Source organism: Micromonospora sp. BQ11, from assembly GCF_052068135.1.
Taxonomy (GTDB): domain Bacteria; phylum Actinomycetota; class Actinomycetes; order Mycobacteriales; family Micromonosporaceae; genus Micromonospora.
Window position 1 is genome coordinate 511752 of the sequence record NZ_JBQHDB010000002.1, and the last position, 56395, is coordinate 568146.

A 56395-nucleotide genomic window follows, 5' to 3' on the forward strand; every position below is an offset into this window, starting at 1 on the left:
GACCGGGGCGAACGGCACCGGGAAGTCCACCCTGCTGCGCTGCGTCACCGGCCTGCTGACACCGCGGCAGGGCACGGTACGCGTCTTCGGCGCGGCGCCGGACGGCTCGGCCGCGTTCTGGCGCCGGGTGGCGACCACGGTGGAGCAGCCCAGCTGGTACGTCGGGCTGACCGTGCGGGAGCACGTCGAGCTGGTCCGCCTGGCCGGTGGCGCCGACCCGGCCGACGGTCACGTGGACGCGCTGTTCGACGCGCTCGGGCTGGCCACGCTGGCCGACGCGACACCCGACGTGCTCTCCTCCGGGCAGCGGCAGCGCCTGCTGCTGGCCGCCGTGCTCGCGCGCCCCAGCGACCTGCTGGTCCTCGACGAGCCGGAGCAGCGACTCGACGCGGACATCCGTCCCGTGGTGGCCGGCCTGCTGGCCAACCGCGTCGCCGCCGGGGGCAGCATCCTGCTGGCCAGCCACGACCCGTCCTTCGTGGCGACCCTGGACTGCCCGACGCTGCGCCTGGACGCCGACGCGCCGTGAGCCAGGTCCGCGCGTCACCCGCCGCCCTGACCGGGCCCGCACCGGGGGCCCGCGAGCTGCGCCGCTGGATCCGCCGCCGGCGGGCCGCCGCGGGGGCGTCGCTGTCGGCGGAGACCGTCTACGTGGTGGCGCTCACGCTCGCGATCACCGTCGCCATGGCGGGGCCTCACCTGCAACGTCTGCTCCGCCCCGTCCGTCCGGTCGCCGGGACGGACCGGTGGGCGGTGCTCGCGCTGCTCGCGGTGGCGGTGGTCGGTCTGCTGGTCGTCCTGCGCCGGCTGGGTCCGCTGGTGCTCCGCCGCGACGACCTGGGGTGGTTGCTGCCCACGCCGGTGCCGCGCCGCGGTCTGCTGCTGCCCGCGCTGGGCCGGGTGCTGGTCGGCGCGGCCACGGTGGGCGCGGTCGTGGCGCTGGCCGGCGTCGCCCAGCTCGCCACGCGGTCCACGGCCACCGCCACCGGCGGTTGGTGGGCGACCACCGGTGCGGCCGGTGGTGTGCTGCTGGCGCTGCTCGCGGTGGCCGCGCAGCGGCACGCCGGGTGGGGACGACGGCTCGACCGGGTGCCGGTGGTGCTCCTGCCGCTGTTCGGCGCGGTGGCGCTGGCCGACCCGTCCCACCGGGTCCCGGGCGTCCCGGCACCGGCGCTCGGGCCGCTGGCTCTGGCCGTGCTCCTGGCCGCCGTGGTGGCCACCGCGGTCACCGTCCGCGCCCTGGAGACCTTCCCCGACACGCCTCTGCACGACCCGTCGCGGCTGGTCGGGTCCCACCTGGACGCCGCGTACGCCACCGAGCCGTCCTTCCTGCCGGACCTGTGGGAACGCCGGTACTGGCGGGGGCGTCCGCTGCGCTCCCGGTCACTCAGTCGCCGTTTCCCCGCTCCGATCCAGCACGACCTGCGGATCCTCGTCCGCAAGCGCCGCCGCCTGGGCTGGCTGGCGCTGGCCACGGTGGCGCCCGCGGTCGTGGCGGGCGGGCCGGGTCCGCTCGTCGCGGCGGCCGTCGTCGTCGGGGGCTCGGTCGCCGCCGGGACCACGCTGGACGCCACCCGTCGGGACGCCGTCCAGCCGGCACTGCTGCGGCTGCTCGGCCTCACCGGCCGTCGGGTGCTCGCCGCCCGGATCGTCGCGCCGGCCGTGCTCTCCTCGGCGTGGTGCGCGCTCGCCGCGACGCTGCTCGCCGCGACGGGGGACCTCCCGCCGGGGCCGTGGTGGGCGTTCGGGCTGGCGCTGGGGCCGACCGTCGCGGTGACCGCCCTGCGCCGCGCCCGCTCGGGGCTGGTGGACACCGCGCTGCCGCTGGTCGACACCCCCGCCGGCACGTTCGCCCCGGGCCCGCTGATCTGGCTGCTCGCCGGAGTCGACCAACTGGTCTTCGCCGTGCCGGCCCTCGCCGGCCTCGGCGGCGTGTGGGCGCCCACCTGGACCCTGGTGGCGGTCCAGGCGGGCCTGTCCGCCGCCGGCCTGGCGGCCTGGCTGCTGCTCTGGACCGACCGCCGTCGCCCGGCCGTCTGAGGCCGCCGGTCACCGGGTGTACGACCCCAGCTGCCGCTGGGCCAGGAAAGCGTGGGCAGCCGCAGGGACCGCAGGGTCCGCATCAGGACGCGGGTGTGCGGCTGCACGCCCTCCACGGCGGAGAGCACCAGGACGGCGCCGTCGAGCACGCCGGAGCGCGCGCTCGACCTCCGCGACGAAGTCGCTGTGTCCGGGGGTGTCGATGAGGTTGACCTGGCGCCGTCCGACGGTGAACGCGGCCACCGCGGAGCGGATGGTGATGCCGCGCCGGCGTCCGATCTCGCCGGTGTCGGTGCGGGTGGTGCCGGCGTCGACGCTGCCGAGCCGGTCGATCGTGCCGGTGTCGAAGAGCAGGCGCTCGGTCAGGCTGGTCTTACCGGCGTCGACGTGCGCCAGAATGCCGATGTTGACGGTCTTCATGGGCTGACGGGTCCTCGAAAGCTCGCATCCGGATGGGAAGGAAGTTTTCGAGTCGGCGCATCGCCCTGCTCCCGTCGTCGGTGACCGCGGTCGGGACCACGGTGGCACACGGCGGCCGTGGCGGCGAGGTGTTTTGCCGTCCTGGAGCGACCGGGTCGCGCGGTACGGTGCGGAGCGCCGACCGAGAGGAGCACGTCGTGAAGTACCTGATGCTGATCTACGGCAACGAGGAGATCTGGAGCAGTCTCCCCGGCGACGAGCTGTCCGCGTTGATCGGCGAGGTCGACGCGTTCAACGACGCGCTGCGGGCCTCCGGAGAACTCGTGGACAGCCAGGGCCTCGTGCCCCGGGCGTGGTCGGTGCGGATGCCCGGCGACACGCCCGTGGTCACCGACGGCCCGTACCTGGAGGCCAAGGAGTACGTCGGCTCGTACTTCGTGGTCGACGTGGACGGTGCGGAGCGGGCCCGGGAGATCGCCCGGTCGTACCCGGCCCTGCGGTTCGGCCCGGGGACCGGCGGCGGCCTGGAGGTGTGGCCGCTGATGTCCGGGAACGGCGACGAACTCTGAGCCGTGACGACTCCCTCGGTGACCTGCTGCGCCACCTCGCGCCGCAGGTTCTCGGCACTCTGGTCCGCCGCTACGGCGACTTCGCCCGGGCCGAGGACGCCGTCCAGGACGCCCTGCTCGACGCCGTGCAGGCGTGGGCCCGCGACGGTGTGCCGGAGCACGCGGGGGCCTGGCTGCGTACCGTCGCGACCCGCCGGTACGTCGACCAGGTCCGGGCCGACACCGCCCGGCGGCGGCGGGAGGTGGCCGTGGTCGACGCGACCCCCCGCGACGCGCTGGTGGCCCCGCCGCCGGACGTCGAGCCGGCCCGCGACGACGTGCTGGAACTGCTCTTCCTCTGCTGTCACCCGGCCCTCGGGCCGTCCGCCCAGGTGGCGCTGACCCTGCGGGCGGTCGGTGGCCTGACCACCGCCGAGATCGCCACCGCCTTCCTGGTGCCGGAGAAGACGATGGGGCAGCGCATCGTCCGGGCCAAGCAACGGCTGCGGGAGGCCGGCGCCCGGTTCGACCTGCCGCCGGAGGCCGAACAGGGTCCCCGCCTGGCCGTCGTCCTGCACGTGCTCTACCTGATCTTCAACGAGGGTTACAGCGCCAGCAGCGGCCCCGAGCTGCGCCGGGTCGACCTGACCCGGCAGGCGATCCGGTTGACCCGCCGCCTGTACGAGCGGCTGCCCGGCTCCGGCGAGGCGGCGGGGCTGCTCGCGCTGATGCTGCTGACGGAGGCGCGGGGCGCGGCGCGTACCGGAGCGGACGGCGACCTGGTGCCGCTGGCCGAACAGGACCGGACGCGCTGGGACCGGACCGCCATCGCGGAGGGCACGGCGCTGGTCGCCCACAGCCTGGCGACGCTGCCGCTCGGGCCGTACCAGGTGCAGGCCGCCATCGCCGCCGTGCACGCGGAGGCGCCGTCGACGGCGGACACCGACTGGTCGCAGATCCTGGCCCTGTACGACCTGCTGGAGCGGTTGGCGCCAGGCCCGGTCGTCACCCTGAACCGGGCCGTGGCCCTCGGCGTGGTGCGCGGCCCCCGGGCCGGGCTGGACCTGCTGGACACCCTGGAGTCCGGGCCGCTCGCCGGCCACCACCGTCTGCTCGCCGTCCGCGCCCACCTGCTGGAGGAGGCCGGAGACCTGCCGGCCGCGGTGACGGCCTGGCGGGAGGCCGCCCGCCTCGCCGGCAGCCTCCCCGAGCGGCGCCACCTCGTCCGACGGGCCGCACGCCTGCTGTGACCGTCGTCACACTGCGGTCCGGTAGAACCGGGCCGCCCGGCTCCGATCACCCCGTGCAGCGGCACCACCGGGTGCCGCCGAGGTGGAAGGAACGACGCGATGACCAAGGTGACCGCGCAACTGTCCGTGTCGCTGGACGGCTTCTACGCCGGACCCCGGCACACCGGGAACGGCGACTGGATGACGTCCGCCGAGAGCGCCGGCTTCTTCCGGGTCACCCGCTGGGTGACCGACGCGATGGCGTGGCGGGAGCGGCAGGGCTTCGCCGGCGGCGTACGGGACACCAACTCCGAGATCATGGCCGAGACGTTCGAGGCGGCCGGCGCGTACGTCATGGGGCGCCGGATGGCCGACGGCGGTGAGGTGCCGTGGGGCGACGAGCCGCCGTTCCGCGCGCCGGTCTTCGTCGTCACGCACCGGCCCCGGGAGACCCTGGTACGCGGCGGTGGCACCAGCTTCACGTACGTCACCGACGGGATCGCCAGCGCGGTCGACCAGGCGCGCGCCGCGGCCGGCGGGAAGAACGTCGCGGTCGCCGGCGGGGGCAGCCTGGTCCGGCAGGTGCTCCGGGCCGGCCTGCTCGACGAGTTGGAACTGCACGTCGTACCGGTGGTGCTCGGCACCGGTCTGCGCCTGCTCGACGCCGACCTGGACCTCGGCGAGAAGGAGGCGATCGAGCTGACCCCGATCCGGGTGGTGCCCACCCCCGAGGTGACCCACATCCGCTACCGGGTGGAGGGCCGCGCCCCGCTCGTGCTCGACGACCGCGGCAGCGGCGGCGGCCCCACGACCCTGCGGTGAGGGTCGCGACGGCGGGGACGGTCGGGGATCGACGGCGCGGGGCAACGGGCGGCGGGCGGATGGCCCTACAGTGTCAGCACCCCGAAGCGATCAAGGAGGGTGCGATGCCCGAACCGACCCCGGTGCCGGAGGCCGCAACGCCGTCCGCGCCTTCGGGCGCCGCGACGTCCGCGCCCTCGGGCGCCACGCCGTCCACCTCGGAGGGTGCCGTCGGCATCCCCGCCCAGGTCGCACCCCGGCTGCTGGTCATGCCGGAGACCACCGGCTTTCCGTCGATCGAGTGGCCCGGCCGCACGGACCAGCCGGCGTGGGCGATCCCGGTGACGATCCCCTCCGGCACGCGGGGCTACGCGGTCTTCCTGCCGCTGCTCCCGGGCGCCGCGGAACCGGCGACCGGTACGGACACACCCGCGGCACCCGCCGACACGGCCGTCCCGGCGCCACGGGCGATCACGCCGACGGAGGCCGCGGCGACCGCCCCGACGGACACTACCCCGCCCACCAACGGCACCGCCCCGACCGGTCCCGCCACCACCAGCCCCGCCACCACCGGTCCCGCCACCGACGGCGCCGCCGAATCCGGCCGTGCGACGTCGCCGTCGGCCGGCAACGGCACCGCCCCGGCACCGCCGCCCACCAACGGCACCGCCCAGGCACCGCCGGCCGGCAACGGCACCGCCCAGCAACCGCCGCCCAACTGGCCGGTCTACCCGGGCGGCCCGCGCCCTCCGCACGGGGTGCCCTACGCATCGGCCGCGTCGCCGTACTCCTTCCGTTCGCAACCACCGCAGCCGTCCTTCATCCGGACGATCTGGCCCGGGCCGAAGGCCGCCATCGGCTGGCGGATTCCGGCGGCGGTCCTGGCCGGCGGGCTCGGGGTGGCCGCGTTCGTGCCGCTCAACCGCACCGGCATCGGCTGGTTCCTCGGCTGGCTCGTCCTGACGGCCGCCGTGGTGGTCGCCGTCCGGCAACGCGTCGCCGAACGGCCTCGCGCCGAGCAGGCGGTACGCGCAGGGTGGGCGGCGGCGGCCCTGGCCCTGCTGGCCGTGCTGGCGTTCCGTAACGCCTGGTGGCTGGTGACGTTCTGCGTGCTCGGCGCGCTCGGCTGCGCCGCGTTGGCGATCGTGGGCGGTCGCCTCATCCGGTCGATCCTGTTCAGCCTGGTGGCCGCGCCGCTCGCCGCGTTCCGGGGGCTGCCCTGGGTACGGCGGCACGTCGAGGGGCCGGCCGACACCGGCACCGTCCGGCGGGTCGTCGGGTCGGTCGTCGCCACCATGGTGGTGCTGCTCGTCTTCGGCGCGCTGCTCTCCTCCGCCGACGCCGCCTTCTCGCTGGTGCTGGGTCAGGTCATTCCGGAGGTCAGCGTCCCGGCGACGTTCCGCGGGATGTTCCTGCTCGCGGTCGGCGGCCTGATCGCGGTCGCCGCCGTCTACACGATCACCGCCCCACCCGACCTGTCCCGGGTGGACCGGCCCACCACGCGGCGCCTCGGCATCGTCGAGTGGGCACCGCCGATCGCCGCCCTGACCGCTCTCTTCGTCGGCTTCGTCGCCGTGCAGTTCACGGTGCTGTTCGGCGGTGAGCGGCACGTGCTGCGTACCGCCGGCCTGAGCTACGCCGAGTACGCCCGCAGCGGCTTCTGGCAGCTGGTCGCGGTCACCCTGTTGACGCTTGCCGTGCTGGGCGGGGTGACCCGCTGGGCGCAACGGGAGAGCCGGATGGAGCGGATCCTGCTCCGGGTCATGCTCGGCCTGCTCAGCACGCTCGGCATCGTCATCGTGGTGTCCGCGCTGTCCCGGATGTACACCTACCAGAAGGTCTACAGCTTCACCGGGGAGCGGATCTTCGTGATGGCCTTCGAGCTGCTGCTCGGCGCGGTCTTCCTGATGGTCATCGCGGCCGGTGTCCGCTGGCGCGGCCAGTGGATCCCGCCTCTGACCGTGGCGCTCGCGGTGGTCATGCTGCTGAGCCTCGCGGTGCTCAACCCGGAGGACTACGCGGCCCGCCGCAACATCGCCCGGTACGAGCAGACCGGGAAGATCGACGCCTGGTACCTGCGGGCGCTGTCCGCCGACGCGACGCCGGCCCTGAGCACGCTGCCCGACCCGGTACGCCGGTGCACGCTGAGCTGGATCGCCGACGACCTGGCCCAGTCCGACCCCTGGTACGCCTGGAACCTGGGGCGGACCCGGGCCCGGGAGGCGCTGGACCGGGTCGGACCGGGTGCGGTGGGCGGTCCGAGCGACTGCCGCGCCGCCGACCAGTACGACCTGCCGAAGACGCGCCGCTGACCGGGCCGCCGCCGGCCGGGACCCGCTTCGGGACCGGCCGGCGGCGGAGGTCAAGCCGTCACCAGGGCGCCGGGATGTTCAGCGGCAGGCAGCGCCGCGTGCCGGGGGTCGGCTGGTAGCAGGCCGAGGCCTCCAGGTTGTACGTGTGGTCGAACCGGTTGAAGTAGGCGCTTGCGCCGTTGACGCAGGTGCCGCCGCTGGCGGTCGTCCCGCCCGCGACGGACGCCGTGGCGCAGCCGACCGAGGTGGCGGTCTTCGTGACGGTGCTCAGCGAAGAACGCTGGTCGAAGGACTGGTGCGAGCCGTACCCGGTCAACCGCACCCCCGGCCGCACGACCGAGTACTGGAACGCGGTCGAGGTGTAGTAGTTCCAGCTCGCCCCGGTGCCCACCGTCCGCAGTTCCGGGTCGCTGGCCGAGGGCGGGACGAACAGGTAGAAGCCCTTGTCGTGGGTGGTGGTGCCGGGGATCATCCGGTAGACGATCACCAGGAGACCCTGGCTGAAGGTGCCGGTGGAGTACGTCAGGTAGTTGGTCTTGCCGCAGACCGTGCGGTCGGCCACGTATCCCACGCCGTTGGCGTAGAGCATCACGCGGGCGCATCGTCCGTCGTCCTCGGTGTCCTCGATGGTGCCGACGGTGTTGACGGTGCCGAAACTGTCGTTGGCGTAGCCGGTCAGGCGGACGCCGGGCAGGGTGCCGGCGTACTGGAAGGCGCTCGGGTGGTAGTAGCTCCACGACGCCGACCAGCCCGTCCCCGGGGGCAGGGCGAGGGCGGGCGAGGCGGGCAGCAGGGCGGCGACCAGAGCGGACACCAGGGCCGCGACCAGCAGTGCGCCGGTCCGCCGCCTTCGACGAGGGATGGTCATTCGTCCTCCGATCCTCGGGGCGCTCACGATGCGCCGGGATCAGGGTGGCCGGGAGTCTCGCCGACGGGGACGGCTCAGTCCCGTTGCGGACACGGTGGGTAGCCGACAACGGGCGCGGCGGCTGCCCGACAGCGCTTCGGCGTCGACGTCCGCAGGGTCACCGTGCCGCGGTACCGCGGACCGCCCAGGCTCGCGCGGTGAGCCGGACGGACCCGTCCGCCTCGACCGGCAGGCGGGCCGCGAGCAGGTCGCGCAGCGCGTCCCGATCCGGTTCGGCGAGGGACGCCACGTAGGTCGGTGCCGGACCCTGACCAGCCAGGAACGGCGTCCAGTACGCGTCGAAGTCGACGAACACCGTGGGCACGACGATCGGCTGCACGGCCACCGCCGCCAGGCCGGCGTCCGTCCACAGGTCGTGCAGCGCATCGGGGCGGCACAGCGGGAACCGGCGTCCCTCGTCCAGCTCCGCCACCGCCGGGTCGAGCGCCTCGGCCGCCGCCCAGAAGTGACGCATCATCGCCATGCCCTCGGCGTAGTCCCAGACGTACGCGGCCGCAACGCCGCCGGGCCGGACCACCCGGGCGAACTCGGCCGCCGCCCGCGCCGGATCGGGTACGAAGTTGAGCGCCAGCCCGCTGACCAGGACGTCCACGCTGTCGTCGGCCACCGGGAGTGCGCGGGCGTCGCCGACCTCGAAGAAGGCCCGAGGGTCGTCCACCTGCCGCCGGGCGTGGGCCAGGAAGCCCGCCGAGGGGTCGATCCCGGTGACCTCCGCCGGATCCGCCTGCGCCACCACCGTCGCGGTCAAGGCGCCGGTGCCGCAGCCCACGTCGAGCCAGCGCAGGCCGGACGGCAGATCCAGCCAGCGCAGGAAGTCCCGGGCGACGAGCCGGCTCCACCGGCCCACGTATGCCTCGTACGCCTCGCCGTCGGCCCAGACCGGTTGCGCCATGCGGGCACCCTACGACACCGGCGGACCTGAGCGCGGTCCCGCTCAGGTGCAAGGAAGGGCCCCCGCTTAACGCCTGAGGTAGAGGAAGGGCCCCCGCTTAACACGCGGCCACGGGCCCGGCCCCGTGATTTCGCTGACGCTCACGGGCGACCGCGACCGCGCCAAGCGAGGCGGCGAACTGATCCACTTCGGCCCCGATCAGCGAACTCGCCGCTCGGGGTCGAAGCAGAGGTGGTCAGCCGGCTACGTCACGCAAGGGCCGCCAGGCCAGGACGGTGATCGCCGCCATCACCACGGCGGCGATCCAGAACGGTGTCGTGATCCCCCAGACGGTGGCGAACAGACCGCCGAGAAGAGACCCCAGCGCGGCTCCGCCGAGGTCCAGCAGCGAGTAGACGCTGCCGACCCGGCCACGCAGTCGTGGAGGCACGACCCGTTGCCGGGCCGAGGTGACGGTGATGCCCCACGCCATGGCGTGGATGCTGAACACGACCAGGACGACGGCGGCGATCCAGGGTGTCGTCGTGGTGGCGAGGGACACGTGCGTGACGACCTCGATGACCAGGCCGACGCGAAGGACGGCGACGCCGCCGACGACTCGGGTCAGCGCCGTGACGACCGCGGTACCGAGCAGGCCACCGACCGCGAAGGCGGTCAGCAGGAATCCGTAGCCGACGTCGGACAGGCCGAGGCGCTCACGGCAGTAGAGGACGAACACCGCGAACGCGGCGCCGAACGCGATGTTGCCCAGGCCCATGCTGACGGCGAGAGTCCGCAGCAGGCGGTGCTGCCACAACCATCGAACGCCCTCCGCGACCTCCTTGCGCAGCGACACCCGCGGCCGGGGTTGCTCCGGCACCGGGATGGCCCGGATGCCCGCCAGCAGCGCTGCGGACACAGCGAACGTCAGCGCGTCGAGCCCGAACGGCACGGCGGCGGAGATGACGAACAACCACGCGCCCAGAGGCTTGGCGACGAACTGGTTGCCGATGGTGAAACTCGCGTAGAGCCGTGCGTTGGCGCTTGGCAGCTTCTCGGCGGCGACCACCGCCGGGAGCAGAGCGCCCATGGCCGTGTCGGCAAGGGTTTCTCCCGTACCGAGGAGGAAGAGCACCGCGTAGATGACGAGCACGGTGACGGTCCCGGTCGCGATGGTGGCCGTCAACCCCGCCAGGGCGACGGCCCGTACCAGGTTGACGACCACGACCAGACGGCGCCGGTCCAGCCGGTCGACGTAGGCGCCGCTGATCAGGGCGAACAGCAGCCAGGGCAGTTGCTGGGCGAAGACGGCCCCGGCGATGAGGGCCGGGTTGTCGCTGATGGAGGCGATCAGTAGCGGGCCGGCGGCCATGGTGACCCCGTCGCCGATGTTGGACACCGCCGAAGCGGTCCAGAGCCTGGTGAAGTCCGCGCCCAGACGCGCGGATGCAAGGGCACGCACAATTGCTCCTCGAGCCGAAGAAGGGAAACGGTCGTCGTGGGACCGCTCCGCGGCGAGGAGAAGCACGGCACCGCCGGCCGGATGTCCGGCGGCGGGCGGTCAGCGCGCGGCGTGCTCTCGCGGCGAAGCGGCGACCGTGACCATGTCGAGGCGCATGCCAACTCCCTACTGTGGATCAAGACGTCCAGAGCAGGATATGGTTCGTGCTGAACCTGGTCGATGTCGTTCTGCCGGTCCACCTCACCTGGGGTCTGTTCGCCACCGGATCCGATCACGAGAGAGGAGACCCGACATGCAGGTGGACCCACCGGAGAACCGGGGTCTGGCCGCACTCATGATCACGTCCGGCGTGGGCGGACTGGTCCTGCTGCTTGCCGGCGATGGCGAACGGACGCTGCTGGTCCTCGCCCTGGTCGCGTTCGCCTGCTTTCTCGTCTGCCTCGCTCTGCTCGGCCTCAGCTCGGTGTTGCAGGAGCACGAGCAATGGCGCGCGAACCTTGTGCGGCAGCGGCCACGCGAGCAGGACGAGGACGCGAAGCGGTAGATCAAGTCCCGCTGGCCCGCCAGCTCAACTCGCGGGTCGCCCGTCGCGGGCATCACTTTTCGAGAATGCGGGCTTTCTGCGTCTCGAACTCCGCCTCGGTCAGCGCGCCGGCTTCCCTGAGCTGATGCAGCTTCTCCAGTAGGACGACCGGGTCATCGTGCGAGCGCTTCCCGCCGACCTCCGCGCCGATCTTCCGCGCGAGCGACCTGTCGTGGGCCCGACCGAGAACGAACGCGACGACAGCGAGAACGATGATGACCGGAATGACGACCTCCATGGCGTGTCAGCCTAGAGAGGCTGAGCCACCACCGGCAGGAGCGCGGTGGCTCGGCGCTGATCGCCATCACCCGGCGACCTGCCCGTGGTTCCGGACCAGGTGCAGCATCTCGTCGACGGAGCCGGCCGGATCGGTGACGGGGAACTGAACGGCGCGCACCGTCACGGCATGATCGAGCAGCAGCGTGGCTCGCTTGAGCCGGTCGGCGCCGGCGGCTCGGAAGGTGGGCAGCAGCAGCGCCGTGGCGAGCCGCCCGTCGGCGTCGGAGAGCAGGGGGAACGGCAGTTCGGCGTGGGCGACGAAGGCAGCCAACTGGTCCGGGCGCTGAGTGCTGACCCCCTGGATCCGGGCACCGGCGGCGGCGAAGTCGGCGGCCCGTGCGGCATAGGTGCTGGACTCGAGCGTGCAGCCGGGTGCGCCGGGGATGTCCGCCCAGTACGGTGGGAGGCCCTGTACGCCGGGCACGAATGCGCCGGGGAAGCAGTAGAGCACCGTCCAGGCATCCGGGTCGGCAGGCGGCACCGGTACGCCGTCGTGGCGCACCAGGGTCAGGTCGGGAATTCGGCGTCCGACGAGGGCGTGCACTCGGCGCGCCTCCGCCGAGCCGGCCGCCGCCGTGGCGGTGAGCGACCCGTCGCCGAGCACGTGCCGGTCACCCCACTCCTGTAGCGCGATCAGGACCGGCAGCAGGCCTTCGCCCTTGGCGGTCAGCAGGTAGTCGTAGCGCGGCGGGCGATCCGTGTACCGCTGACGGTGCAGGACGCCGTGCTCGACGAGGGCAGCGAGACGCTCGGTCAGCGCGCGGCGGCTCATCCCGAGCCCTCGTTGCAGGCCGTCGAAGCGGGTCACGCCACCGGCGATGTCGCGGATGAGCAGGAAGGTCCACCAGTCGGTCAGTACGCCGAGGGATTGGGCGATGCCGCAGTCCGCATCGGCGAGGTCGACCCTTCTCACACGCACCACTATAGTCAGTTCCATTATGGAACTTACGACCTTCTGGCGTTGGTGGGTCGCCGGCACGACAAGTCACCTCGGCTCGGCGGTCGGCGGGGTGGCCCTGCCGTTGACCGCGCTGACCGTGCTGGACGCGTCGGCCTTCGAGATGGGTCTGATCGCGGCGGCCGGCTACCTCGCGTACCTGTTGATCAGTCTGCCGGCGGGGGTGATCGTGCAGCGCGTACCTCTCCGCGGCATGCAGGTCGCCCTGGATCTGATCCGGGCCCTCGCCATCGCGTCCGTCCCCCTGGCCTGGTGGATCGACGCCCTGACGGTCGCCCAGTTGGTCGCGGTCGCCCTGGTCGTGAGCTTCGCCAACGTGCTGTTCGACGTGGCGAACCAGACCTTCCTGCCGGAGATCGTGCCGGCCGCGCAGTTGCAGGCGCGGAACAGCCTCAACTCCGGCACGCACGCGGCCACCCTGCTGGGCGGGCCGTCCCTCGGCGGACTCGCGGTGCAGCTGCTGGGTGCGGTGCCGACGCTGTTCGTGGACGCCGTCAGCTATCTGGTCTCCGCCGTGCTGCTGCGCACCCTTCCGGCTCGGCGGGTGCAGCGACCGGCCGAGCGGCCACCGATGGCCACGATGATCCGCGAGGGCTGGCACTACGTGCTGCGACACCCGATCATCGGACCGGCCATGTGGGACGCCACCGCGACGAACTTCGTCTGCGGCGCGATGCTGGCTCTCTTCCCGTACTACCTGGTGCGCGAGCTGCACGCGCCGCCGCTCATGGTCGGGCTGCTGCTCGCCGCCGACGGCCTCGGCGCGCTCATCGGCGCCGCGCTGACGACCCGTTTCACCGACCGGGTCGGCACCGCACGGGGTCTGATCGTCGCGGCCTTCGTCGGTGTGGCCGGCGCGCTCATCATCCCACTCGGTACCGGGACCACGGCCTACGTCGCCTTCGCCGCAGGCAACCTCATCTTCTCCGTCTCCTCGGTGGTGCTCAGCGTGACCACCCGCACCTACCGGATGCTCGCCAGCCCGCCGGAGCTCCTGTCGCGGGTGATCGCCACGGTCAAGTTCGTCTCCTGGGGCGCCATCCCGCTCGGCGGCCTGCTCGCCGGCGTCCTCGCCGGGCCACTCGGTGCCCGCACCACCCTGCTCATCTTCGGGGCGCTCACCGTGCTGTCACCGATCATCTACCTGTCGACCCCGATCCGCCGGCTGCGCGACCTGCCCCTCGACGCCGCCCCGCACCCCGTCGAAGCCCGGGTGTGAACACGACGAAGGCGACGGCTCCGCCGCGGGTCGCCGCCTCGTGGGCGACCGGATCATGGAGAGTTCCCGACCCGAGGCGGCACGCGACCAGGCGACGCGCTAGCCCTGCCCAGGACGGGCACAGGTGGTCGCGTATCCGGCGAGGAGTTCGGCAAGTGCCTCGGGTTGGCTGAGCGCCACGCAGTGCCCGGCCGCGACCTCGTCCGGGACGATGCCGAGCCGGTCGCGTACCAGCCGGCGGGCGAACTCCGCCGGCAGGAACCGGTCCTGACTGCACAGCACGAACCTGGTCGGTACGGCCGGCCAGCGGTCGAGGGGCCAGGGTGCGTTCATGGCGGCCTCCGACGGGTGGTTCCGAACCTTGCGCATCGCCCGCTCGGCCAGGCCGCGGGGTACGTCGTGGTAGTAGGTGACGTACGGGTCGTCGTTGCCGGTGAGGCCGCCGTCCTGGGCGGCCCACGTGCGGACCGCCTCCTCGTAGCCGGTGTTGGACCACCAGTCGCGTGGTGCCTCACCCGGCGCCGGGACCATCCCGCCCACCAGTACGAGGACATCGACCGGAAGCCGGTCAGCGACAAGAGGTGCGGTGAACCCGCCGAAGGACTGTCCCACGATCACGAGGTCGGTACGGTTGCCGATCGCGTCGACCACCGCGTCCGCGTAGTCGGTCAACGTGGCCGATGGGGCGTCGGCGGGCAGGTCGGGTGCGATGCAGTCGTGTCCACGGGTGCGTAGCGCGGCCTCCACCAGGTGCCAGTACCAGCCGACGTCTCCGGCGCCGTGGATCAGGACGAAGGTACTCACGGTCAATGCGCCCCGCTCTCGTAGGGACCGTCGTTCACGACCCTACGCACCTGGTCGAGGGTGAACCCCGGAGGGAAGTCGGCCATCCACCATTCTTCCGCTTCCGCGACTCGTCCGCCAGAGCCACGACGCCGCGTCCGACCAGGCGCTGTCCATCCACGCGACCAAGGGATATGAGAACAAGATATGCGAGCTGGCGAGCTGGGCACATGCTGATCCAGCAGCGGAAACGCTTCTCGACATCGCACACGGCTTACGACCTGAACACGGGGCTGTCGCGGGTGATGGCAAGGCTTCAGGAGCGCGTTCCGGGCCTGTGGGACTGAACCACCTCCAGCAGGCGCCCTGCCCTGCTTGGACGCGGACCGTCAAGCCCGCGGATCCGCAGCCTCGACGCGAGGCCGGTCACCGACGGGGCAACGACTGACGTGAGCGACGGCTAGCATCTCCACGTTTTGGCCTGCAGCGGGGAGGAAGATTCACATGCGATGGAAGCTACCGGCCGGCGTCTTGATGGCGCTGGCCTTCCTGGTTCCGGCGGCGCCGGCGATGGCGCAAACCGAACCACCCGTACTGAACGAGGCCTGCCAAACGGTCGAGCGCAAGGTGTACAAGGATATCCGCGAGCTTGTCACCATCGACCTGGACACTGCCACCGATGTGGAGGTGCGCGTGTTGGCCAACCAGATCCTGGCAGCGGCGAACGCCGACTCGTTGCCCGTTCTGCCTGACGCCATTCAAAAGCGCCTGGACGGCACCGCGGATGATCTGCGTGCATTCCTCAAGGCGGACGTGCAGAAGGCCTGGTCAGTGGCTCTGCGGGTCACGGTGGTCCGGACGTTGACGGGCGCTGGTACCAACGTGCAGGCGGCCGCGCAGAAGACGCTCGACGACGCGACCATCGATGCCTACCTGGCTTACCTGAACGACGGCCTGTATGCCGCACGTGCGCTTGACTGCACGTCTCAGCCCACACCGACGCCGAGCGCCACGCCGAGCGCCACGCCCAGCGCCACGACGACCGTTGCGCCGGCGCCTACGTCCTCCGCCAGCGTGGGCGCCCCCGGCGGCGACGGCGGTGGGCTGCCCGTCACCGGTGACGATGCCGCGACCGTGACCGGCATCGGCGGTGCACTTCTGCTCCTCGGCGGCGCCGGCTACCTGATCGGACGCCGACGCCGTTCCCGCTTCGTGGCATAGCTGGTCGACGCGCCCGGCTCGATGCTCCGTCGGGCTGGGCGCGATCGGCGCTGCGCGTGGTTCGGGCAGAGCCGCGAGGTCTTCGAAGTCCGGCAATCCCGAAGCGTGGCCGGCCGGCCCGGCCGGTAGTCGCCAGCTGGCCGGGGCCGGGCGGGCGCGGCCCGCTTCCGGGCCGCCTCGACCGGGCAGCGGGCCGTGCTGCTGCCGACTCAGTGCGGCCTGACGGGGTCGGCCCGGGCCTCGACGCGGTGGGCCCGGGTCGTGGGAAGCATGGCTGACCAAAGTGTTTCCGTGGTGGGGCGGGCGGGACTCGAACCCGCGACCGAGGGATTATGAGTCCCCTGCTCTAACCGGCTGAGCTACCGCCCCGGCACCGCGCCGGATCCTATCCCGCCCGGTCGATCACCGGCCAGCATGAATGCGTCTTCGGCGCAGCGGCACGATGGGCAACGCGAGGATAACAGCGAGCAGCGACTCCACCGCGATGACGCTCCACAGCCACTGTTCGTCCTCGGCCTCCGACCGGCCCGCGTCCCCTCATCAGCCGGTACGCAGCCGGTCCAGGACCGCTCCGGCGGTGCGCCAACCGCTCGCCAGCGCGCCCTGGATGGACGGGCTGTCCCGATGGTCCCCGGCCACGTAGAGCCCGTCACCGAGCGACACCGGCTTGCGCAGCCGCCCCTGCGGCGGAGGCGCGGCGGGCAGCGCCTCCGGGATCGAGACGGTGGTGAGGTGGGTCCAGTCGGCGGTGGACCGTCCGTAGAGGCGGGTCAGCTCCGCCCGTACGGCCGGCTCGGGTGGGGCGGACGGACCGACCACCGAGGTCGCCACCAGGTGCTTCCCCTCCGGCGCGTACGTCGGCGCGGCCCGGCTGATCACCACCGTGTTGGCGATGGTCTCGCGCCGGTCACCGTCGAGCAGCAGGATCGGCTCGTCCAGGGGCGCGGTGTCGGTGCTGTGGTAGTAGGTCGTGTAGCTGTGCATGCGTACCGTCGGCAGGGTCGGCAGCAGCGCGGTCGCCGCCGGCGGGTCCACGGCGACCACGACGGCGCGGCAGGCGATGTCGCCGGCCTGGGTGCGGACCCTGCCGGGTGCGACCTCGGCGACCGGGGTGTCCAGGTCGATGAGGTCGGCGGGCAGCGGGTCGGCAACGGCCCGCGGCAGCGCGGCCATGCCCTCGGCGGGCAGGCCGATGCGGCCCCGGGCGAACGACCGCAGCACCATCGCGAGGACGTGGCTGGAGGTTTCCAGCTCGCGGTCGATGAAGACGCCGGAGAGGAACGGTCGCAGCAGTTCCTCGATGATCGCATCGGAGAGCCCGGCCCGGCGCAGCGCGGCCTCGGTGGTGGTCTCCGGGGCGGCGAGCAGCCGCCCGGTGGGCAGGGTCGCGCTGCCGGCGGCGAGCGCGGCGAACCGCACCCGGTCGAGCAGGGAGCCGATTCCGGCGAGCGCGGTGCGAGGTGTGCCGGTGGGCTCGCGCAACGGGTTGACCAGCCGGTGCAGGTCGTCGCCGCGGCGTACGAGCACGCCGGAGATGAAGTAGCCGAGGTCGAGCCGGTCCACGTCGAGCAGCGTGCCGAGTTTCGGATAGGCGGTGTTGAGGACCTGGAAGCCCCGGTCGAGCAGGTAGCCGTCGACGGTGTCGGTGGCGACCCGGCCGCCGAGCCGGCCGCCGGCCTCCAGCAGCCGCCACGGCACGCCGGCCCGGTGCAGCCGCCGGGCCGCGGCCAGGCCGGCCAGGCCGCCGCCGACGATCACCACGTCGGTCTCAGCCAGCATCACGCGCCTCCCCCTCACCCTGGGACCGGGACAGCCGGCTCGGCCACCACACCTTCGGCCCGATGTCGTACGCGAGTGCCGGCACCAGCAGCGACCGGACGACGATGGTGTCGATCAGTACGCCGACCGCCACGGCGACGCCCAGCTCGACGAGCACCACCAGCGGGAGCACGGCGAGCGCCCCGAAGGTCGCGGCGAGCACGATGCCGGCGGACGTGATCACGCCGCCGGTGACCGTGAGGCCGGCCAGCACGCCGGCCCGGGTGCCCCGTCTCACCGACTCCTCCCGGACCCGGCTCATCAGGAAGATGTTGTAGTCGATGCCCAGGGCGACGAGGAACACGAAGGCGAAGAGCGGGAACGAGGCGTCGACGCCGGGGAAGTCGAAGACGTACGTGAAGATCAGCGCGCAGAGCCCGAGCGTGGCGGCGAAGCTCAGCAGCACGGTGGCGATCAGCAGGATCGGCGCGAGGATCGCGCGCAGCAGCAGGGCCAGGATGATCGCGATGACCACCAGCACCACCGGGATGATCACGTTCTGGTCGCGCCGGGAGGCGTCGGAGGTGTCCACGTTGATCGCGGTGAACCCCCCGACCACGGAGTCCGAGCCGGGTACGGCGTGCACCGCCACCCGCAGGTCCCGGATGGTCCGCTCGGCGCCGTCGCTGTCCGGCGGGTCGGCCAGCGTCGCCTCCAGTTGGACCCGGCTGCCGACCACCTTCGGAGGCGCGTTCTCGTCGGGTGGGCCGGCCCGCTCACCGGTGACCGGGCGGACGGCGGCCACCCCGGGGACGCCGCGGGCGACCTCGGCGACCTGGCGTGCCGTCTGCTCGGTGGTGAAGATCGTCGCCGGGCTCCCGGTGCCGGCCGGGTAGTGCCGGGCGATGACCTCCTGCCCGGCGACCGAGTCGGTCCGCTCGGTGAACAGGTCGGTCTGGCCGAGTGTGGTCGCCCCGAGTTGGGTCAGGCCGAGCGCGAGCGCGGCCAGCAGGACCGCGGTGACCAGCCAGACCGGTCGGGCCCGTCGGGCCACGAACCCGGCGACCCAGCTCCAGAGGCCGTGCTCGGCCTGCGGGTCGGCGCGGTCGTGACGGGGGCGGCGCGGCCAGAACGCCCACCGGCCGCCGAGCACCAGCAGGGCCGGCAGGAAGGTGAGCATCACCAGCAGGGTGGCGCCGATGCCGATCGCCGCGACCGGGCCGAGCGCCCGGTTGGAGTTCAGACTCGACAGCAACAGGCAGAGCAGGCTGAGGATGACCGTGCCACCGGAGGCGACAATCGCCGGCGCGGCGCCCTTCCAGGCGGTCCGCATGGCGTCCCAGGGACGCTCGTGCCGGTGCAGTTCCTCGCGGTACCGCGCCACCAGCAGCAGTGCGTAGTCGGTGCCCGCGCCGAACACGAGGACGGTGAGGATGCCCTGCGCCTGCCCGTTCAGTTTGATCACGTCGGCGTCGGCGAGCAGGTAGACGAAGACCGACGCGAGGGCGTACGACATGCCGGCGGCGAGCAACGGGAAGAGCCACAGGACCGGACTGCGGTAGACGACCAGCAGGATCACCAGCACCACGCAGAGGGTGACCAGCAGCAGGGTGCCGTCGATCGCGGAGAAGACCTCGATGAGGTCGGCGAGCAGGCCGGCCGGCCCGGCGACGTCGACGGTCAACCCGTCCCGGTCGCCGCCGGCCACGGCGCGCAGTTCCTCGACGGTCGCGCCGATCTCCTCGCCCTCCGCGTCATCGATGGGCACCACCACCTGGAGGGCCTGCCCGTCCTGGCTGGGGATCGGCGGCGGCAGCGGCGCCACCACCCCGGGCACCTCGGCGAACCGGGCGGCGTCCGCGGCCACCCGCTGCCGGTCGGCGTCGGTGATGCCGGAGGTCCGCTCGTAGACCACCAGCGCCGGGGTGGTCTGCCGGTCGACGAATCCGCCGGACAGCTCCTGGGCCCGGGTCGCCTCGGCGTCGGTGGGCAGGAAGGAGGCGTTGTCGTTGGTCGCCACCTCGCTCAGCCGGCCGGCGAACGGCCCGGCCACCCCGCCGAGGACCAGCCAGGCGAGCACGACGGCCACCGCGACCAGCGTGACCCTGCCTCGGCCACCTCTTCCGGACATCCGCATCCCACCCCTGAAACGACGCATCAACCGACGCAGCCGGAGTCTAAGTCGACATCGACCATCCTGCCGGCCAAGGAGAAGGAAGGGCCCCTCCTTAACGCATTTCGTAGAGGAAGGGCCCCTTGTTAACACCGAGGAGGGCGCGCTGACGACGGGGAGGGCGCGCTGACACCGAGGGTGGCGCACGGCCCGCAGCGGCGAGCGCGTACGACCGGCGAGACGGCGAACGCCCGCCGGCATGACCGACGGGCGTCTGGTGGAGAAGCTCCCCCGATTGGACTCGAACCAATAACCTGCCGGTTAACAGCCGGCTGCTCTGCCAATTGAGCTACAGGGGATCGTGCTGCCGCTCGCCGAAGAGATCCTTCGCCGTGCGACGGGGACAAGAGTACAGGACTCCCCCCGGTGGTGGTCCAGGGGGTTACCCACCCGGATCTCCGTGACGACCAGTACCAAAAACCAGACAAATCGCCATCACGGCACAGGGAGGCTTGAGCGGAGAGCAGGATGGGTAGTTAGCTGCCGACAGAGGACGCAGGCGCGAATTGGTCGGCCCCGGCCGGGTATGCGGGGGCCGACGGCGCGTCAGGTACGAGAGGAGCCGCCATGCGCGGAAAGATCATGTTTCTTGGCGGGCTGGCTGCGGGATTCGTCCTGGGCGCCCGTGCCGGTCGGGAGAAGTACGAGGAGCTGGTGATCCGGGGCCGCAAGGTGCTCGACCACCCGACCGTCCAGGAGGCGGCGGGCGTCGCGCAGGCTCAGGCGACCCGGCTCTACAGCGAGGGCAAGGACAAGGTCAGCCAGTCGAAGCTGGGTGAGAAGCTGGGCACCGGCAACGGCCAGAAGCAGGAGCTGACCGCCGCCGACGACGCGTTCGCCGGCACGCCGGCCACCGTGGGCGCGAAGTCGGGCACGAGCTCGGCGTCGGGCACTCCGTCGGCCACCACCACGCCTCGCAACAGCAAGCCGTCCAGCTCGGGCACCACCGGCGTCTGACCCACAGCACCACTGAGCGGGCCGGTCACCCTCGGGTGACCGGCCCGCTGGTGTGCGTACACCCGTGACCTGCTCGTCCGGATTCACCCCCCGTGGCCCTGCGCGCCACGCGGAGGAAACACCGCCGTGGCAGACTCGCCGCCGGGAGGTGATGGCGATGGTGTCGGTCCGGCCGGAGACCGCGGACCAGGCGCGCCTGGTCACGCTGCTGCGCGACGACGGCCCCCGGTCACGGGTGGAGCTGGGCGACGCGCTGGGGCTGCCCCGTGCGCGGCTCGCCGCCGAGGTGGAACGGCTCGTCGAGACCGGCCTGGTCGAGACCGCCGGTCCCGCCGCGTCCCGCGGCGGCCGACGCTCGTCCCTGTTGCGCCTGGGGCGTGGGGTGCGCTTCGCCGGCGTCGTCATCGGTACGCGGGAACTGGTCGTCACCGTCACCGACGGGGAGCTGGCCCCGCTCGCCGAACGGCGGGAACCCGTCGACGTACGGCAGGGACCGGAGCCGGTGGTCGGCCGCGCGGTCGAGCTGATCGCCAAGCTGCGGGCCGAGCTGGGTCTCGGGCGGCTCACCGGCGTCGGCGTGGCCCTGCCCGGGCCGGTGGACGTCCGGGAGGGCGTGCCGGTCTCGCCGTCGCTGCTGCCCGGCTGGCACCGGTTCCCGGTGCGCGACACCATCGCCGCCGAGCTGGGTACTCCCACCCTCGTCGACGACGACGCCAACGTCGGCGCCCTCGGCGAACGGCACGCCGGCGTGGGGCGCACCTTCGACGACTTCCTCTACCTGCGGCTGGGCGCCGGGGTCGGCTGCGGCCTGGTGCTCGGTGGCACCCTGCACCGGGGCGCCACGGGCAGCGCCGGCGACATCGCGCACCTGCGCCTGACCGAGGACGGCCCGACGTGCGCGTGCGGCGAGGCCGGCTGCCTCCAGGCGTACTGCGGTGACAGCGGCCTGACCGGCGCGGCGCTGGCGGCGGCGCACGCGGGCCGCTCCCCCGCGCTGGCCGCCCGGCTCGACGAGGCCGGCACCCTGACCGTGGCCGACCTCACGGCGGCGGCCGGCGCGGGCGATCCGGCCGCCCACCGCGTGGTCCGCGACGCGGGCCGGCGGCTCGGCCAGGTGCTGGTCGGGTTGGTGAGCTTCGTCAACCCGGCCATCGTGATCATCGGCGGCGCTCCGGCCGGTCTGGGCCACGCGCTGCTCGCCGAGATCCGCGCCCTGGTCTACCGCCGGTCGGCGCCCCTGGCGACCGGCACGATGCCGATCGTCCTGTCCGACCTGAACGACCGGGCGACGGTGATCGGCGCCGCCCGGCTGATCAGCGAGCACGCCTTCACGGCGGGCTGACCCGGGGCCGGCCGGAGTCGCGCTCCGGCCGGCCGTGGGCGTCAGTCCTTGCTGCTGAACGCGGCGTCGAAGGCCGCCGAGGGTGCGTCGAAGGCGAGCCGGCGGACGAACTCCAGCGCCTCCGGCGCGCCGACGAGGCGGTCCATCCCGGCGTCCTCCCACTCGATGGAGATCGGACCGTCGTAGCCGATCGCGTTCAACGCGCGGAAGCAGTCCTCCCAGGGCACGTCGCCGTGGCCGGTGGAGACGAAGTCCCAGCCCCGCCGGAGATCGGCCCAGGGCAGGTGCGAGGAGAGCCGGCCGCGCCGACCGTCCCCGGTACGCACCTTCGCGTCCTTGCAGTCGACGTGGTAGATGCGGTCGGCGAAGTCGAAGATGAAGTTCACCGGGTCCAGCTCCTGCCAGACGAAGTGCGACGGGTCCCAGTTGAGCCCGAACGCCGGCCGGTTCCCGATCGCCTCCAGGGTGCGCTTCGTCGTCCAGTAGTCGTACGCGATCTCGCTCGGGTGCACCTCGTGGGCGAACCGCACGCCCACCTCGTCGAAGACGTCGAGGATAGGGTTCCACCGGTCGGCGAAGTCCTGGTAGCCGCGCTCGATCATCGACGGTGGCACCGGCGGGAACATGGCGAGCGTGTGCCAGATCGAGGAGCCGGTGAAGCCGACGACCGTCTTCACCCCGAGCTTCGCCGCCGCGCGGGCGGTGTCCTTCATCTCCTCGGCGGCCCGCTGGCGTACGCCCTCGGGCTCGCCGTCGCCCCAGATCCGCGCCGGCAGGATGTCCCGGTGCCGCTCGTCGATCGGGTGGTCGCAGACCGCCTGGCCGACGAGGTGGTTGGAGATCGTGAAGACCTGGAGGTTGTGCTTCGCGAGGGTCTCCCGCTTGCGGTCGACGTACGAGTCGTCGGCCAGCGCCTTGTCGACCTCGAAGTGGTCGCCCCAGCAGGCGATCTCCAGACCGTCGTACCCCCACTCGGAGGCGAGCCGGCAGACCTCGTCGAACGGTAGATCGGCCCACTGGCCGGTGAAGAGCGTGATGGGTCGCGCCATTGTCCTTCTCCCCTGTTGTGATGGGGATTCCGTACGTGCGGGACCGGGGCGAGGGGTGACCGGCCGAGCCGGTGCGGCGGCGGACGGGCACGGACCGGTGGGCACGGTGATACGCACCTGGGCCCGACGGGTTGCGCCTCCCGCCGGGTCACCGGCCACCTGCACGGTCGCCGCCCCCACTCTATTTCCGTCGGGGCGCCTTGCGGAAGGCCCACGCGGCACACCGCGGCACACTCGCGGCGGGCCGTGCCGCGTGTGCCGCGGTGTGCCGCGTTAAGAAGGGCCCCCGGTACAACGCGAGGCGTTAAGCGGGGGCCCTTCCTTACACCTCAGGCGTCACGGCGGCGCAGGAGCACGGCGGCGGCGCCGACGAGGGCGACCAGCCAGCCCACGCACACCGCCGCCCCGGCACCCGGGGAGAGCAGGTCCGGGTCGGACGAGATGGACATGAACGCCTCGCCGGCGTTGGACGGCAGGTACGGCGAGACCGCGTCGGACACGCTCTCCGGCAGCAGCGAGATCACGCCGGGCACGACCAGGAGCAGCGCCACCACGGTGGTGATCGCCCCGGCGGTGTTGCGCAGCAGCGCGCCCACGGCCATGCCGAGCACGCCGACGCCGGCCAGGTAGAACGCCGCGCCGAGCACCGCCCGGAGCACCCCGTCGTCGCCGAGGGAGATGCCCTCGTCACCGAGGACGCCCTGCGCGCCGAGGAAGGTCAGCAGGGCCGTCGGCACCAGCACCGCGAGGGAGACGCCGGCGAGGACGGCGATCTTCCCGACGAGCACGGGCCAGCGCTTCGGCACCGCGGCCAGCGACGAACGGATCATCCCGGTGGAGTACTCGCCCGCGACCAGGAGCACCCCGAGGGTGCCGATCAGCAGTTGGGCGAGGTTGACGCCGCCGAGACTCGCGCCCAACGGGTCGAGCGACGAGGGGCCGCCGGGCGGTGCCGGCGTGCCGGGCTCCGGCGGGTTGTCCGCCAGCACGGCGGAGAAGGCCAGGCCGAGCCCGGCGAGCAGGGCGACGGTGGCGATCAGCATGATCACCGAGGAGCGCAGCGAACGGAACTTGGTCCACTCGGCGCGTACCACGCGTGCGGGGGTGACCTTCGCGTCGGCGGGGACGGCGGTGGCTCGGTTCAGGGTGTCGGTGCTCATCGGGCGGTCCTTCCGGCAGCGGCGGGTTCGGCGGTGTACTCGACCGCGTCGCGGGTCAACGTCATGAACGCCTCCTCCAGCGAGGTCTGCTGGGAGGACAGCTCGTGCAGGGTGAGGCCGGCGGCGGCGGCCCGGTCGCCGATCTGCTCCCGGGTCAGCCCGGTCACCTCCAGCAGGCCGGGCTCGCCGCCGGTCACCGTCACGTCCGGGCCGACCAGCAGGTCGCGCAGCGCGGTCGCCTGCGGCGAACGGACGCGTACGGTGTCGTGCGCGGCCTGCGCGACGAACTCGGCGACGGACACGTCGGCGATGAGCCGACCTCGGCCGACCACGATCAGGTGCTCGGCGGTCATCGCCATCTCGCTCATCAGGTGCGACGACACGAAGACCGTCCGGCCCTCGGCGGCGAGGCCCCGGAGCAGGTCCCGGATCCAGCGGATGCCGTCCGGGTCGAGGCCGTTGACCGGTTCGTCGAGCATCACGACCTTCGGGTCGCCGAGCAGCGCGGCGGCGATGCCGAGTCGCTGGCCCATGCCGAGGGAGAAGCCGCCGGCCCGCTTGTCGGCCACCTCGTGCAGGCCGACCAGGTCGATCACCTCGTCGACCCGCCGGCGACCGATGCCGTGGGTGGCTGCCATGGCGAGCAGGTGGTTGCGGGCGGTACGGCCGGTGTGCACGGCCCTGGCCTCCAGCAGCGCGCCGATCTCGCGCAGCGGGGCCGCGTGCTCGGCGTACCGGCGACCGCCCACGGTGACGCTGCCGGAGGTGGGGGCGTCCAGGCCGAGGATCATCCGCATGGTGGTGGACTTGCCGGCGCCGTTCGGCCCGAGGAACCCGGTGACGATGCCCGGTCGTACCTGGAAGGTCAGGTCGTCGACGGCGACCTTGTCGCCGTAGCGCTTGCTCAGGTTGGTCACATCGATCATGCGACCAACGATCGCCCGCGTAGTCGGGCCCCCGCGTCGGCCAGCGGCGGACACCTCGACGTACCGCGGACGCGGTAGACGGGCGTCTCCCCTACCGCGGCCGGACCAGACCGCTCTGGTACGCGATCACCACGAGCTGCGCCCGGTCCCGCGCGCCGAGCTTCGCCATCGCCCGGTTCACGTGGGTCTTCGCGGTCAGCGGGGAGACCACCAGCCGCTCGGCGATCTGCTCGTTGGACAGGCCGGTGGCGACCAGCGTGACGACCTCCCGCTCCCGCTCGGTGAGCACCCGCAGCTGCTCGGGGGTGGCCTGCGCGTCCGGCTCGGGCTGCGCCAGGAACCGGGCGATCAGCCCACGGGTGGCTTTCGGGGACAGCAGTGCGTTCCCGGCGGCGACGGTACGGATGGCGTCCAGCAGCTCGACCGGGCCGACCCCCTTGCCGAGGAAGCCGCTGGCCCCGGCCCGCAGCGCCTCGAAGACGTACTCGTCCACCTCGAACGTGGTGAGGATCAGCACCCGTACGCCGGCCAGGGCCGGATCGGCGGTGATCTCCCGGGTGGCGGCGAGCCCGTCCAGGTCGGGCATCCGGATGTCCATCAGCACCACGTCGACGGGCGTCGCGCGGAGCTGGTCGACCGCCTCCCGCCCGGTCGCCGCCTCGCCGACCACGGTGAGGTCGGGGGCGGAGTCGACGAGCACCCGGAATCCGGCGCGCAGCAGTTTCTGGTCGTCGGCCAGCAGGACCCGGATCGTCACTCGGCCACCTCCTCGGGTGCGGGCAGGTCGGCGCGGACCGCGAAACCGCCCGCGGGTCGCGGACCGGCGGTGAACGTGCCGCCGACCGACTCGGCCCGTTCCCGCATGCCGAGCAGACCCACGCCGGCACCCGCCGTGCTTCCGGGGCCGTCGGGCGCGGGCGGCGGGGTGCCGGCCCCGTCGTCGCGTACCTCGATGGTGAGACCGTCGGCGTCGTAGCGCAGGCGGACCGCGACCGCCGCGCCCGGCGCGTGCTTGTGGGCGTTGGTCAGGGACTCCTGGATGATCCGGTACGCGGCCACGTCCACCGCCGTGGGCAGCGGCCGGGGTTGCCCGGCCACGGTCCAGCGCACCGGCTGCCCGGTGGCGAAGCCCTCCACCAGCGCGTCCAGCCGGTTCAGGCTCGGTGCCGGCTCGATCGGCGCGTCGGTCTCCTCGTCGCGGCGCAGCACCCCGAGCACGGTGGACAGCTCGTCCAGCACGGTGCGGCTGGCCGCGCGGACGTGCCCGAGGGCCTCCTCGGCCGCGTCCGGCTGTTCGCGCAGGAGGTGACCGGCCACCCCGGCCTGCACGTTGATCAGGGCGATGTGGTGGGCGACCACGTCGTGCAGTTCGCGGGCGATGCGCAGCCGCTCCTCGGCCACGCGGCGGCGGGCCTCCTCCTCGCGGGTCCGCTCGGCGCGCAGGGCCCGCTCCTCCAGCACCGCTACGTACGCCCGCCGGCTGCGCACGGCGTCCCCGGCCGCCACGGCGACGCCGAACCAGAGCAGCAGCACCACCACCGCCGGGTCCACCCAGGAGACGCCGAGGGTGACCACCGCCGCCGCGCCGAGCGCGACCGCGCTCACCGCGCCGGCCACGGCGGCGGTCCGCCGGTCGGTCCGGGTCGCGACGGTGTACGCGGCCAGCGCCACCGTCAGCACGAACGGTCCCCGGGCCTGCTCCACCAGGATCGACACGGCCGCCGTGACGGTGACCACCGCGAGCACCGGTAGGGGGTACCGGCGGCGCAGCACCAGGGCGGCGCAACCGGCCAGGGCGAGGAGCACGGCGGTGACGCTGAGCGGATCACGGGGCGGCCCACCCGGCGGGTCCACCGGCAGCAGGCTGACCGCGAAGAGCAGCGCGGCCAGCGCGGCGTCACCGCCGGTCGGGTGCGCCCGTGCGACCCGACGCCAGTCCGCGAGGCGTCCCATGCGGTCAAGGTACGGCAGCGATGTCGGCACCGACCGCTCCCATCCGCGATCACCTCGCCCTGGTAGGGATTCGGCCGGACCTCCTCCGGCGCGTCGCGCGCGGGGCGGTGGGAGTCACGGCACGGGACCCCTACCGTGGCAGGGGCCCCGTGGGCGTGAGGAGGCGTTCAGCAGGTCGCCTCAGCCTCAGGTCAGGGCAGGACCCACTTCTGGTTGGCGCCGCTGTGGCAGGTCCACAGGTGCACCGCGGTGCCGTCGGCGGAGTTGTTGCCCGAGACGTCCAGGCACTTGCCGGACTGCGGGTTCTTCAGCGTGCCGTCGGCCTGCGCCGACCAGTTCTGCGCGCCGGAGCCGTTGCAGGTCCAGAGCTGGATCTTCGTACCGTCGGCCGACCCGCCGGCGGAGACGTCGAGGCACTTGTTGAGCGCCTTGACCGTCGAGTTCGGCGTCACCGTCCACGTCTGCGCACTCGAGCCGTTGCAGGTGTAGATCTGGATCTGCGTACCGTCGGCCGTGCCGCTGCTGCGCACGTCCAGGCACTTGCCGGCCAGGCCCGTGATCTGACCGGTGCCGGGGGTGCCGCCGGTTCCCTTGACCAGCGTGAAGTCGTCCACGTCGAAGAGCCCCGAACCCGAGCCGGTGAAGGTCAGGTAGAGGTTCTGGGTGCCCGACGGGACGTTGGACAGGTTCGTCGTGACGTCGGCGTAGGTGGTCCAGCTACCGGTGTTGGGCACCGCGACCGAGCCGAGCACGGTGCCGGTGGTCGACCCGGTCCGCACCTGGATCGTGCCGCCCGGCCCACCGGAGACGACCCGCGCCTTGAACGACGTGACGCCGGTCAGGTCGAGCCCGTTGTACGCCGCCCAGTCACCCGGGTCGATGTAGCCGAGGGTCTGGCCGCCGTTGGCGCCGGCCTTGGTGAACGGGGTGACCCCGCTCTGCGAGCTGAACGACTCGGCCTGGACCGTGGCGTTCCCGGTCGGCGGCGGGGTGGAGCCCAGCTCCTTGATCCGGATGTTGCGGAACGACGCATCGTCGCCGCTGCCGTGGTTCTGGATGCCGATGTGGCCGGCCAGCGAACGCGCCGGGTTGGTGTTGGTGAAGTCGTTGATCTTCGACCCGTTGAGGAAGAGCTGGAGCCGCTCGCCCTCGACCAGCAGCTCGTAGGTGTTCCACTCCCCCGGCGGGTTCAGCGCCGCGTCGCGGGCGGCGATGTCGGCGGACTTGAACGTGTAGACCGCGCCGGTGGTGCGGTCCGCGGCGTCGGTGGCGTCGATCTGGATCTCGTAACCGTTGTTCACGGCCGACCAGGGGTCGCTCGACGGCGGGAAGCCGATGAAGACACCCGAGTTGTCGTCCCCGGCGAGCTTCCAGTCCAGCTTCAGCGAGTAGTTCGTGAACTCCTTCGCGCTGTACCAGAGCATCCCCAGCCCGCCGACCGAGGTCAGCGTGGCGTCGGAGTTGGTGAAGCTGCCCGGCCCGGCCTGCGACCAGCCGGTGGTCGAGCCGTTGTAGAGCGAGGTGTAGCCCGTCTCCGCACGGCAGTCGGCCTTGGTGCGGCCGGCCGCGTACCGGATGCCACCGAGCAGGTGCGCGCGGAACGCCGACTCGCCGTACGACGCCTGGGTGTGCCCGCCGCCGGTGTAGAAGGCCCGGCCGCCGCTGTAGGTCTTGCACCACGCGTGCGGGTGGTCGGCGCCCATCGAGCCACCCGAGTACGAACCCTCGTCGAGGGTGGCCAGGACGCGGGCGGTGGAGCGGGCGTTGGTGGTGTAGTTGTACCACTCGTCGGTGCGGGTCCAGGTCTGCGGCAGGTGGGCCGTGGCCGCGTGGGCCCGGTTCTCCACCTTGATGTTCGCCTGCTGGATCGCCGGGTGCGAGGCGAAGTACGCCCCGACCAGGTTGCCGTAGAACGACCAGTTGTACTCGGTGTCGGCCGCGGAGTGCACGCCGACGTAGCCGCCGCCGGAGCCGATGTACGACTCGAAGGCGGTCTGCTGGGTGGCGTTGAGCACGTCACCGGTGGTGTTGAGGAAGATGACCGCCTCGTACTGGGCGAGGTTGCCGGTGGTGAAGGCGGCGGCGTCCTCGGTGGCGGTGACGGTGAAGTTGTTCGCCGCGCCCAGGTCCCGGACGGCCTGGGTGCCGACCGCGATGGAGTCGTGCCGGAAGCCCGCGGTCTTCGAGAAGACCAGCACGTCGTACGCGGCGTCGGCCGCGCTGGCCGGGCTGGCCGGGGTGGTACACGCGAGCACCGCGAGGGCGGCGGTGGCCACCCCGAGTGCGGGTCGGAGGAATCTGCGCATATCGCTCTCCTAAGCCGTTAGGAGGGGCCCCCTGTACAACGTATTCCGTTAACAGGGGGCCCTTCCTTACATCAGGGCAGGGTCCACTTCTGGTTGGCGCCGGTGTGGCAGGTCCACAGGTGCACCGCGGTGCTGTCCGCGGAGTTGTTGCCCGACACGTCCAGGCACTTGCCGGACTGCGGGTTCTTCAGCGTGCCGTCGGCCTGCGCCGACCAGTTCTGCGCGCCGGAGCCGTTGCAGGTCCAGAGCTGGATCTTCGTACCGTCGGCCGACCCGCCGGCGGAGACGTCGAGGCACTTGTTGAGCGCCTTGACCGTCGAGTTCGGCGTCACCGTCCACGTCTGCGCACTCGAGCCGTTGCAGGTGTAGATCTGGATCTGCGTACCGTCGGCGGTCGCCCCGCTGCGGACGTCGAGGCACTTGCCGGCGAGCCCGACGATCGGCCCGGTCCCGCCGCCGGAGGAGCCGGTGGTGAAGGTGAACGAGTCGACGTCGAAGAGCGCCCCGGTGCCACCGGCGAAGGTCAGGTACAGCGTGGTGGTGCCGGCCGGCGGGCTGGAGATGGTGCCGGTGACGTTCTGGAAGGTCTCCCAGGAGCCGGTGACCGGCACGGTGGCCGAGCCGAGCACGGTGCCGGTGGCCGAGCCGGCGCGGACCTGGAGGGTGCCGCCGGCACCGCCGGAGGAGACCCGGGCGGTGAACGACGTGACGTTGTTGATCCGGTACGGCTCGAACGCGATCCAGTCGCCGTTGCTGATGTCACCGACGGTCTTGCCGCCCTCGGCCGTCGTCTTGCTGTACTGCTGGATGCCCGAGGAGGTCTTGTAGTGCTCCGCCTGCCGCTTCTTCGGCTGGAGGGTGTGCTGCGTGTGGGTGGTCAGCCCGCCCGCGTCGGTGTACTCGGCGTCGAAGATGGCGAAGATGTTCGCCGCGTCGTCGTGCTCACCGTCGACCGGGATCGTGATCGAGCCGGAGCAGCCGTTCTTCGAGGTGATCTGGTGACCGTGGCTGTCGTGGCCCAGCACGTAGGTCATCTTGACCTTGGTGCAGTCGATGGTGCCGTCCTCCGGGTCGGTCACCGTGATGCTGTACGACACGCTGTCGCCGTAGTTGAAGAGCTGGCCGTTGGCGGGGCTGTTGATGGTCACCGTGGGCGCGGTGTTGCCCACGCCGATCGTCACGTTGGCCGTACCGGTGGCGCCCTGCGGGTCGGTCACGGTCAGCGTGACGGTGTAGGTGCCGTTGCTGTTGTAGGTCTTGCTCGGGTTCGCCGCCGTCGAGGTGGTGCCGTCGCCGAAGTTCCACGAGTACGACAGTGCGCCACCCTCGGGGTCGGACGACCCGGCCGAGGAGAAGGCCACGGTCAACGGGGCCGCGCCGGAGGTCTTGTCCGCCGCCGCGACCGCGGTCGGTGCCGCGTTGCCGCCGCCGATGTAGTCGTACCGGTAGAGGGCGGAGTTGGCGTCGCCGTTGAAGTAGCCGGTGCCGTAGTCCAGGACGTAGAGCGCGCCGTCGGGGCCGAACGCCATGTCCATGACCTGCTTGCCGTTCCACGGGAACGTGTCGATGCCGCCCGGGGAGCCGTCGCTGTTGACGTGGATCGGCTTGATCCAGCCCCGGCCCAGCTCGCCGGCGAAGAACTGCCCGTCGAAGGACTGCGGCCACTTGGTGGAGGAGTTCAGCGAGGAGTTGTACCGGTAGACCGGGCCACCCATCGGCGACTCGGAGCCGCCGCCGAACTCGGACGGGCTGCCGGCGTCGCCGGCGTACCGGATCCAGGACGCCTTCGCCCCCGGCAGGGTGGTCAGGCCGGTGTTGCGGAACGAGTTGTTGGTCGGGCCGCCGGTGCAGTTGTACTTCGCGCCGGCCGTGCTGGCGGCGAAGTCCCACTCGGCGTACGTCTCGTTCGCGGTGTTGGTGCCGGTGCAGTACGGCCACCCGTAGTTGCCCGGTCCGGTGACCCGGTTGAACTCGACCTGGCCGCTGGGGCCACGGGAGGTGGTGGTGCCGGCGTCCGGCCCGTAGTCACCGACGTAGGCGATGCCGGTGGCCTTGTCCACGCTCATCCGGAACGGGTTGCGGAAGCCCATCGCGTAGATCTCGGGACGGGTCTTCGGGTCCGAGTCGACGAACATGTTGCCGGTCGGAATCGAGTACGTCCCGTTCGCGTTGACCTTGATCCGGAGGATCTTGCCGCGCAGGTCGTTGGTGTTGGCCGAGGTGCGCTGCGCGTCGTACGCGGGGTTGCGGTTGGTCCGCTCGTCGATCGGCGCGTACCCGGAGGAGTCGAACGGGTTCGTGTCGTCACCGGTCGACAGGTACAGGTTGCCGGCGGCGTCGAAGTCGATGTCGCCGCCGACGTGGCAGCAGATGCCCCGGTCGGCCGGGACGTCGAGCACGTCGACCTTGCTGCCGGTGTTGATCGTGAAGTCGCTGTTCAGGGTGAACCGGGACAGCCGGTTGACGCCCTGCCAGGCGGAGAAGTCGCTGCCCGTCCCGGGCGCGTCGCCGGAGGGCGTGGACAGCGGCGGCGCGTAGTAGAGGTAGATGTGCCGGTTGGTGGCGAAGTTCGGGTCCACCCCGACGCCCTGGAGCCCCTCCTCGTCGTGGGTGTAGACGGAGAGGGTGCCGATCACGGAGGTGTTGCCGGCCGAGTCGGTCCGACGCACCGTGCCGTTGCGGGCGGTGTGCAGGACCGAGCGGTCCGGGAGCACCGCGATCGTCATGGGCTCGCCGACCTCAGCGGCACCCTTGGCGAGGGTGACCTGCTGGAAGTCGGTGCCCACGATCGGGTGCGCGAAGGCGGCGGTAGGCCCGCCCAGCTCGGCGGGACCGGCGCCCAGGGCGACCGTGCCGGCCGCGGCGGCCAGAACCAGCGCCGCGCTGGCGGAGAACCATCGTCGGTGACGGTGGGGGGTGATGGCGTCCGATGTGGACATATGGGGGAGTCCCTTCCTGACGAGTGATCTGCCAGGGCGGGCGCGCGCCGTCGCGCCGAATGCCGTAGCGGGAGGATGCGGACCTGCCGGGTGCCGACCCGGCCGGCCGTGACGACCGGTGGCCGGCGGCCACACGGAAGTCACCAGTCGATGGGTTCCCGCGCCGTCGGTTCACCTCGACGAAACACCGTTGTGATGGCCACGACATTAAGTCGAATCTTTCGATGTGTCCATACCTTCCGCCCGTCCAACGTGAACTTTTGTCCATAGGAGCAAAAGTCTGGAGAGCGGTCTCAGAGGGGACGGTCGACCACCTGCGCCGCGAGGGCGGCGAGCGCCGCACGGGTGGACTCGTCCACGGGCGCGTCGGCCAGGGTCGCCAGAGCCGCCTCGGCCCGTACCCGGATCATCTGCTCGATCTTCTCGCGTGCGCCGGTGCTCACGATGATGCCCCGCAACTCGGCGGCGCCCTCGGCGTCCAGCGCCGGATTGCCGAACAACTCGCGCAGTCGCGCCGTCTGCACCCGGTCGGCCGCGTCCCGCGCCAGGGCCATCATCACCGTCGGCTTGCCCTCACGGAGATCGTCGAGCACGGACTTGCCGGTCACCGCCGGGTCGCCGAAGACACCGAGGACGTCGTCGCGGAGCTGGAACGCGTCGCCGAGCGGATCGCCGAACTCCGCCAGCGCGGCGACCAGCTCCGGCGCCGCCCCGGCCAGCGTGGCCCCGATCTGGAGCGGTCGCGTCACCGTGTAGCGCGCGGCCTTCATCCGGATCACGGTCAGCGCGCTCGCCACCGAGCCGTCACCGACGCCGGACACGAGGTCCAGGTACTCCCCCGCGATCACCTCGGTCCGCATCAAGGCGAAGACGGCGTACCCCCGGTGGATCGCGTCGGCGGTCAGGCCACACTCGTGGAACATCTGGTCCGACCAGGCGGCGCAGAGGTCACCGCAGAGCAGCGCGGTGTTGCGTCCGTACGCCTCGGGGTCCCCGCGCCACGACGACCGGGCGTGCAGGTCCGCGAAGAGCCGGTGCACCGACGGTTCACCGCGACGGCGGTCGCTGCCGTCCAGGATGTCGTCGTGGATCAGGGCGAACGCGTGGAACAGCTCCAGTGCGGCGGCGGCCATCACGATGGGGGTGCCGTCCGACCCACCGGCGCCGCGCCAGCCCCAGTAGCAGAAGAGCGGGCGCAGCCGTTTCCCCCCGGCCAGCACGAAGCGGTTCAGGGCGGTGAACACGCCCCGGGGGGCGCCGTCGGGCCAGTCCGGCCCCTGCCGGTCGAGGAACGCGGCCAGCTCCGCGTCGAAGCGGGCCCGTAGTCCGCTCACGTCGGTCGGTTCGGCGGTGACCGTCACGACGCCTCCCCGGTCGGCTGCGGCACCGCCGGGGCGCCGGTGTGGTCGGACAGGCCGGCGAGGTGCAGCAGCAGGGCCTTGACCTCGGTGGCGGCGATCCGGTCCCGCGCGGCCGACGCGTCGGAGCAGAGCAGCACCGGGCCGTCCGCCGGGTCGGCCGGCAACCGGCCGTGCGAGCCGCGTACCGCCCGGGCCCCGGCGTCCAGCCCGATGGCGCTCATCAGGTAGCGCATCCCGAGCTTCTTGCGGGCCAGTGCGACCGCTGCCCGGCGCTTCGCCGCCCCCGGGGCGGCCGGGTCGAAGAACAGCTCCGCCGGGTCGTACCCGGGTTTGCGGTGGATCTCCACCAGCCGGGCGAAGTCGGGCGCCCGGGCGTCGTCCAGCCAGTAGTAGTAGGTGAACCAGGCGTCCGGCTCGGCCACCAGCACCAGTTCCCCGGCGCGCGGGTGGTCGAGCCCGTGCGCGGCCTTGCCGGCCTCGTCGAGCACCTCGGCCACTCCGGGCAGGCTCGCGCAGAGCTTCGCCACCGCCGGCACGTCGGCCGAATCCCGGACGTAGACGTGCGCGATCTGGTGGTCGGCCACCGCGAAGGCCCGCGACGTCCACGGGTCCAGGTACTCCATCCCGGCCTGCGTGTGCACCCGCAGCAGCCCCTCGGACCGCAACAGGCGGTTCACGTCCACCGGCCGGGACACGTCGGTGATGCCGTACTCGGACAGGACCACCACGGTCGTGTCCCCGTCCCGGGCGGCGTCCAGCAGGGGCGCGAGGACACCGTCCAGTTCGGCCGCCGCGGCGGCGGCCCGGGGCGACGAGGGCCCGAAGCGTTGCAGGTCGTAGTCCAGGTGCGGGACGTACACCAGGGTCAGGTCCGGTGCCTGCTCGGTGAGGATCTGCTCGGCGGCCCGGCAGATCCACCGCGACGACGGCAGACCGGCGGTCGGTCCCCAGTAGGTGAACAGCGGGAAGGTGCCGAGCCGGTCGGTGAGCGCGTCGTGCAGCTCCGGCGGGTCGGTGTAGCAGTCCGGCTCCTTGCGCCCGTCGGCGCGGTAGACCGGCCGCGGGGTGACCGTCCAGTCGACGTCGGCCCCCATCGCGTACCACCAGCAGACGTTGGCCACCGTGTAGTCCGGTCGCGCCCGGCGGGCCGCCGTCCACAGCTTCTCACCGCCCACCAGGGCGTTGTGCTGCCGCCACAGCAGTACCTCGCCGAGGTCCCGGAAGTACCAGCCGTTGCCGACGATCCCGTGCTCGGCAGGCAGCGCCCCGGTGAGGAAGGTCGACTGCACCGAGCAGGTCACGGCCGGCAGCACGGTGCCCAGCTCCGCCTGGAACCCACCGTCGGCCACCGCCCGCAGGCGGGGCATGTGCGCCAGCAGCCGGGGCGTCAGTCCCACCACGTCCAGCACCAGCAGTCGCTTGCTCATGCCACCACTCCGCTACGCTCCGTGCCGCCATGAGGCACCACCGCACCGCATCGATGATTCGCTCGCTGACGCTCGCTCATGCCGCCACTCCCCTTCGTTCCGTCAGACCCAGTCCGACAAGTTCGTCGCGGGCGAAGGCGAGTTCGGCGGCGATGCCGGCCGCCAGCTCCGCGTCGGTGCGGGGGCGCCGCGCCTCCGGCAGCACCCCCCAGGTGTACGTCTCGACGTCGAGGTGGTCACAGCCGGCGACCGGACCGGCGAACAGCTCCGCCAGCGCGGCGTGCAGCACCGGCAGGGTGGAGTCCAGCGGCGGCTCGGGCGGCGCGTGCAGCGGCACGTGGTAGTGCACCCGCCACGGGCCGGGCAGCCGCGCCTCCAGTGCGGCGTCCAGGTCGTCGGCGCTGTGCACCGGGTCGGCCGGGTCCGTCGCCGCGCCGCACCCGGCGGACCGGGTCTGGTGCAGGAAACGCGGCTCGACCCAACGGCGCAGCGCGTCCGTCGTACCGGCCGGTGCCTCGATCGCGGCGGAGACCTGCACCTTGACCACCGGCAGGCCGGCCGCCGACAGCCGGGCCAGCGCCGCCGCCGGTTCCTCCCAGGCGCAGGCCAGGTGGGCCAGGTCCAGGCAGATCCCGAGCCGCTCGGTGTCCATGCCGGCCAGCAGCGAGCCGGCCTGGCCGGTGGTCTCCACCACGCACCCCGGTTCCGGTTCGAAGCCGACCCGGACCGGGCGGCCGGTGTCCCGCTCGACCGCCGCGAGACCGGCCGCCAGCCGGTCCAGCCGGTGCCGGGCGGCGTCCGCGCGCGCCGGATCCCAGGGCTCCCGCCAGGCCAGCGGCAGGGTGGAGACCGATCCGCGCGCCGCGTCGTCCGGGAGCAGGTCGGCCAGCACCCGGGCCAGGTCCAGGGTGTACGCCAGCCGCGCGTCGGTGGTCCAGTCCGGGTGGTACACGGCGCCCTTGACCACCGGGGCCTGGAAGGCCGCGTACGGGAAGCCGTTGAGGGTGACCACTTCCAGACCCCGCGCGGTCAGCTCGGCGCGCAACCGGCGACGCAGCGCGGGATCGGCGGCCAGCTCGGCCGCGACCGGGGCGGCCAGCCACAGCCCGAGGCCGAGCAGGTCGACGTCGAGTCGCTCACGGACCGGCCGGGCATGGGTGTCCAGCTGGGCGACGATGCCGGCGAGGGTCTCGGCCGGGTGCACGTTGGTGCAGTAGCCGAGGTGGACCGTGGTGCCGCCGGCGTGCCGCAGCCGCATCAGCTGCCGCCGCGCAGGATCGAGTTGCCGGTCTCCGGGTCCACGGCGGCGAGATCCAGATCGGTCAGGTCGAGCCGCCCGGACTGGCCGTAGAACTCGACCGGGTTGCGCCAGAGCACCCGGTCGACGTCGTCGTCGCTGAACCCGGCCAGCAGCATCGCCTCCCCGGTGGCCCGGGTCAGCAGCGGGTCCGAACGCCCCCAGTCCGCGGCCGAGTTGACCAGCATCCGTTCGGTCCCGTACGCGCGCAGCAGCTCGACCATCCGCGGCGGCGACATCTTCGTGTCCGGGTAGATCGAGAAGCCCATCCAGCAGCCGGTGTCCCGGACCAGCTTGACGGTCACCTCGTTGAGGTGGTCGACCACGACCCGGCCCGGGTCGATGCCGGACTCGGTGACCACGGCGAGGCTACGCTCCACGCCCCGGGCCTTGTCCCGGTGCGGGGTGTGCACCATCGCCGGCAGGCCGTGGGCGACGGCCAGGGCGAGCTGCTCCGCGAAGACCTCGTCCTCCTCCGGCGTCATCGAGTCGTAGCCGATCTCGCCGACCGCCACCACGCCGTCCTTCTCCAGGTAGCGCGGCAGCACGTCGAGCACCGCACGGCAGCGCGGGTCGTTGGCCTCCTTCGGGTTGAGCGCCACGGTGGCGTGGTGCCGTACGCCGAACTGGCCGGCCCGGAACGGCTCCCAGCCGATCAGCGAGTCGAAGTAGTCGGTGAACGAGCCGACGCTGGTGCGCGGCTGCCCGAGCCAGAACGCCGGTTCCACCACCGCGCGTACCCCGGCGGCGGCCATCCGCTCGTAGTCGTCGGTCGTCCGCGACGTCATGTGGATGTGCGGGTCGAAGATGCGCATGTCACGCCTCCCTGGGGTGCGGTTGGCCGGCCCGGGTGGCGAGCCGGTCGAGCAGGCCGGTGGCGTCGGCGGGCATGGTCCGGCCGGCGGCGGCGCGTTCGGCGGCGAGGGCGGCGAGCATCCCCGCCAGCTCGCCGTCGGCACGCTCGTCGAGGTCGGCGACCACGGCCAGCGGCACGCCCATGAACACGCACTTGAGCACGGCCTGCCGCCAGGCGGACGGGTCGAGGTGCCGGGCGTACGGGCCGAGGGCGGCGGCGACCAGCCGAGTGTCGTTGGTGCGGATCGCGTCGTGCAGCAGCGGCACCGCCTCCGTGCCGATGGGCAGCAGCGGCAGTGCCCGCAGCACCGCCCGCTTCTCGGCGGCGTCGCCGTGCCGGTAGAGGGTGTCGGCGTACGCGGCGTGGTCGCCGGGCAGGGCGGCCAGCAACAGCACGCGTGCCGCGTCGTCGGCCGTCCAGCCGGGCAGCTCCGGCAGCTCGTGCCGGCCGCAGCGCCGGCCGGCGGCGGCGAACGAGCCGGTGACCGTCGCGGGCTCGGCCGTCACCCGGCGCAGGGCCGTGTCCAGCCAGTCGGGATCGGGTACGCCCCGAAGGGCCTCCCGCAGTCGATCCGGTGTCATCGGATTCTCCTCCCTCGTGTGCTGTTCAGTGGGGTGCGGCGATCCCGTCCTCGGCGCTGACCGCGTCGGCGGCGCGCAGGAAGTCCAGGGAACGGGCGGCGACGGCGGGGGCGGCGTGCGAGTGCCGGGGCAGCTCCACGGCGACCAGGCCGCGGTAGCCGACCGCACGCAGCGCGCGCAGCACCGGCGGGAAGTCGATCTCCCCCGTGCCGAATTCCAGGTGCTCGTGGACGCCCCGCCGCATGTCGTCGATCTGCACGTTCACCAGGTGGCCGGCCACCTGGCGTACGCAGTCGGCCACGGGCCAGGGCTCCAGGCAGCGACAGTGTCCGATGTCGAGGGTGATGCCGAGACGCGCCGGTGCGCCGAGCGCGTCGTGCAGGCGGCGCCAGCCGGCGATGTCCTCGACCAGCATCCCCGGTTCCGGCTCGAAGCCGAGCGTCACACCGGCCATGTCGGCGGCGTCGACCACGGTCGCGCAGCCGGCCACCAGCCGGTCCCAGGCGACCGCCGGCGGGACCGGCTCGGGGCGTACGCCGGCCCAGAAGGAGACGGCCTCCGCACCGAGATCGGCGCCGACCCGTACGGCCCGGCGCAGGAACTCGATCCGCCGGGCGGGGTCGTCGTGCAGCAGCGTCGGGGCGTGCTTGTGCCACGGGTCGAGCAGGTACCGGGCGCCGGTCTCCACCACCACGCCCAGGCCGAGCGCGTCCAGCCGACGTGCCACGGCGGCGACCCGCCCGGCCAGCCCGGGGGCGAACGGGTCGAGGTGGTCGTGGTCCAGCGTGAGCGCCACCCCGGCGTAGCCCAGCTCGGCGATGACCGCCAGCGCGTCGTCCAGCCGGTGGTTCGCAAAGCCGTTCGTGCCGTACCCGAACCGCAGTCCACCCGCCGGCGACGGCGCGCCGGATGCGGGGTCGGGCGCGGCGGGGCGGGGCTGCGGCGCGGTCATGTCGGGGAGACCTTCCGCGCCAACCGGCGGGCCAGCGGTGCCGCCGCCGCGACCGCCACGCCGAGCAGGCCGGCGCCGGCGCGGGCGGTCAGCGCGCCCTGGAGGGCGGGCAGCCCGGTGATCCCGGCGCCGACCGCCGCGCGTACCCGGCTCGCCGACGGGTCGGCGACCACCCGGGCCTGCGCCGCCCCGTACCGGGCGGCGTACCAGGTGGCCAGCAGGGCCGGCAGGACGGCGAGCGCCGGGCGGTCCCCGGTGTGGGTCGGGCCGCCGGTGGCCGGCGGGCGGCCGGCGCCGGCGGCGACGAGGGCGGTACCGGCCAGGGTGCCCAGCGGCAGCGCCACGTCGGCACCGTCGACCTCGCGGCGGGACAGCGCCGTGACGGTCCAGGTGTGCGCGGCGACGGTGACCGCCGCCGGGACGGCCCGGGACAGCCGGCCGCCGGTCGCGCCGAGCAGCACGTCCAGCCCGCGGCAGGCGGCCATCACGGCCGGTCCGGCGGGGGTGTTCTTGGCGCGCAGGTCGTACCCCCAGACGGCCGTGGCGAGCGGGACCGCGACGGCCGCCGCCCGCCGGCCCCCGACGGCGGCGGCGAGGCCGACCCCGGCGGCGGTGAGCCCGACCGCCAGGCCGAGCGCGACCTCCGGGGCGACCCGGCCGCTGGGGATCGGCCGCTCCGGGCGCTCGACGGCGTCCAGCTTCCGGTCGGCCCAGTCGTTGCCGGCCATGCCGGCCCAGTAGAGCAGCACCGAGGCGGCGGCCAGTCCCGGCGTCCGCCGGTCCAGCGACCCGGCCGCCGCGGCGCCGGCCACGACGTCGCCGGGGACCGAGAGCGCCGCCGGCGCCCGCACCAGCTCGGCGAGGTCAGCGAGGCTCGGCACCGGAGGCCCCCTCGTGCAGGCGACGGGTGTACGCGCACAGCCGGTTCCACTGGTCGCCGAGCGAGTGCGTGGGCGTGCCCAGCGGGTCCTTGAAGAAGAACGCGAGATCCTCCAGGGGGCCGGCGTCGCCGGCGGCGTGCGCGGCGGCGGTGAGCCGGGCCAGGTCCAGCACCAGCGGTGCGGCCAGTGCCGAGTCGCAGCCCTGCCAGGTGAACTCCAGGCGCATCCCGGTGCCGAGGAAGCCCGCGAAGGTGATCAGGTCCCAGGCGGTCTTGAAGTCGCCCAGCTCCTCCACGTAGTCGATCCGGGTGCCGCCCTGCGGGACGTAGCCGAGGATCTCCCCGAGCACCCGCTGCTTGCTGGCCACCTTGGCCGCGTTGGCGGCCGGGTCGGCGAGGGTGGCGCCGTCGCCGCCGCCGAGCAGGTTGACCCCGCTCCACGAGCGCACCGCGAGGTGCCGCATCGCGAACATCGGGGCAAGCACCGACTTGACCAGGGTCTCCCCGGTCTTGCCGTCGTGCCCGGCGTACGGCACGCCCCGCTCCTCGGCGAGCGCCCGCAGGGCGGGCAGGCGCAGGCCGGTGGACGGGGTGAAGTCGACGTACGGGCAGCCGGCCTCGACCGCCGCGTACGCGTAGAGCGAGCTGGTGGGCAGCACCGCGTCCGCACCGGACAGCGCGGCCCGCAGCGCCGTGAGGTCCGCGTGGGCCGGGTGCGGGCCGGCGGCCGGCTCGGTGGCCGAGACGTTGACCATCACCACCCGCGCGAGGTCGTGCCGTTCCCGGAACGCGGTCAGGTCGGCGATGGTGGCGGCGGCGCGGTCGGCCTGGGTGCCGACGGTGGGTGCGGGGCGTAGCTCCCGCTCGACCTCGGCCAGCTCGGCGCCGAGGGCGTCGACCAGGCGGCTCGGCACCACACCGGCGGCGGCCAGCGACTCGGCGCGCTTGGCGAGCGGCGTGGCGACCACGTCGTGTCCACCGAGGACCAGGTCGGAGAAGGCCGGCAGGGCGGGACCGCGCAGCTCGGGCAGCTCGGTGACGCAGCCGGTCGGGCCGGTGAGCCCGGACCGCAGGGCGAGGGCCCCGACGATGCTGGTGGTCGCGACGGAACCGCGCGCCCCCACCAGCCAGACACCCGTACGCATGGTGCTCCTCTCCGGTCGCGAGGAACCGGCCCCTTGCATTGATTTACATAGATATCAGAAGTTTGATCTGAAAACTACTCATCTGAGCGGATGGGCCCCGTCCGCCGTCCACCCCGGGAGAAGCGGTCCGATCCGGCGTCGAAGTCGGCGGCGACGACGCCGGACCGGTGCCCGGTGCGGGTGCGGACGGACGGGGCTGGCAGGCAGGGGCGGTCGGCGTCTCGACCCTGCCTCCCCCGCATCCGGCCGGTCGGACGACGGCGCGCCCGACCGGACGTCATCAGGAAACGCGGTCCGCCGAGCGGCGGTGCGGTGGGTCGGCGTGGGCGGCGGTAGAGGCTGGTCGGGGCACGATGTCCTCCGGGTAGCCGGGTCGCGGCGGCCCTGCGGCGCGCGGGACGGGGTGGGGGTGGTGGGGGTGGTGGTGCTTGGTGGTGGTGCTGGGGGTGCGGTGGTGGTGCTGGGGGTGCGGCGGTGGTGCGTTGCGGTGGCGGCCCTGGCGGGTCGCCGGTGGTGCCGGTCCTCCGGTGCGGCCGGGGAATCCCGGTCCGGCCACACCGGAGACCGTCCTGCTCGTACCACCCGTGCCGTGGGCCGGATGGCACGTCCCCTCGGCGCCGACCTCGTCCCGGCCGCGGGGCGCAACCGCGGTCGGTCCCTCGCCGGTCGGCGTCGAGGGGGGTGGCTCAGGCGGCGACCGTGGCCAACGCCGGCTCCACGTCGGTCCACGAGGAACCGAGGTCCGCCGAGCGCGTCACCGCGTCCAGCACGAGCTGGACCTGCAACGCGTCGGCGAACGAGGGAGTCGGGTCGGCACCGGTGGCGACCGCCTCGATGAAGTCCCGCATCTCGTGCGTGAAGGAGTGCTCGTACCCGATGATGTGGCCCGGCGGCCACCAGGCCGACATGTACGGGTGCTCGCCCTCGGTCACCAGGATGCGGCTGAAGCCCTGCTCGGCGGTGGGTAGCGTCGCGTCGTAGAACTCCAGTTCGTTGAGGCGCTCCAGGTCGAAGACCACCGAGCCGAGCGACCCGTTGATCTCCACCCGGAGGGCGTTCTTGCGACCCGTCGCGAACCGGCTCGCCTCGTACGTCGCCAGGGCGCCGCCGTCGAGCCGGGCCACGAAGACCGCGGCGTCGTCGACCGTGACCAGTCCGGTGGCCGGCCGGTGGCCGTCCACGGAACCGTGGCCGTCCACGGAACCATGACCGTCGACTGAGCCGTGACCGTCCACCGGCCCGGCACCGTCCACCGTGGCGGCCAGGCCGCTCGATCCGGAGGGCAGCGGCCGTTCCTTGACGAACGTCTCGGTGACGGCGCTGACCCCGCTGATCCGCTGACCGGTGACGAACTGGGTCAGGTCGATGATGTGCGCCCCAATGTCGCCGAGCGCACCGGAGCCCGCCTTGTCCCGCTGCAGGCGCCAGACCAGGGGGAACTGCGGATCCACGATCCAGTCCTGCAGGTAGGTCGCCCGGACGTGCCGGATGACCCCGAGCCGTCCGTCGGCGACCATCTGCCGCATCATCGTGACCGCGGGTACCCGACGGTAGTTGAACCCGCACATCGACCGCACTCCCGCGGCCTGGGCGACGGCCGCCGCAGCGGCCATCTCCCGCGCCTCGGACACCGTGTTGGCCAGCGGCTTCTCGCACAGCACGTGCTTGCCGGCGGCCAACGCGGCCAGGGCGATCTCGGCGTGGCTGTCGCCCGGAGTGCAGATGTCAACCACGTCGATGTCGTCGCGGGCGATCAGGTCCCGCCAGTCCGTGGTGTACGCGTCCCAGCCGAGCCGGTCGGCGGCGTCGGCCACCTTCCCGGCGTCCCGGCCGCAGATCAGCGCCATCCGGGCCCGCGCCGGCAGGTCGTACACCCGGTTCACGGTGCGCCATGCCTGCGAGTGCGCGGCACCCATGAACGCGTAGCCGACCATGCCGACCCGCAGTTGCTTGTCTGTCGTGGACAAGGTGGGTCTCCCCCCGTGTGTTAGAACCCGAGCTTCAGGTAGGTGCTCGCGTTCTCCTTGGTGATCGTCTCGGAGGCGAGGATGATCTCCTTGGGCACCTGGAGCTCCACCAGGTCGGACATGCCCTTGCCCTGTCCGATCAGGCGGGCCAGCGAGATGGCCGAGGAGGCCATCGACGGGCTGTAGGTGACCGTCGCCTTCAGCACGGTGTTGTCGGCCTGGATGTCCTCCATGGCCTTCTTCGAGCCGGCGCCGCCGACCATGAAGAACTCCTTGCGGTTGGCCTGGCTGACCGCCGCGAGAACGCCGATGCCCTGGTCGTCGTCGTGGTTCCACAGCGCGTCCATCTTCGGCAGGGCCTGGAAGAGGCCGGTCGCCGCCTGCTGGCCGGAGTCGGCGGTGAACTCCGCCGGGCGCCGGTTGGCCACCTTGAACCCGGCCTGAGCCAGGGTGTCGGCGAAGCCCTTCGACCGCTCCTGGGTCAGCTCCAGGGAGTCGATGCCGGGGATCTCGCCGATGATCGGGTTGGTGACGTTCTTGGCCTTGAGCTGCGCGATGATGTACGCCGCGGCGGCCACGCCCATGCCGTAGTTGTCGCCCTTGATCTGCAGCCGGTAGGCCTTCGCGTCCGGGAACGCCCGGTCGAGGTTGACCACCGGAATACCGGCCTGCATCGCCTCCAGGCCGAACGCGTTGAGCTCCTTGCCGTCGTGCGGCAGCAGCACGATCACGTCGGGCTTCTGGGAGATCAGGGTGGACAGGGCGGCCCGCTGGGCCGCCGCGTCCGCGCCGGCCTCGACCGTCTTGAACTCCACGTCGGAGTACGCGGCGGCCTGCGCCTTGGCGTTGTTGGTGATGGCGGCGATCCAGCCGTGGTCGGCGGCCGGGGCGGAGAAGCCGACGACGACGCGCTTGCCGGGCTCCGAGTTGGCACCGGCGGCGGCCGCCTTGGTCTGCGCCGCGGTCGGTGAGTCCTCGTTGCTGGTGCAACCGGCGAGCAGTACGCCGGCTCCGACGGCTGCGCCGCCGAAGAGCAGGCGACGGCGTGACAGGTCACTACTGTTCTGGGTCATGACGACCTCCTGGTCTGACGTGATGGAGGGGAAGAAGGGTGTGCGGGATCCGGCCACCGTCGCGGTGTCGGGTGGCCCAGGTGCTTTGGTGTCCGGTGGTGCGGGTGGTGCGGTGGTGTTATCGGGTGGTGAGCCGGTTCCGGCCCAGGAACTGGGTGAGGCTGCGGAACTGGACCTGCTGGACCAGGACGGCGGCGACGATGATGCCGCCCTTGACCATGTTCTGGGCCTCGGTGGTGAGGCCGTTGATGGCGAAGAGGTTCGTGATCGTGGAGAAGATGATCACGCCGAGCAGGGAGCCGACGATCGTGCCCCGCCCGCCGCTGAGCAGCGTGCCGCCGATGATCGCGGCGGCGATCGCGTCCAGCTCGTAGAGGTTGGCCATCGCCGCCTGGGCCGAGTTGGCCTGGGCGGTGAGCATGACGGCGGCGATGCCGCAGCAGAGACCGGACAGCGCGTAGAGCAGCAGGGTGTGCCGCTTGACGTCGATGCCGGCCAGCCGGGCCGCCTCCGGGTTGCCGCCGACGGCGACCGTACGCCGGCCGAACGTGGTGCGGTTGAGCAGCACCCAGCCGGCCGCGACCACCGCGACGAGGATGTAGACCAGCAGCGGGATGCCGAGCAGGGTGTTGGCGGCGATGCCGTTGATGAACTGGTTGTCCGAGACCTGGGTCTGCTTGCCGGAGATCTCCGCCGCGAGGCCCCGGGCCGCCACCAGCATCGCCAGCGTCGCGATGAAGGGGACCAGCCGCCCGTACGAGATGAGCACGCCGTTGACGAGGCCGACCGCGAGACCGACGACGAGCGCGGTGAAGATCATGCCGCCGGCGCCGAAGTTCTGCGTCGCGACCGTCGTGGCCCAGACCCCGGCGAGGGCGACGATCGCGCCGACCGAGAGGTCGATGCCACCGCCGATGATCACGAAGGTCATGCCGACGGTGACCACACCCACCACGGACGCCAGCTTGAGGATGGTAAGGGTGTTGTCCCACACCCAGTCCGGGTTGGAGTAGAGGTCGGAGCGGGTCACGGCACCGATCGCGACCAGGATGACCAGCACACCGATCAGGCCGAGGTTACGCCGGGCACCCTCGCCGTTGTCGCCGCTCCACCAGGAGAGCCGGCCGCCGGCAGCCGCCTTCTCGCCCGCGGCGGCGGTCTCCGCCGGGTCGACCGGCGGCGACTGCGCCGGCAGGTGTGCGGCGCGCTCCGGCGCTTCGGTGGGAAGTGTGTCGCTCATGCCGGTGCGCCTTCCATCAGGGACCCCGCCATGACGAGGTCGAGCACGGTGTTCTCGTCGAGTTCGCCGGCCGGGGCCTCACGGACCACCCGGCCCTCCCGCATGACCAGCACCCGGTCGGCCAGACCGAGGACCTCGGGCACCTCGCTGGAGACCAGCAGCACTCCCACGCCACGGGCGGCGAGGGCGCGGACCACCTGGTACAGCTCGGCCCGGGCGCCCACGTCCACGCCCCGGGTCGGCTCGTCCAGCAGCAGCAGCTTCGTGTCGCCGAGCAGCCAGCGCCCGACCACGACCTTCTGCTGGTTGCCGCCGGAGAGGGTGCGCACCGGTCGGCGTACGTCGCGGGGACGCAGGTCGAGGCTCTCCGCGATCCGGTCGGCCTCGGCCCGTTCCTTGCCGGCGTCGGTGAAACCGGCACGGGCGTACCGGCCGAAGGTGGCCAGGGTGACGTTGCGGTAGATCGGCTCGCCCAGCAGCAGCGCCTGGCTCTTGCGCTCCTCCGGGGCCATGCCCATGCCGGCGCGGACGGCCGCGCCGACGCTGCCGGGACGCAGCGCCCGGCCGCCCATCCGGACCGAGCCGGACTCGGCGCGGCGGGCGCCGAAGATGGTCTCCAGCAGCTCGGACCGGCCGGACCCGACCAGCCCCGCGATGCCCACGATCTCGCCGGCCCGGACGTTCAGCGACACGTCGGCGAACTCGCCGGACCGGGTCAGCCCTTCGACCTGGAGCAGCTCGTCCCCGACGGTGTCGGTGGCCGGACGGTCCGGGAAGACGTACTCGATGGTGCGGCCGGTCATCCGGGAGACCAGGTCACGGGTCGGGGTGTCCCGGGCCGGGAGGTTCGCCGCCGTGGTCCGGCCGTCCTTGAGGACGGTGACCCGGTCGCCGATCTCGCGGATCTCCTCCATCCGGTGCGAGATGTAGATGACCGCGATGCCCTGGGCGGTCAGCTCGCGGATGATCCGGAAGAGGTTCCCCACCTCGTCGTGGGCGAGCACGGCGCTCGGCTCGTCCATGATGATCAGCCGAGCCTCGTGCGACAGGGCGCGCGCCATGCTGACGACCTGCTTGCCGGCCGCCGGCAACGAGCGCACCATCCGGCTGGGCGGGATCTCGGCGTGGCCGAGCCGGCCGAGGATCTCCCGCGTACGCCGGGCCATGTGCCCGCGCCGGACGAAGCCGAGACTGCGCGGCTCGTGGCCCAGGAAGGCGTTCTCCGCGACGGAGAGGTCGTCGACCAGGTCGAGTTCCTGGTAGATGGTGGCGATACCGGCCCGCATCGCGGCCTGCGGGTTGGCGAAGGTGGCCGGCTCACCGCGCCACTCGACCGTTCCCGAGTCCGGACGGTGCACGCCGGCCAGCACCTTGATCAGGGTCGACTTGCCGGCGCCGTTCTGCCCGAGCAGGCAGTGCACCTCGCCGGCCCGGACCTCCAACTGCACGCCGTCCAGGGCGCGTACGCCCGGGAAGGTCTTGACCACGTCGGTGAGGCGCAGGACCACCTCGCCCGCGACGGCGTCGGCGGGGGCTTCGACCAACGGAGCATCTGTCACGAGTGTCTCCTCGGATTGCTTGGTCATGACGCCTCCGCGAAGGCCACGTCGCTCGCGAGGACCGCGGCACCGGCGACGCCGGCCCGCGATCCCAGCTCGGACAGGACGACCGGGAGGTTGCCGGTGGCCAGCGGGAGCGACCGGCGGTAGACCACACTGCGGATCTCGGCGAGCAGGATGTGACCGAGCTGGGCGAGCCCACCACCGATCACGATCATCGACGGGTTGGTGAAGCTGACCAGCCCGGCCAGCACACCGCCGACCCGCCGCCCCCCGTCGCGGATCAACTGGATGCAGGCGACGTCTCCCTCGACGGCGCCCTCGGCCACGTCCACGGCGTTCAACGTCGCCTGGCCGGTCAGCCGCTCCGCCAGGGCGGGCGACACGCCGCTGCGCGCGGCGGCCAGGGCGTCCTTGGCCAGGGCGGCGCCGCTGAACAGCGCCTCCAGGCAGCCGACGTTGCCGCACGAGCACATCGGACCGTGCGAGTCGACCTGGATGTGCCCGATGTCCCCGGCGCAGCCGTCGGTGCCCCGGTAGACCTCGCCACTGAGGTAGATCCCGCACCCTATTCCGGTGCCTATCTTGACGAAGAGGAAGTCGTCGACCGAGTGGGCGACGCCTCCGTGCCGCTCGCCGATGGCCATGATGTTGACGTCGTTGTCGACCACCGCCGGGCAGCCGTGCTCCCGGGTGAGCAGCTCCCGGACGGGGAAGCGGTCCCAGCCCGGCATGATCGGCGGCGAGACCGGGACGCCGTCACGGAAGCTGACCGGCCCGGGCACACCGATGCCGACCGCGTCCAGCCGCTCGTACGCACCGTCCACCCGCGCCTTGTGCAGCAGCTCGTTGACCCGCTGAAGGGTCACCTTCGGGCCGTTGCGGATGTCGGCGGGCTCGGCGTAGTGGGAGACCGGTTCGAGCCGGCCGTTGACCACCTCGACGTCGATCGAGCTCGCGCCCAGGTCGACGGCGGCGAAGCGTAGCTGCGGGTTCAACTCCACCAGAGTGGAACGCCGACCGCCCCGGGAGGCGGCCAGCCCGGCCTCGGCGACGTAGCCGAGACCGACCAGTCGCTCCAGCTCGGCCAGCAGCCGCGGGCGCGGCATCTGGAGCCGGTCACCCAGCTCGGCACGGGAGACCGCCCCCTCGTCGCGGAGCAACCGCAACAGACGTACGTGCAGGGGGTCGACGGTCCGCACCCGGGACTCACCTCTTCATCGAACTCGTTCACATCGACGCAATGCCGATGTGTTGTGTCCGACACAGTAGGAGCCTTCCGTGTCACCTGTCCAGACCTTTGCGCACACTGTGCCGAACTTTTGTCCGAACGAACAAAAGCTTCCTCGGCGAGCCACGGGCTACCGATGCCGTGCCGCGCCCGGCGGCCACGCTGCGCCGCAACCAGGCGACCACCTGCCGGAGGCTGACACCGGCAGGGCACCAACCCGGACACGCGCGCGCATAAGGAAATAACTCCACTGGAACGAGTTCACCGTTCGACAATAGGCGCATTGACAGCGATCCACAGCGACGGTAACGTCCCAGTCAGACACGGGGGAATGCACGGGGGCATTCTTTGGTGAATCCACCCCTCTCCTGCTGTCTAATTGACGGAGAGGGAAAAGAATGAAATTGGGCCACCGCACGATTGCTGTCGCATTATTGGCGACAATGCTCGTGGCACCCTCCGCCCGCGCGGAGGCGGCGACACCCATCGACTCGATTTCCGCATCGGCCGTCCGGAGCAGCACGGCTCCGGCCGAGCTCGCCCGACTGCGCGAGGCCGCTGCCAGCCAGTCAGTGACACCCTTCGGAAACTGCACGGCCGGAATTTTCTGCGGCGAGGTTAAAAACCGGCTCGGCAGGTCGCTGAAGATTTCCGCCAACTGGCCGACCAACAGCAAGACGATGTGGCTGCCGGCCGGCCAGGGTAGCGCATCCGACTCGCGGTACTACTACGACTTCCGGGACACCGACGGTTTCCAGGTGCCCAGCGGATACAGATACTTCGACACGGTGGGGAACAGGTACAACGCCGGTTGGCACAAGGTTTATGACTACCAGGAGATCACACTCAGCGGCTGGCAGTTGCTTTGAGCCGCAGCTGACGGGCCGTAGAACGTTGTCCTTGCTGCCAGGTCTCTTCGGGACCTGGCAGCAAGGACGGCCTCGCCTCAGTCGACCGAACTGCGCTGGTTGCGCTTCTTCTTGAGCTTGCGGTCGTCGCGCAGCTCCACGTACGGCTCGTCGTCGGCCGAGTGCCCGGCCTCGATGGCGCGGCTGCGCTCCAGCTCCGCATCGAACTCGGCCCCGAGCAGGATCGCGATGTTGCTCAGCCACAGCCAGATCAGGAAGACGATCACACCGGCGAGCGCGCCGTAGGTCTTGTTGTACGAGCCAAAGTTGCTGACGTAGAACGCGAACAGGCCGGAGATGACCAGCCAGATCACCACGGCCAGGACGCCGCCCGGGCTGACCCAGCGGAAGCCGCCGTGCTTGGCGTTCGGCGAGGCCCAGTAGAGGATGGCGAACATCAGGCTGACCAGGAGCAGCAACACCGGCCACTTGGCGATGTTCCACACCGTCACGGCCGTCGAGCCGAGCCCGATCGCGTCCCCCACCGCCTGGGCGAGGCCGCCGGTGAAGACCACGATCACCGCGCAGACCAGCAGCAGCACACCGACCACCGCGGTCACGCCGACCCGGATCGGCAGCGTCTTCCAGATCGGCCGCCCCTCCTCCACGTCGTAGATGGTGTTCGAGGCGCGCATGAAGGCGGCGATGTAGCCAGACGCCGACCAGAAGGCCGCCAGCAGACCGAAGATGGCCCCCAGGCTGGCCAGACCACCGGCCTGTCCCGCCTGTGTGATGGCGGAGTCGATGATCGTCCGGATGTTGTCCTCCGGCACCACATCGTTGACGGTGTCCCGGACGCCCTGCTTCGCGGTGTCGCCGAGCAGGCCCAGCAGGGAGATCAGCACCAGCAGGCCGGGGAAGATCGAGAGCACCCCGTAGTAGGTCAGCGCCGCCGCCCAGTCGGTCAGGCTGTCATCGGAGAACTCCTTGACCGTGCGACGCAGCGCCGCCTTCCAGCCGCTGCCCGGCAGGTCGGCGGGGCTGTCCGGCCCCTCGTCCGGCCCGACGGGCCGCTCCCGGTCACGGGCCCCGGCGCCGGCCGCGCCGTTCACGTCGTGGTCGCGCCCGTGCGCGGAAGACTCATCGGAGGCCATCGCCCCTCCCTCATGGTCGCGGTGTCCTCCTCGACATGCCCCGGCGGAGGCGGGGGTTAACCACCTACTTGTAGAGCAACCTGCCCATCCGGCGCGAAGCCACGAGCAGACCGAGGGCGAGGACCACGAGCAGGTACAGGATGTCGAGCACCCACCCCCATCCGGCGGTGCCGACGGCGATGCCGCGGATCAGGTGCACCGCCCGGTAGAGCGGGGTCACCTCGACCAGCCACCGCAGCACCGTCGGGTACGCCTCGGCCGGCACGAACGTCCCGGAGAAGAGGAAGAGGGTGAACTGCGCCGACCCCATCAGGTCGAAGTCCTGCCAGCTGCGCATGAAGGTGGAGATGGCCATGCCCAGCGCGCCGAAGACGAAGCCGACCAGCACCGCGGCGGGGAAGGCCACCGCCGCCCGCGCCACGGTCGTCAGATCCATCACCACCATCACCGCCAGGAACGCGGCCGAGTACGCGCTGCCCCGCAGCATCGCCCAGGCCAGCTCGCCGAGGGCGATCTCGAACGGCTGCACCGGGGTGGCGATCACCCCGTCGTACAGCTTCATGTACTTCAGCTTGCCGAAGAAGTTGAAGGTGGTCTCCGCCAGCGCACCGGTCATCGCCGACGAGGCGAGCATCGCCGGGGCGACGAAGGCGGCGTACGTCACCACCTCACCGCCGGGCAGCGGGATGTCGCCGACCAGCGCACCGACCCCGACGCCGATGGAGAGCAGGTAGAGCAGTGGCTCCACGAGGCCGGAGACCAGCAGCAGCCAGTAGACCGACCGGAGCGCGGCGACGTTGCGTTCGGTCACGGAGGCCGAGCGTCGGGACGCCGAGGAGACGTCGACCAGACGGGGCAGGACGAAGCTGACCATGGACATCCTCCCCTAGACGACGAGCCGGCGGCGGAACGTGCGGCGGGCCAGCAACCAGCCGCCCAGCGCCCAGGCCGCGAGGTAGAGCAGGTGACCGGCGACCGACCACTGGGGAGCGACGCCCAGCGTGGCCGCCCGGCACAGGTCGACGCCGTGCCAGAGGGGCGTCGCGTACGCCGCCCACCGCAGCGCCGTCGGCAGCGACTCGACCGGGAAGAACACCCCGGCGAACAGCGTCATCGGGATGACCGCGAAGCGGAACAGCATCGCCAGCCAACTGTCGCTGTCGACCATCGCCGCGTACGCGAAGGTCGGTGCCGCCACGGCCAGACCGAGCAGCGCCACGATCGGGAGGACAGCCAGCGCCCACGGCGAGTGCAGCGCTCCCAACACCGCCGTCACCAGGAGGAACGCGGCGATGGAGGTGAGCACCCGAAAGATCACGAAGGCCAGGTGCCCGCCGAGCACGTCACCCGCCCGCAGCGGCGCCGCGCTCTGCGCGAAGTAGGTCTTGATCCACCGGAAGTTGCTGAACACCGGCCACGTGGACTCGCCGATGGCCACCTGGAGGGCGGTCGAGGCGAGCAGGCCCCCGATGATCCAGTCGAAGTACCGCACCCCGCCGACGCCCTGGTCGATGTAGGCGCCCACCCCCAGGCCGAACCCGAGCACGGTCAGCACCGGCAGCAGGAAGGAGGAGAAGACACCCGCCCGCCAGGTCCGTCGGTAGCCAACCAGGTAGTGCGCGAGCACCGCCACCGCCGGTACGCGCGGCAACGGCGGCCGGGCCCGCTCCCGCGCAGCCTGTGTCATGGCACCACGCTCCCCGTTCACCCGATCTTCCTACCGGACCGGTACGACAACCGCGGCCACCCTACGGTGACCGGCCTGCCCTGTCGCCCTGATTTGCCCGGCCCCGACGACGTGCGTCGGCTGCGTACGATCGGGCCCACCGCGCTCCGAGGAGTACGCCGATGCCCAACCTGACGCCGGCCGACATCCACAACGTCGCGTTCAGAAAGCCTCCGCTGGGCAAGCGGGGATACGACGAAGAGGAGGTCGACGCCTTCCTCGACGCCGTCGAGCAGACCATCACCGCACTGACGGAGGAGGTCGCCTCCCTGCGGGCGCAGCTCCGTACCGGTGCGCCCGGACCCGCGACCGCCGCCACCGGCGGTGGATCCGGGGACGTGGCCGCCAACCTCGATCAGATCAGGAGTCGGCTGGCGCGACTTGAGGCGACCGTCGCCAACGCCGGCCTGCGACCGCCCCTCGGCGATGCGCTCTTCGGCGACGGTCGGTGACGAGCCTGCCGTCCCGCCACGCTGGTCACCGGCGACCGGTCGCTACGGCCGGGCCGGGGTACGTGCGACGAACGCCCGCCAGGCCACGGGCGCGAAGGTCAGCACCGGCCCGGCCGGATCCTTCGAGTCACGGACGGCGACCACGCCGGAGAGGTTGTCGGCAACCTCCACGCAGTTGCCGCCGTCGGGGCCGCTGCGGGTGCTTGTGCGCCACCGGGCACCGGTCAGGTCCATGTCTCCGCCACTTCCGCCGCCACCGGGGACTACGGGTACGCGGTCCGGGGTGCGGTACAGGATCGGTCAGCCGCGGAACGCGCGGCGCAGCGATCGGAACGCGTAGACGAGCAGCAGTGAGCCGGCGCCGGTGCCGACCACCAGGCCCGCCGACACCCCGGTGGTCAATCCGGTCACCAGCCCCGCCAGCGCCACCGCGCACAGCGCCACGCCGAGCGGGCGCAGCAGCGGGTCGCCCAACAGCGGGGCGAGCGGGAAGAAGTGCAGCCCCACCACGGCACAGACCAGCACCGGGATGAACGCGGACCGGCCGGCGGCGGCCAGCGCCACGGCGCCGAGCGCGGCGAGGGCGAACTCGGCGACGACGACCAGGAGGTATCGCCGGTCCACCGCCCGGTCGCGCGGGCCCGCGTCGGCACCCCGGGACCGGGCCCCCACGATGCCACCGGCGAAAGCGGTGAGCAGCGCCGCCACGCTGCCGGCCACCAGCGCGCCGCGCAGCGGCTGCTCGGCGGCCGGCACGCTGAACCAGACGGTGGCGAAGATGCCGAGGTAGAGCGCGCCGAGCCCGCCCTGACGTCGCGTACGAGCCGACCCGCCAGACATCGACATCCTTCGAGCACTGCGTCCGGGCCACCGGCGGCCAGGCGTCCGGCCGATGCTACGGGTACGTCGCCGTCCCGGTGCACGGGCACCGCACCACTCGGCTGCCGGAGGAGGGCGTTAAGAAGGGGCCCCTGTACTACGCCAGGCGTTAAGAGGGGGCCCTTCCTTACACCTCAGTCGACCAGGGTGCGGCCGGTGAGGTGGAGGAAGACGTCCTCCAGGCTGCTGCGTCGGACGAGCACGTTGGCCGGTGTCAGCCCGAGCGCGCCGACCTCGGCCACCGCCGCGTCGCCGTCCGGCACGTAGAGCAGGATCCGGTCGGGCAGGACCTCGACGCGCTCCCCCAGCCCGTCGAGCTTGCCGGCGAACGGCTCCTGCGACTCGGCGGTGAAGCGCAGCTCCACCACCTCACGGGTGGAGTGCTGCTCGATCAGCGCGCGAGGCGAGCCCTCGGCGACGATCCGCCCGCCGTCCATCACCACGAGCCGGTCGCAGAGCTGCTCCGCCTCGTCCATGTAGTGCGTGGTGAGAACCAGGGTGACGCCCTGCTGCTTCAACCGGAACAGCCGCTCCCACACCAGGTGCCGGGCCTGCGGGTCGAGGCCGGTGGTCGGCTCGTCGAGCAGCACGATCTCCGGCTCGTTGACCAGCGCGCGGGCGATGGTCAGCCGGCGCTTCATGCCACCGGAGAGCGGCTCGACCTTGCTGTCGGCCCGCTCGGTGAGCTGCACGAAGTCGAGCAGCTCGGCCGCACGGGCGCGGGCCACCCGGCGCGGGATGCCGAAGTAGCGCGCGTACGTGGTCAGGTTCTCCCGGACGGTCAGCTCGGGGTCGAGGTTGTCGAGCTGCGGGCAGACGCCGAGGCGGGCCCGGATGGCCGGCCCGTCGGCGACCGGGTCCATGCCGAGGATGCGCAGCTCCCCGCCGGTGGGCGGAGAGGTGCAGCCGACCATTCGCATGGTGGAGGACTTGCCGGCGCCGTTGGGCCCGAGGAAGCCGAACGCCTCGCCGGAGCGCACCTCGACGTCGATGCCGTCGACGGCGGTGAAGTCGCCGAACCGCTTCACCAGCCCCCGAGCCTGGATGAGTGGCTGAGCCGTGGTCACCCCGGAACCCTAGCGACCTCCACCGACACTCCCCACCGAGTTACCACCCGCACCCAAGAAGGGGCGCAGCCCGCCGCGTCGGTGGCCGGCCCGATCGCTGACGTGCCAGCGGTACGACACGCCCACCGGCGTGCTGCCCAGCCGTCACGGATTGAGGTCGGGCAGCTCAGGCGTCGCCCGGCGTCGTCGCGGTGCGGGCGGCGGCGACCAGGCGGTCGGTCTCCGCGAGAACCTCCGGGTCGTCGGCGGGTGTGCCCGGCTCGAAGCGCACCGTCCAGGTCAGGCCGTCCGTCCCGGGCACGCGCCGCGCGGCGATCCGTCCGGCGCCGCCGGGCACCGGGTGCTGCTGGGTGTACGCGACCGAGCGGGTGACCCGGGCGCGCACCTGATGCGGCAGCTCCCCGGGGTCGAGCAGGAGGTGGGTCTCGGCGGGGCTGTCGGCCACCACCAGGTAGCCGTCGCGTTCGGCGACCCGCTCGGCGGGGGTGACGGTCAGCTCCCGGCCGGACCAGACGGCCTTGTGCACGTCGTGCCACCCCAGGCGGTGGCCCCGCCCGGGCAGCCAGAGACCGAGGTTGGTGGCCACCACCACCCCGTCGCCCTCGCCGTTGCCGGCGGCGGCCCAGGCGAGCACCCGCTCGTCGGTCTCCAGCGGCGGACGAGCGGCGGGCGGCAGCTTCGGCTTCCGGCTGAACAGTCCCATCTCAGAGCCCTCCCGCGGCCTGCTCGCGCAACGCTCGGGCGTGCTGCTCCAGGGACAGCAGCTCACCGAAGGCGGCGAAGTACTCGTCCTTGTTGTTGACCGGGTTGATCCGCTGGATCCGGGACTTCAGGTCCTTGATCCGGCTGGTCACCGAACCAAACTGGACGCGCGCCATGGTGATCGACACGTACCGCGGGTCGGGCTCGCCGTCGATCCGCAGCGGTTCCACGGCCAGCTCCCCGACGAGCGCCCGGGCGGCGAGGTCGGCGCACGCGTCGCGGACCGACTCGATCCAGACCGCGCCGCCGGCCGCCGCCGCGGCCCCGCCCGCCGCGGCGATCGCCTCGCGAACCGCCACGTGGACGGGGTGGCGGTAGTCCGGGGCCTCGACCGCGTCGAACATCGGCCCGGCCAGCACCGGCTCCTGCAACGCGAGCTTCAGCGCCTCCCGCTCCACCATGGCCTGCGGGCTGTCCACCACCGGCTCGGGGCGGGCCGGGCGCGGCGCGGCCTCGCCCGCACGCCCGGACGGTGGGGCGTTGGCGGCGGCCAGCACCGCCCGCTGCACCGGCTCGATCTCCATGCCGAGGTCGCCGGCGAGCTTGCGGACGTACTCCGGGCGCTTCTCCCGGTCCTTGATCTTGGCCACCAGCGGGGCGGCCCGGCGCATCGCCTCCACCCGGCCGTCGACGGTGTCCAGGTCGTGGCGGCTGATGACGTGCCGCAGGGCGAAGTCGACCAGCGGCTCGCGGCGGGCGACCAGGTCGCGAACCGCCAGGTCGCCCTTGGCCAGGCGCAGGTCGCACGGGTCCATGTTGTCCGGGCTGACCGCGATGAAGGTACGCCCGACGAAGCGCTGGTCGTCGTCGAAGGCGCGCAGGGCGGCCTTCTGCCCGGCGGCGTCCCCGTCGAAGGTGAAGATGATCTCCCCGGCCACCGCGTCGGTGTCCATGAGCAGGCGGCGCAGCACCCCGATGTGGTCGGCGCCGAAGGCCGTGCCGCAGGTGGCCACGGCGGTGGGCACCCCGGCCAGGTGGCAGGCCATCACGTCGGTGTAGCCCTCGACGACGACGACCTTGCCCTGCTTGGCGATCTCCCGCTTGGCCTGGTCGATGCCGTAGAGGACGTGCGACTTCTTGTAGATCGGCGTCTCGGGGGTGTTCAGGTACTTCGGGCCGTCGTCGTCGTCGAAGAGCTTGCGGGCGCCGAAGCCGATCACGTCACCGGCGAGGTCGCGGATCGGCCAGAGCAGCCGGCGACGGAACCGGTCGATGAGACTGCCCGAGCGCGCCGCGCGGGACAGCCCGGCGGTGACCAGCTCGTCGTGGGTGAAGCCCTGTTGGCGCAGGTGCTTGGTCAGCAGGTCCCAGCCGTCCGGGGCGAACCCGCAGCCGTAGCGCTCGGCCGCGGCCCGGTCGAAGCCGCGCCGGGCCAGGAACTCCCGTGCCGGGCGGGCGCCGGCCGTGGTGAGCTGCGCCCGGTAGAACTCGACGGCGGCGGCGTGCGCGGCGACGAGCCGCTGCCGCTGCCCCTGCTGGGGGCGGGCGCGCGGCGTGGTGTGGTCGGACTCGACGTAGCGGAGCTGGATGCCGACGCGGGCGGCGAGCCGCTCGACCGAGTCGACGAAGCTGAGGTGCTCGGCGTCCATCAGGAACTTGATCGCGTCGCCGCCGACCCCGCAGCCGAAGCAGTAGAAGACGTTGCGGGCCGGCGAGACGTTGAACGACGGGCTCTTCTCGTCGTGGAACGGGCACAGCCCCTTGAGGTTGCCGCCGCCGGC

General features: G+C 72.5%; 50 protein-coding genes and 2 tRNA genes (2 of these 52 only partly in view). 13 read left to right on the forward strand and 39 right to left on the reverse strand.

Annotated features, from left to right (window positions below):
* Together ACTMSW_RS06370 and ACTMSW_RS06375 are read left to right on the forward strand one after the other, a co-directional pair.
* Positions 1–529: the 3' portion of an ABC transporter ATP-binding protein gene (locus ACTMSW_RS06370; protein WP_441179500.1), read on the forward strand. 107 nt of this gene lie to the left of the window's left edge; the window shows 529 of its 636 coding nt (coding positions 108–636); its start codon lies off the left edge, out of view; it ends in the stop codon at positions 527–529.
* A complete protein-coding gene (locus tag ACTMSW_RS06375) occupies positions 526–2040 on the forward strand; it encodes a DUF6297 family protein (RefSeq protein ID WP_441179501.1) in 1515 nt (504 codons plus the stop codon). The genes ACTMSW_RS06370 and ACTMSW_RS06375 overlap by 4 nt, the downstream gene beginning before the upstream one ends.
* Before the next feature lie 9 nt (positions 2041–2049).
* Here the strand turns inward: ACTMSW_RS06375 and ACTMSW_RS06380 are convergent, their stop codons facing one another.
* A complete protein-coding gene (locus tag ACTMSW_RS06380) occupies positions 2050–2460 on the reverse strand; it encodes a GTP-binding protein (RefSeq protein ID WP_441179502.1) in 411 nt (136 codons plus the stop codon).
* 197 nt (positions 2461–2657) lie between these two features.
* Here ACTMSW_RS06380 and ACTMSW_RS06385 point away from each other — a divergent pair, with 197 nt between their 5' ends.
* From ACTMSW_RS06385 to ACTMSW_RS06400, 4 genes are all read left to right on the forward strand, one after another.
* A complete protein-coding gene (locus ACTMSW_RS06385) occupies positions 2658–3029 on the forward strand; it encodes a YciI family protein (protein WP_441179503.1) in 372 nt (123 codons plus the stop codon).
* Positions 2993–4258, forward strand: a complete 1266-nt coding sequence (locus tag ACTMSW_RS06390; protein ID WP_441179504.1) for an RNA polymerase sigma factor — start codon at positions 2993–2995, stop codon at positions 4256–4258. Before ACTMSW_RS06385 ends, ACTMSW_RS06390 begins: the two co-directional genes overlap by 37 nt.
* Before the next feature lie 99 nt (positions 4259–4357).
* Positions 4358–5059, forward strand: a complete 702-nt coding sequence (locus ACTMSW_RS06395; RefSeq protein ID WP_441179505.1) for a dihydrofolate reductase family protein — start codon at positions 4358–4360, stop codon at positions 5057–5059.
* 104 nt (positions 5060–5163) lie between these two features.
* Positions 5164–7350: a DUF4153 domain-containing protein gene (locus ACTMSW_RS06400; RefSeq protein WP_441179506.1), complete on the forward strand. Its 2187-nt coding sequence runs from the start codon at positions 5164–5166 to the stop codon at positions 7348–7350.
* Between the two features lie 58 nt (positions 7351–7408).
* Here the strand turns inward: ACTMSW_RS06400 and ACTMSW_RS06405 are convergent, their stop codons facing one another.
* The 3 genes from ACTMSW_RS06405 to ACTMSW_RS06415 form a co-directional block, all read right to left on the reverse strand.
* Positions 7409–8218 (reverse strand): hypothetical protein, encoded by an 810-nt coding sequence (locus ACTMSW_RS06405; protein WP_441179507.1) that lies wholly within the window; start codon positions 8216–8218, stop codon positions 7409–7411.
* A gap of 157 nt (positions 8219–8375) precedes the next feature.
* Complete coding sequence (locus ACTMSW_RS06410) at positions 8376–9170, reverse strand: class I SAM-dependent methyltransferase (RefSeq protein WP_441179508.1); 795 nt, start codon at positions 9168–9170, stop codon at positions 8376–8378.
* 235 nt (positions 9171–9405) lie between these two features.
* On the reverse strand, positions 9406–10611 hold the full coding sequence (locus tag ACTMSW_RS06415) for an MFS transporter (RefSeq protein ID WP_441179509.1): 1206 nt from the start codon (positions 10609–10611) through the stop codon (positions 9406–9408).
* Between the two features lie 292 nt (positions 10612–10903).
* On the opposite strand from ACTMSW_RS06415, the gene ACTMSW_RS06420 reads away from it, so the two are divergent.
* Positions 10904–11155, forward strand: coding sequence for a hypothetical protein (locus ACTMSW_RS06420; protein WP_441179510.1), 252 nt, complete (start codon positions 10904–10906; stop codon positions 11153–11155).
* 52 nt (positions 11156–11207) lie between these two features.
* On the opposite strand, the gene ACTMSW_RS06425 is transcribed toward ACTMSW_RS06420, so the two are convergent.
* Positions 11208–11432: an SHOCT domain-containing protein gene (locus tag ACTMSW_RS06425; RefSeq protein ID WP_441179511.1), complete on the reverse strand. Its 225-nt coding sequence runs from the start codon at positions 11430–11432 to the stop codon at positions 11208–11210.
* Positions 11433–11498: 66 nt separating this feature from the next.
* Entirely contained in the window at positions 11499–12386 is an 888-nt protein-coding gene (locus tag ACTMSW_RS06430; protein ID WP_441179512.1) for a winged helix-turn-helix transcriptional regulator, read from the reverse strand.
* Positions 12387–12411: 25 nt separating this feature from the next.
* On the opposite strand from ACTMSW_RS06430, the gene ACTMSW_RS06435 reads away from it, so the two are divergent.
* Complete coding sequence (locus ACTMSW_RS06435; RefSeq protein WP_441179513.1) at positions 12412–13650, forward strand: MFS transporter; 1239 nt, start codon at positions 12412–12414, stop codon at positions 13648–13650.
* A 99-nt stretch (positions 13651–13749) separates the two neighbouring features.
* Here ACTMSW_RS06435 and ACTMSW_RS06440 read toward each other — a convergent pair whose 3' ends face one another.
* Positions 13750–14454 (reverse strand): alpha/beta fold hydrolase, encoded by a 705-nt coding sequence (locus ACTMSW_RS06440; RefSeq protein WP_441179514.1) that lies wholly within the window; start codon positions 14452–14454, stop codon positions 13750–13752.
* Positions 14455–14937: 483 nt separating this feature from the next.
* Here ACTMSW_RS06440 and ACTMSW_RS06445 point away from each other — a divergent pair, with 483 nt between their 5' ends.
* Positions 14938–15654, forward strand: coding sequence for an LPXTG cell wall anchor domain-containing protein (locus ACTMSW_RS06445; protein ID WP_441179516.1), 717 nt, complete (start codon positions 14938–14940; stop codon positions 15652–15654).
* A 292-nt stretch (positions 15655–15946) separates the two neighbouring features.
* Here the strand turns inward: ACTMSW_RS06445 and ACTMSW_RS06450 are convergent.
* The 4 genes from ACTMSW_RS06450 to ACTMSW_RS06465 form a co-directional block, all read right to left on the reverse strand.
* Positions 15947–16023, reverse strand: a tRNA-Ile gene (locus ACTMSW_RS06450).
* A gap of 171 nt (positions 16024–16194) precedes the next feature.
* The gene (locus tag ACTMSW_RS06455) at positions 16195–17433 is read right to left on the reverse strand and encodes an NAD(P)/FAD-dependent oxidoreductase (RefSeq protein ID WP_441179517.1); all 1239 of its coding nucleotides are present in this window, start codon (positions 17431–17433) and stop codon (positions 16195–16197) included.
* A complete protein-coding gene (locus ACTMSW_RS06460) occupies positions 17423–19543 on the reverse strand; it encodes an MMPL family transporter (protein WP_441179518.1) in 2121 nt (706 codons plus the stop codon). The genes ACTMSW_RS06455 and ACTMSW_RS06460 overlap by 11 nt, the downstream gene beginning before the upstream one ends.
* Positions 19544–19811: 268 nt before the next feature.
* Positions 19812–19884, reverse strand: a tRNA-Asn gene (locus ACTMSW_RS06465).
* Between the two features lie 268 nt (positions 19885–20152).
* On the opposite strand from ACTMSW_RS06465, the gene ACTMSW_RS06470 reads away from it, so the two are divergent.
* On the forward strand, positions 20153–20542 hold the full coding sequence (locus tag ACTMSW_RS06470; protein ID WP_441179519.1) for a hypothetical protein: 390 nt from the start codon (positions 20153–20155) through the stop codon (positions 20540–20542).
* Positions 20543–20699: 157 nt separating this feature from the next.
* Positions 20700–21884, forward strand: coding sequence for an ROK family protein (locus ACTMSW_RS06475; protein WP_441179520.1), 1185 nt, complete (start codon positions 20700–20702; stop codon positions 21882–21884).
* 41 nt (positions 21885–21925) lie between these two features.
* On the opposite strand, the gene ACTMSW_RS06480 is transcribed toward ACTMSW_RS06475, so the two are convergent.
* The 20 genes from ACTMSW_RS06480 to ACTMSW_RS06575 all read right to left on the reverse strand — a co-directional run bounded on the left by ACTMSW_RS06480 (position 21926) and on the right by ACTMSW_RS06575 (position 47757).
* Positions 21926–22933 carry a sugar phosphate isomerase/epimerase family protein gene (locus tag ACTMSW_RS06480; RefSeq protein ID WP_441179521.1) on the reverse strand — a complete coding sequence of 336 codons (1008 nt, stop codon included), beginning with the start codon at positions 22931–22933 and terminating at the stop codon, positions 21926–21928.
* 329 nt (positions 22934–23262) lie between these two features.
* On the reverse strand, positions 23263–24093 hold the full coding sequence (locus ACTMSW_RS06485) for an ABC transporter permease (protein ID WP_441179522.1): 831 nt from the start codon (positions 24091–24093) through the stop codon (positions 23263–23265).
* The gene (locus tag ACTMSW_RS06490) at positions 24090–25019 is read right to left on the reverse strand and encodes an ABC transporter ATP-binding protein (protein WP_441179524.1); all 930 of its coding nucleotides are present in this window, start codon (positions 25017–25019) and stop codon (positions 24090–24092) included. Before ACTMSW_RS06490 ends, ACTMSW_RS06485 begins: the two co-directional genes overlap by 4 nt.
* Positions 25020–25110: 91 nt before the next feature.
* Positions 25111–25776: a response regulator gene (locus ACTMSW_RS06495; RefSeq protein WP_441179525.1), complete on the reverse strand. Its 666-nt coding sequence runs from the start codon at positions 25774–25776 to the stop codon at positions 25111–25113.
* The gene (locus tag ACTMSW_RS06500; protein ID WP_441179526.1) at positions 25773–26972 is read right to left on the reverse strand and encodes a sensor histidine kinase; all 1200 of its coding nucleotides are present in this window, start codon (positions 26970–26972) and stop codon (positions 25773–25775) included. Before ACTMSW_RS06500 ends, ACTMSW_RS06495 begins: the two co-directional genes overlap by 4 nt.
* 191 nt (positions 26973–27163) lie before the next feature.
* Positions 27164–29278, reverse strand: coding sequence for a ThuA domain-containing protein (locus ACTMSW_RS06505; RefSeq protein ID WP_441179527.1), 2115 nt, complete (start codon positions 29276–29278; stop codon positions 27164–27166).
* 71 nt (positions 29279–29349) lie between these two features.
* Positions 29350–32217, reverse strand: coding sequence for a PQQ-dependent sugar dehydrogenase (locus ACTMSW_RS06510; RefSeq protein WP_441179528.1), 2868 nt, complete (start codon positions 32215–32217; stop codon positions 29350–29352).
* Positions 32218–32510: 293 nt separating this feature from the next.
* Positions 32511–33578, reverse strand: a complete 1068-nt coding sequence (locus ACTMSW_RS06515; protein WP_441179529.1) for a polyprenyl synthetase family protein — start codon at positions 33576–33578, stop codon at positions 32511–32513.
* Positions 33575–35005 (reverse strand): alkaline phosphatase family protein, encoded by a 1431-nt coding sequence (locus ACTMSW_RS06520; protein WP_441179530.1) that lies wholly within the window; start codon positions 35003–35005, stop codon positions 33575–33577. The genes ACTMSW_RS06515 and ACTMSW_RS06520 overlap by 4 nt, the downstream gene beginning before the upstream one ends.
* 76 nt (positions 35006–35081) lie before the next feature.
* Positions 35082–36263 (reverse strand): metabolite traffic protein EboE, encoded by a 1182-nt coding sequence (eboE, locus tag ACTMSW_RS06525; protein WP_441179531.1) that lies wholly within the window; start codon positions 36261–36263, stop codon positions 35082–35084.
* Positions 36263–37117, reverse strand: coding sequence for a TatD family hydrolase (locus ACTMSW_RS06530; protein WP_441179532.1), 855 nt, complete (start codon positions 37115–37117; stop codon positions 36263–36265). The genes eboE and ACTMSW_RS06530 overlap by 1 nt, the downstream gene beginning before the upstream one ends.
* Position 37118: 1 nt before the next feature.
* Complete coding sequence (locus ACTMSW_RS06535) at positions 37119–37739, reverse strand: EboA domain-containing protein (protein ID WP_441179533.1); 621 nt, start codon at positions 37737–37739, stop codon at positions 37119–37121.
* A gap of 25 nt (positions 37740–37764) precedes the next feature.
* Positions 37765–38691, reverse strand: coding sequence for a sugar phosphate isomerase/epimerase family protein (locus ACTMSW_RS06540; protein ID WP_441179534.1), 927 nt, complete (start codon positions 38689–38691; stop codon positions 37765–37767).
* Positions 38688–39572, reverse strand: coding sequence for an SCO3242 family prenyltransferase (locus ACTMSW_RS06545; RefSeq protein WP_441179535.1), 885 nt, complete (start codon positions 39570–39572; stop codon positions 38688–38690). The genes ACTMSW_RS06540 and ACTMSW_RS06545 overlap by 4 nt, the downstream gene beginning before the upstream one ends.
* Entirely contained in the window at positions 39556–40716 is a 1161-nt protein-coding gene (locus ACTMSW_RS06550) for an inositol-3-phosphate synthase (RefSeq protein WP_441179536.1), read from the reverse strand. The genes ACTMSW_RS06545 and ACTMSW_RS06550 overlap by 17 nt, the downstream gene beginning before the upstream one ends.
* A 686-nt stretch (positions 40717–41402) precedes the next feature.
* Positions 41403–42650 carry a Gfo/Idh/MocA family protein gene (locus ACTMSW_RS06555; RefSeq protein WP_441179683.1) on the reverse strand — a complete coding sequence of 416 codons (1248 nt, stop codon included), beginning with the start codon at positions 42648–42650 and terminating at the stop codon, positions 41403–41405.
* Between the two features lie 53 nt (positions 42651–42703).
* Entirely contained in the window at positions 42704–43756 is a 1053-nt protein-coding gene (locus tag ACTMSW_RS06560) for a substrate-binding domain-containing protein (protein WP_441179537.1), read from the reverse strand.
* Positions 43757–43874: 118 nt separating this feature from the next.
* The gene (locus ACTMSW_RS06565; RefSeq protein WP_441179538.1) at positions 43875–44996 is read right to left on the reverse strand and encodes an ABC transporter permease; all 1122 of its coding nucleotides are present in this window, start codon (positions 44994–44996) and stop codon (positions 43875–43877) included.
* Complete coding sequence (locus ACTMSW_RS06570; RefSeq protein ID WP_441179539.1) at positions 44993–46582, reverse strand: sugar ABC transporter ATP-binding protein; 1590 nt, start codon at positions 46580–46582, stop codon at positions 44993–44995. Before ACTMSW_RS06570 ends, ACTMSW_RS06565 begins: the two co-directional genes overlap by 4 nt.
* The gene (locus tag ACTMSW_RS06575; RefSeq protein WP_441179540.1) at positions 46579–47757 is read right to left on the reverse strand and encodes an ROK family protein; all 1179 of its coding nucleotides are present in this window, start codon (positions 47755–47757) and stop codon (positions 46579–46581) included. The genes ACTMSW_RS06570 and ACTMSW_RS06575 overlap by 4 nt, the downstream gene beginning before the upstream one ends.
* Before the next feature lie 472 nt (positions 47758–48229).
* Between ACTMSW_RS06575 and ACTMSW_RS06580 the strand changes: the two genes are divergently transcribed.
* Entirely contained in the window at positions 48230–48655 is a 426-nt protein-coding gene (locus ACTMSW_RS06580; protein WP_441179541.1) for a hypothetical protein, read from the forward strand.
* A 77-nt stretch (positions 48656–48732) separates the two neighbouring features.
* Here the strand turns inward: ACTMSW_RS06580 and ACTMSW_RS06585 are convergent, their stop codons facing one another.
* The 3 genes from ACTMSW_RS06585 to ACTMSW_RS06595 form a co-directional block, all read right to left on the reverse strand.
* Positions 48733–49788, reverse strand: a complete 1056-nt coding sequence (locus ACTMSW_RS06585) for a YihY/virulence factor BrkB family protein (RefSeq protein ID WP_441179542.1) — start codon at positions 49786–49788, stop codon at positions 48733–48735.
* A gap of 64 nt (positions 49789–49852) precedes the next feature.
* The gene (locus ACTMSW_RS06590; protein ID WP_441179543.1) at positions 49853–50662 is read right to left on the reverse strand and encodes an ABC transporter permease; all 810 of its coding nucleotides are present in this window, start codon (positions 50660–50662) and stop codon (positions 49853–49855) included.
* Between the two features lie 12 nt (positions 50663–50674).
* Positions 50675–51475 carry an ABC transporter permease gene (locus ACTMSW_RS06595; protein ID WP_441179544.1) on the reverse strand — a complete coding sequence of 267 codons (801 nt, stop codon included), beginning with the start codon at positions 51473–51475 and terminating at the stop codon, positions 50675–50677.
* Between the two features lie 161 nt (positions 51476–51636).
* On the opposite strand from ACTMSW_RS06595, the gene ACTMSW_RS06600 reads away from it, so the two are divergent.
* Positions 51637–51966: a DivIVA domain-containing protein gene (locus tag ACTMSW_RS06600; RefSeq protein ID WP_441179545.1), complete on the forward strand. Its 330-nt coding sequence runs from the start codon at positions 51637–51639 to the stop codon at positions 51964–51966.
* A 42-nt stretch (positions 51967–52008) separates the two neighbouring features.
* Here the strand turns inward: ACTMSW_RS06600 and ACTMSW_RS06605 are convergent, their stop codons facing one another.
* The 5 genes from ACTMSW_RS06605 to dnaG form a co-directional block, all read right to left on the reverse strand.
* Positions 52009–52200, reverse strand: a complete 192-nt coding sequence (locus ACTMSW_RS06605) for a DUF397 domain-containing protein (protein WP_441179546.1) — start codon at positions 52198–52200, stop codon at positions 52009–52011.
* A gap of 66 nt (positions 52201–52266) precedes the next feature.
* Positions 52267–52806 carry a hypothetical protein gene (locus ACTMSW_RS06610; RefSeq protein ID WP_441179547.1) on the reverse strand — a complete coding sequence of 180 codons (540 nt, stop codon included), beginning with the start codon at positions 52804–52806 and terminating at the stop codon, positions 52267–52269.
* Between the two features lie 173 nt (positions 52807–52979).
* On the reverse strand, positions 52980–53912 hold the full coding sequence (locus tag ACTMSW_RS06615) for an ABC transporter ATP-binding protein (protein WP_441179549.1): 933 nt from the start codon (positions 53910–53912) through the stop codon (positions 52980–52982).
* A 166-nt stretch (positions 53913–54078) separates the two neighbouring features.
* Complete coding sequence (locus tag ACTMSW_RS06620) at positions 54079–54615, reverse strand: hypothetical protein (RefSeq protein ID WP_441179550.1); 537 nt, start codon at positions 54613–54615, stop codon at positions 54079–54081.
* A gap of 1 nt (position 54616) precedes the next feature.
* Positions 54617–56395, reverse strand: the 3' portion of a protein-coding gene (dnaG, locus tag ACTMSW_RS06625; protein WP_441179552.1) for a DNA primase. Its footprint extends 117 nt past the window's final position; 1779 of the gene's 1896 nt are visible here — the last part of the coding sequence; the start codon falls outside the window, past its right edge; the stop codon is at positions 54617–54619.

Bases quoted from the DNA above. Each gene is read 5' to 3' on its own strand.
- ACTMSW_RS06380 (WP_441179502.1), bottom strand. From the start codon at position 2,460: ATGAAGACCGTCAACATCGGCATTCTGGCGCACGTCGACGCCGGTAAG.
- ACTMSW_RS06395 (WP_441179505.1), top strand. From the start codon at position 4,358: ATGACCAAGGTGACCGCGCAACTGTCCGTGTCGCTGGACGGCTTCTAC.
- ACTMSW_RS06400 (WP_441179506.1), top strand. From the start codon at position 5,164: ATGCCCGAACCGACCCCGGTGCCGGAGGCCGCAACGCCGTCCGCGCCT.
- ACTMSW_RS06405 (WP_441179507.1), bottom strand. From the start codon at position 8,218: ATGACCATCCCTCGTCGAAGGCGGCGGACCGGCGCACTGCTGGTCGCG.
- ACTMSW_RS06410 (WP_441179508.1), bottom strand. From the start codon at position 9,170: ATGGCGCAACCGGTCTGGGCCGACGGCGAGGCGTACGAGGCATACGTG.
- ACTMSW_RS06420 (WP_441179510.1), top strand. From the start codon at position 10,904: ATGCAGGTGGACCCACCGGAGAACCGGGGTCTGGCCGCACTCATGATC.
- ACTMSW_RS06425 (WP_441179511.1), bottom strand. From the start codon at position 11,432: ATGGAGGTCGTCATTCCGGTCATCATCGTTCTCGCTGTCGTCGCGTTC.
- ACTMSW_RS06435 (WP_441179513.1), top strand. From the start codon at position 12,412: ATGGAACTTACGACCTTCTGGCGTTGGTGGGTCGCCGGCACGACAAGT.
- ACTMSW_RS06445 (WP_441179516.1), top strand. From the start codon at position 14,938: ATGCGATGGAAGCTACCGGCCGGCGTCTTGATGGCGCTGGCCTTCCTG.
- ACTMSW_RS06455 (WP_441179517.1), bottom strand. From the start codon at position 17,433: ATGCTGGCTGAGACCGACGTGGTGATCGTCGGCGGCGGCCTGGCCGGC.
- ACTMSW_RS06460 (WP_441179518.1), bottom strand. From the start codon at position 19,543: ATGTCCGGAAGAGGTGGCCGAGGCAGGGTCACGCTGGTCGCGGTGGCC.
- ACTMSW_RS06470 (WP_441179519.1), top strand. From the start codon at position 20,153: ATGCGCGGAAAGATCATGTTTCTTGGCGGGCTGGCTGCGGGATTCGTC.
- ACTMSW_RS06475 (WP_441179520.1), top strand. From the start codon at position 20,700: ATGGTGTCGGTCCGGCCGGAGACCGCGGACCAGGCGCGCCTGGTCACG.
- ACTMSW_RS06480 (WP_441179521.1), bottom strand. From the start codon at position 22,933: ATGGCGCGACCCATCACGCTCTTCACCGGCCAGTGGGCCGATCTACCG.
- ACTMSW_RS06485 (WP_441179522.1), bottom strand. From the start codon at position 24,093: ATGAGCACCGACACCCTGAACCGAGCCACCGCCGTCCCCGCCGACGCG.
- ACTMSW_RS06490 (WP_441179524.1), bottom strand. From the start codon at position 25,019: ATGATCGATGTGACCAACCTGAGCAAGCGCTACGGCGACAAGGTCGCC.
- ACTMSW_RS06500 (WP_441179526.1), bottom strand. From the start codon at position 26,972: ATGGGACGCCTCGCGGACTGGCGTCGGGTCGCACGGGCGCACCCGACC.
- ACTMSW_RS06505 (WP_441179527.1), bottom strand. From the start codon at position 29,278: ATGCGCAGATTCCTCCGACCCGCACTCGGGGTGGCCACCGCCGCCCTC.
- ACTMSW_RS06510 (WP_441179528.1), bottom strand. From the start codon at position 32,217: ATGTCCACATCGGACGCCATCACCCCCCACCGTCACCGACGATGGTTC.
- ACTMSW_RS06520 (WP_441179530.1), bottom strand. From the start codon at position 35,005: ATGAGCAAGCGACTGCTGGTGCTGGACGTGGTGGGACTGACGCCCCGG.
- eboE (WP_441179531.1), bottom strand. From the start codon at position 36,263: ATGCGGCTGCGGCACGCCGGCGGCACCACGGTCCACCTCGGCTACTGC.
- ACTMSW_RS06530 (WP_441179532.1), bottom strand. From the start codon at position 37,117: ATGCGCATCTTCGACCCGCACATCCACATGACGTCGCGGACGACCGAC.
- ACTMSW_RS06535 (WP_441179533.1), bottom strand. From the start codon at position 37,739: ATGACACCGGATCGACTGCGGGAGGCCCTTCGGGGCGTACCCGATCCC.
- ACTMSW_RS06540 (WP_441179534.1), bottom strand. From the start codon at position 38,691: ATGACCGCGCCGCAGCCCCGCCCCGCCGCGCCCGACCCCGCATCCGGC.
- ACTMSW_RS06550 (WP_441179536.1), bottom strand. From the start codon at position 40,716: ATGCGTACGGGTGTCTGGCTGGTGGGGGCGCGCGGTTCCGTCGCGACC.
- ACTMSW_RS06555 (WP_441179683.1), bottom strand. From the start codon at position 42,650: ATGGTCGGCTACGCGTTCATGGGTGCCGCGCACTCGCAGGCATGGCGC.
- ACTMSW_RS06560 (WP_441179537.1), bottom strand. From the start codon at position 43,756: ATGACCCAGAACAGTAGTGACCTGTCACGCCGTCGCCTGCTCTTCGGC.
- ACTMSW_RS06565 (WP_441179538.1), bottom strand. From the start codon at position 44,996: ATGAGCGACACACTTCCCACCGAAGCGCCGGAGCGCGCCGCACACCTG.
- ACTMSW_RS06570 (WP_441179539.1), bottom strand. From the start codon at position 46,582: ATGACCAAGCAATCCGAGGAGACACTCGTGACAGATGCTCCGTTGGTC.
- ACTMSW_RS06580 (WP_441179541.1), top strand. From the start codon at position 48,230: ATGCTCGTGGCACCCTCCGCCCGCGCGGAGGCGGCGACACCCATCGAC.
- ACTMSW_RS06585 (WP_441179542.1), bottom strand. From the start codon at position 49,788: ATGGCCTCCGATGAGTCTTCCGCGCACGGGCGCGACCACGACGTGAAC.
- ACTMSW_RS06590 (WP_441179543.1), bottom strand. From the start codon at position 50,662: ATGGTCAGCTTCGTCCTGCCCCGTCTGGTCGACGTCTCCTCGGCGTCC.
- ACTMSW_RS06595 (WP_441179544.1), bottom strand. From the start codon at position 51,475: ATGACACAGGCTGCGCGGGAGCGGGCCCGGCCGCCGTTGCCGCGCGTA.
- ACTMSW_RS06600 (WP_441179545.1), top strand. From the start codon at position 51,637: ATGCCCAACCTGACGCCGGCCGACATCCACAACGTCGCGTTCAGAAAG.
- ACTMSW_RS06605 (WP_441179546.1), bottom strand. From the start codon at position 52,200: ATGGACCTGACCGGTGCCCGGTGGCGCACAAGCACCCGCAGCGGCCCC.
- ACTMSW_RS06610 (WP_441179547.1), bottom strand. From the start codon at position 52,806: ATGTCTGGCGGGTCGGCTCGTACGCGACGTCAGGGCGGGCTCGGCGCG.
- ACTMSW_RS06620 (WP_441179550.1), bottom strand. From the start codon at position 54,615: ATGGGACTGTTCAGCCGGAAGCCGAAGCTGCCGCCCGCCGCTCGTCCG.